Below are 57,383 nucleotides of genomic sequence, written 5' to 3' on the forward strand. Positions count from 1 at the left end.
ATGACGCAACGGCTTCATTATCAACTGTTACCCGACTGTTACAACGCAATATTTCACTCTAGAAAGCAGTGCAATTCGAGGCTTTGGTCAGGGGTCGGTCAGTCCCTGTCGCCGCGCGGTGCGAGACGGTTTCGGTGGGCAGGACGACGCTGGCGCAGGCCACCGTCTTTCGTGCCTGCGCGGGCTCGTCGTCTAAGGACAAACCCCGATCGAGAAAGATCGCGACGTTGACGCACAGCAGCATGCACACGACCCACGCGCACAGCAGCTGAGCCCAGCGAGTCCACCAGCGGCGCGCCGGGGCGGCCTCCTGCTGCGCGGGCAGATGAAGGAGTGCATCCAGTCTGGTCATGGCAGTGCTTTCAGAACCCGGGCCAGCCGGGACAGACCCACGCCCGCGGAGCTTTTCGCGAGCACCCAGTCGCCCGGCTGGAGCAGGCTGCCCAGCGCGGTCGACAAATCGGAGACGTCGACGAACCAGTGCGAACGCACCTTCGAGCTGATGCGCGCATGCAGGGCCCGCATCAGCGGTCCGCACAGCAGCACGCGGTCGGCCTGCGTGGCCAGCAGCTCGGGCTCGAGATCGAGGTGATGGCGCTGGGCCGCCGGGCCCAGCTCCTGCATGTCGCCGAGGATCGCCACGCGGCGCGCGGGCTCGCACGGGGCCTGCGCCAGCAGCTCGAGCGCGGCGCGCATCGAACTCGGATTGGCGTCGTAGGTCTCGTCGATCAGCTTGAAGCTGCCGCCGCCGATGTGGATGGTGTGCAGCGCGCCGCGCCCGCCGGGGGGCTCGAACTGCGCGAAGGGTTCGACCGCCGCGGCCAGCGGCAGCCGCAGCGCGGTCAGCGCGGCCAGGCCGGCGACGGCGCTCATGCCCATGTGGCGGCCCGGCGCGTTCAGGCGCAGCTGCAGCGGCTCGCCGGCCACCATCGCCTTCACCTCGCCATGGTCGAACGAGACCAGCCGCACGTCGGCCGCGCGGTGCTCGCCGTAGCTCACCACCTGCAGCTGGCGTTCGGCCGCGGCCTCGGCGAACACCGGGTACTCGACCATGTCGCGGTTCAGCACCACGCTGTCGCCGGCGGTCATGCCGAGGAAGATGCGCGCGTCCTGCCGCGCGGCGGCCTCGGCCGGGCCGCGGTGCTTCTGCGCCGCGGCCGACAGGCCGGCGATCACCGCGAGCGTCGGGCGCACCAGCTGCGTCGACGCGGGCAGCTGCGACTGGCTCATGTCGAGCACCCAGTAGGCGGCGTGGCGCGGCAGGCAGGTGAGGTTCCACGCGATGCCCGACGGCAGGCTGATGCTGCCTTCGGGCTGGCCGACCTCGCCCCACACGGTGAGCGCGCTGGCCATCATGGCCGCCACGGTCGAGCCGGCGACGCCCTGCCCCACCACCGCGCAGACACCGCCGTTGAACTCGGCGCGCGCATGGGTGCCGAGCTGCAGCACGGCCTGCGGCAGGTCGGCGACCTTGAGCACCGGCACGCGCTTGTCGAGATGCGGCTTGGGATCGACGCACAGCACGGCGGCCGCGGGCTGCAGCACGCCCTTGAGCGCGACGGCCGCGAGCGGCGCCTTGGCGTTGCGGGTCTGGTTCTCGAACACCACGCGGCCCTTGCGCAGGAAGGAGCGCTGCGCGACGCCGCTGGCGCGCCAGCCGTCCTCGGGCTTCACCACCCATTCGCCGCCGGTCACGCGCGCCATCTCGCTCGCGGTCCAGGTGCCGCCGTCGTCGCGCGGTCCGCCCTGGCCGACCGAGATGCCGCCACCGGCCACCGCGCCGGCGCCCGCGCCATGCAGCGTGCGGCGCTCCACCAGGTAGCGGTGGAAGGCCACGAAGCCCGAGACGTACTGCTCGACGTCGTCGATGCGCACGCGGAACGCGTGGTGGCGGATGAAGAACGAGCCGACGATGGTCGAGGGACGGCGGAAGTACATCGCCATCTCGGGCCAGAAATAGCCGTTGAGCAGGTAGTGCGCGCGGTAGTCGAGCGCGCGGTAGAACTTCTCGACGTCGAGCTCGTCGAGCAGGTGCCGCATCGCGGGCATGCCCTCGAGCCGCTGCAGCATCTGCTGCGCGGCGAGCATCAGCTCGAGCAGCGTCGGGAAGGTGGTCTTGCGGTCGAGCACGAAGTCGAGGTAGCCCGCGACGTTCTGCAGCCCGAAGCGGAAGTAGCGCTCCTGCGGGCTCCAGCGCGCGAGCTCGTTGACGCAGCAGCTCAACCAGTGGTCGTGCGCCTGCCAGTGCTGGCTGGCGATGAAATGGTCGAAGGCCTTCTCCACCACCGCGAGCCACTGGGGATCGCGCGTGAGGCCGTAGAGGCGCAGCAGGCCGTAGGAGGCCTGGCCGTCGTAGTAGATGATCCGCGAGGCCTGCTTGAGCGTCAGGTCGTTCGCATGGATGACGTGGTTGAAGCGGCCCGTCGCCGGGTCCTGCAGCGAGGAGATGCCCAGCGCGAGCTTGTCGAGCAGCGGCAGCCAGCGCCGCGTGTCCATGGCCTCGCAGTACTTCACGAGCGCCAGCACGCAGGCCGCGTTGCCGCCGAGACGGATCTCGCCGCCGGTGTCAACCAGGAACGAGATGTCGCGGCCGTCGGCGAGCTTGTAGTCGCGGATCAGGTGATGCACCAGGCGATCGAGCGCGCGCTCGATGGCCGCGCGCAAGGTCTCGTCGCGCGTGATCTCCCACGCCTCGATCATGGCGTAGAGCGCGCTCGCATGGCGCATCGCGTCGTAGGTCGGGATGCGCCGGTCGAAGCAGGGGAAGTAGCCGTAGACGAACAGGCCGTCGGCCTGCACCTGGCGCGCCAGGTACGAGGCGCCGCTGCGCACCAGGTCGAGCGTCGATTGCGGATTGAGCGCGGGCAGCTGGCGCCGCCCGGCATCGAGCCCCGTGCCCACGAGCTTGTGCACCACGCCGTCGGGCTGGCAGAACAGGCCCACGGTCGCCAGCAGGAACACGGGCTGGTCGCCCGGCAGCTCGAGCGACAGCCGGCGGCCGAAGCGCGCATCGGCATAGAGCTCGAAGTTGCGCGGGTTCACCACCGCGTGCGCGATGGTCGAGTCGCCGCTGAGCATCGCGTTCGCATTGAGCTCCTGCTCGGTGAACGCGAGCTCGAAGTCCTTGTCGAAGGCCAGCCCGAGGCGGAAGTAGTTGCGCTTGACCGACGCCAGCTGCCCCTTGAACTGGACCCAGTCGATCGGGCTCGCGCCCTCGACCCAGTCGACGCGCAGCCAGGGCGAGACGATGCCCTGCTCCTGCACCCAGCGTTCGAGCTGCTCGGCGCCTTCGCGCCAGGCGGTCTCGAGCACGGCGGCGCGGGTGTGCACCACGTGCGCGCGCTGCGTGCCGTCGCTCACCGAGAAGAACAGCGTGAAGGCCGGGTATGGCGCCGGCAGCGCCGCGCACACCGAGACGAGTCGCTCGTGGCAGGCGTGGAGCTGATCGGAGAAGGACATCATTCGGACCCGGTCGAGAACGGGCAACCGGTCTTCTTCGTCATGCGTGGCCGCGATGACTCGGAAGACCGGGAGCTGCCATCGAAGGCATCGCAGTTCCCTGGTTCAGCGGTAGCTGAATTCGGCGCGACGATTGAGCTGGTAGCCCTCCTCGGTGTTGGCAAGCGACGCGGGTTTTTCCATGCCCCAGCTGATGGCTTCGAGCCGTTCGGCGGGCACGCCCAGCTGCGTCAGGGCGCGCTGGACGGCTTCGGCACGGCGCTGGCCCAGCGCGAGGTTGTATTCGCGGCCACCGCGCGAGTCGGTGTGGCCTTCGAGCACGACGCGGCTCGTCGGGCGGTTGCGCAGGAAGCTGGCGTGCGCCTCGACGATGTTGCGGTACTCGGGCTTGATGTCGTACCGGTCGAAATCGAAGTACACGATCTTCGACACGCCGGCCGGTCCGTTCTGCACCGGCGGCGGGGGCGGCGGCTCGACCTTGGCGACCGCGCTGGCGCCCTTGTTGGAGTAGTAGTAGGTCGCGTCGTCGCGACCTTGCTTGGGCCCGGTACCGCAGGCGACCAGGCTGGCGCCCAGTGCCGCGATGGCCAGTATCCGGAAACTCGTCTTCATACCGTTCCTTTCAGAGGACGGACCGTTGCCGGTCCGTCCTTTCTTCTGCTGCTCGTTCTCTTCTTTTCCGTCCACTGTCCGTGCGACCGGATCAGCCCAGCAGGCCGTGCAGGATGTTGGCGACCGGGGTCACCACGTTGCCCACCGTGTGCTCGACCTGGCTGGTGATCGGGGTCACGGTCTGGGTCAGGTTGGTACCCAGGGCGTGGTCCAGACCGTCCAGCACGTTGGACACCGTGTCGACCACCGGTGCCGCGGCACCCGTGGCGCCCGCCAAGATGTCGGTCACCGGGGCCAGCGCGCCGGAACCGGTGCCGGTCAGCGAATCGACCACCGGCGTCGCGCCACCCGTCAGGCCGCCGAGGATGTCGGTGACCGGCTGCAGGATGTTGGCCACCGGGCCGTCGCCGCCGAGCGAACCGAGCAGGCTGCCGACGAGGCCGTCGTTGCCCAGCAGGCCGCCGACCAGGCCGTCGTTGCCGAGCAGGCCACCGACCAGGCCGTCGTCGCCGAGGACGCCGCCGAGCAGGCCGCCTTCGCCGCCGCCGAGGACGCCACCGAGCAGGCCGCCTTCGCCACCGCCAAGCACGCCACCCAGCAGGCCGTCGTCGCCCAGCACGCCGCCGAGCAGACCGCCGTCGCCGCCGAGGACGCCGCCCAGAAGGCCGTCGTCACCCAGGACACCGCCGAGCAGGCCGCCTTCACCGCCGCCGAGCACGCCACCCAGCAGACCATCGTCACCCAGCACGCCGCCGAGCAGGCCGCCGTCACCGCCAAGCACGCCGCCCAGCAGGCCGTCGTCGCCCAGCACGCCGCCGAGCAGACCGCCGTCGCCGCCCAGAACGCCGCCCAGCAGGCCGTCGTCACCCAGGATGCCGCCGAGCAGGCCGCCGTCACCGCCGAGAACGCCGCCCAGCAGGCCGTCGTCACCCAGGATGCCGCCGAGCAGGCCGCCGTCACCGCCGAGAACGCCGCCCAGAAGGCCGTCGTCACCCAGGATGCCGCCCAGCAGGCCGTCGTCACCCAGGACACCGCCGAGCAGGCCGCCGTCACCGCCGAGCACACCGCCCAGCAGGCCGTCGTCACCCAGGATGCCGCCGAGCAGGCCGCCGTCACCGCCGAGCACGCCGCCCAGAAGGCCGTCGTCACCCAGCACGCCGCCAAGCAGGCCGCCGTCACCACCCAGCAGACCGCCCAGGAGGCCGTCATCGCCGAGGACGCCGCCGAGCAGGCCGCCGTCACCGCCGAGCACACCGCCCAGCAGGCCGTCGTCGCCCAAGACACCGCCCAGGAGGCCGCCGTCACCACCCAGCAGACCGCCGAGGAGGCCGTCATCGCCGAGGACGCCGCCGAGCAGGCCGCCGTCGCCACCGAGCACGCCGCCCAGCAGACCGTCGTCGCCCAGGACACCGCCCAGGAGGCCACCGTCACCACCCAGCAGACCGCCGAGGAGGCCGTCATCGCCGAGGACACCGCCGAGCAGGCCGCCGTCACCGCCGAGCACACCGCCCAGCAGACCGTCGTCACCCAGGACACCGCCGAGCAGGCCGCCGTCGCCACCGAGCAGACCGCCCAGCAGGCCGTCGTCACCCAGCACGCCGCCGAGCAGACCACCGTCGCCGCCGAGCAGACCGCCCAGCAGGCCGTCGTCACCCAGCACGCCACCCAGAAGGCCGCCGTCGCCGCCGAGCAGACCGCCCAGCAGACCATCGTCGCCCAGCACACCACCCAGGAGGCCACCGTCGCCGCCGAGCAGACCGCCCAGCAGACCGTCGTCACCCAGCACGCCGCCGAGCAGACCACCGTCGCCACCGAGCAGACCGCCCAGCAGACCGTCGTCACCCAGCACGCCGCCGAGCAGACCACCGTCGCCGCCGAGCACGCCGCCCAGCAGGCCGTCATCGCCCAGCACGCCACCGAGCAGGCCGTCGCCGCCGATCAGATTCGCCACGCCATCGGTCAGGAAGTCGACCTGCGTGCCCACCGCGCCCAGCAGCGCGTCAGTGGTGCCGGCGCCCAGCAGCTGGTCGGTCAGCGGGCTCAGCAGGCCGCCCACGCCGTCGGTGACCTGACCCACGAGGTCGTCCACCGGATCCAGCACGTTCGGGTCGTTCGGCGTGAAGCTGTCGCCGAGCACCGGGCCCAGCAGGCCGCTCACGGTGTCGGTCAGGCTGTCGGTCAGGCCGACCACCGGAGCGAGCACGTCGCCCAGGCCGAGCTCACCGAGCAGGCCGTCGTTGAGACCGTCGACCAGGCCGCCGACGACGCCGTCCACGGGGTCGAGCAGTTGGGTGCCCGTGCCGCCGCCACCGCCGACGCCGTCGAGCAGGCCACCGAGCAGACCGCCCACGAGGCCGTCCTCGCCGAGCAGGCCACCGACCACGCCGTCGTCCGCCAGCAGGCCGCCGACCAGGCCGTCCGGACCCAGCAGGCCCGGCACCAGGCCGTCTTCGCCGAGCAGGCCGCCGACGATGCCGTCATCGCCGAGCAGACCGCCCACGAGGCCGTCGTCACCCAGCAGGCCACCGACCAGGCCGTCGTCGCCGAGCAGACCGCCCACGAGGCCGTCTTCGCCGACCAAACCACCGAGCAGGCCGTCGTCGGCCAGCACGCCACCCAGCAGGCCGTCGTCGCCGAGCAGGCCGCCGACCAGACCGTCATCGCCCAGCAGGCCGCCGAGCAGGCCATCGTCGCTCAGCAGGCCGCCCAGGGGACCGCCGGCACCGAGGATGCCGTCGTCGCCGAGCACGCCACCGAGCAGACCGTCGTCGCCGAGCAGGCCACCCAGCAGGCCGTCATCGCCCAGCAGACCGCCGAGCAGGCCGTCTTCACCGCCGAGCAGGCCGCCCAGCGGGCCGTCGGCCAGCAGGCCACCGACCACGCCATCGGGGCCCAGCAGGCTGTCCACGATGCCGCCACCGCCGAGCAGGCCGCCGACCAGGCCTTCGCTGCCCAGCAGGCCGCCGAGCACGCCGTCGTCGCCGAGCAGGCCGCCGACCAGGCCGTCGTCGCCCAGCAGGCCGCCGAGCGCGCTGTCGTCGCCGATCAGGCTGCCCAGCAGGCCGTCGGAACCGAGGGCCGGGCCGAGCAGGCCGCCCAGCAGGCCGCCTTCGCCGCCCACGCCGCCGAGCAGGCCGTCGTCACCCAGCAGGGTGTCGAGCAGGCCGCCGACCGCGGTGCCTTCGCCGATCAGGCCGCCGACCAGGCCGTCGTCGCCGAGCAGCTGGCCCACGAGGCCGTCTTCGCCGAGCGCGCTGCCCAGCAGGCTGCCTTCGCCGAGCAGGCCATCGACCACCTGGCCGATGGTGCCGTCGGTGCCCAGCAGGCCGTCGACGACGCCGTCGATGCCCAGACCGGTGGTCACGCCACCGAGCAGGCCATCGCTGCCCAGCACGTTCTCGAGGCCATTGGCCAGGGCGTCGGTGACGTAGTCGACCTGGCCGTTGAGCGAGCCGATCAGCGCGTCGGTCACGCCGTTGCCCAGCAGGGCATCGACGACCGGGGCGACCGCGCCGCCCACGCCGTTGGTCACGTTGTCCACGGCCGTGTCGACCGGGTCGAATTCGTTCGGATCGTCGGGCGTGAACTCTTCGCCGACGATCGGCGCGAGCACGTCGTCGACCAGGTCGGTCACGCCATCGACCACCGGCTTCACCGGGTCGAGCACGCCGCCCAGGCCGAGGGTGTCGTCCACGGCGTCGATCGCGTGGTCGACGAGGCTGTTGCCCGGGTCGAGGAGGTGGTCGGCGTCTGCGTCTGCGTCTGCGTCTGCGTCTGCATCGGCGTCAGCGTCGGCATCGGCGTCCGCATCGGCGTCAGCGTCCGCATCGGCGTCAGCGTCGGCATCGGCGTCCGCGTCAGCGTCGGCATCGGCGTCCGCGTCGGCATCGGCGTCCGCGTCGGCATCGGCGTCCGCGTCGGCATCGGCGTCCGCGTCGGCATCAGCGTCGGCATCAGCGTCCGCATCGGCATCGGCATCGGCATCGGCATCGGCATCGGCGTCGGCGTCAGCGTCAGCGTCGGCATCGGCATCGGCGTCAGCGTCGGCATCGGCATCGGCATCGGCATCGGCATCGGCATCGGCATCGGCATCGGCATCGGCATCGGCGTCAGCGTCGGCATCGGCGTCAGCGTCGGCATCGGCGTCAGCGTCCGCATCGGCGTCTGCATCGGCGTCGGCATCGGCATCGGCATCGGCATCGGCATCGGCATCGGCATCGGCATCAGCGTCTGCATCGGCATCGGCATCGGCATCGGCATCGGCATCGGCATCAGCGTCCGCATCACCATCGGCATCCGCGTCCGCATCGGCGTCGGAGTCCGCATCGGCGTCGGACTCACCCACGCCGCCAGGGACCTGGAAAGGAAGGAAGGCACCATCGCCGCCACCGCCGCCGCTCAGCGCGGCACCCAGTGCGGCCGCGCCCAGCGCGCCGAGAGCGAACTCGCCCAGGCCGATGCCGCTGCCGGCAGCGAGCTTCTTGGTCACGGCCAGCGCGGCGGCATCCGCATCGCTGTCGGGCGGGGTGACCTGCAGGTCGCCCGAGGCCACGTCGACGTTGACCTGCTCGAGGCCGCCGGGCAGCTTGGTGGAGCCCACCGTGGCATCGGTGCCGCCGGTGAAGACGCCGGCCAGCGGCGCCTTGTTGCCGGCCGAGCCGGGGAACAGGACGTTGGCCTGGCCACCGTCGGGAACGATCACGCGATCGCCGGCCATCAGCGAATGGCCGCCGTCGACGGGAATCGACACGCCGTCGCGCATGACGACCGTGCCCGGCGTAGCATTGGATAGCGATCCAATGCTGCCGGGAGCAGTCGCGGCGGGCGCTGCGGGTGCGACCACCGGTGCCGAGCCCATGGGGGCGATCGGCGTTGCGGTGGCCTGGGCGATGACCACTGGAGCAACGCCGTTATCGGCAGTTCCTGCGGTCGAGGGGGACGATGCTTGTGGTGCAGTCATGGCGGCCTCTGTGACAAAAGATGGAACTACAGGGGCAACTTGCGTGCCGCTTTTTCCAGGCCTTGCACCCACCGCTCGTCGACCGAGCTAACTCGTTGATCTGCTTAGGTTTTTCTTTCAAATCAGTCCTTCGCGAGACGGCTCGCGAGGGCTTTCACCGAGGTCTTTTCTCGATTCGTTACGTAACGATGTAACGTGTGCGTCCCGGAACGCCGGCCTGACCCCAGGGGTCTTCGGCCGACACGCGCAAGCGCCACGGACCTGCGTTAAGCGTCGCCGCCGCGCACGTGCCCACGGCCTCGCGGCCTGCGTCCCCTCCGCTTTTCTCTCTGCCTATCTATATATGTTCAACCCCACCCAGGAAGAGGTGCGCCGCTTCTTCTGCGACGTGTACGCCAAGCACCGCCAGGGCCTGCCGATGGAAGCGCTCGAAACCATCGCCGCCGGCTGGATCGAGGCCCATCCCGAATACCACGAGGACCTGCTCGACGCCGACGCGGCCGTGGCGCGCGTCTACGACGGCGCGAACGGCCGCGAGAACCCGTTCCTGCATCTGTCGATGCACCTGTCGATCAGCGAGCAGTGCTCGATCGACCAGCCGCGCGGCATCCGCCAGGCGGTCGAGCTGCTGGCCGCGCGCCGCGGTTCGCTGCTCGATGCGCATCACGAGGCGATGGAATGCCTGGGACAGATGATGTGGGAGAGCCAGCGCGCGGGGCGTCCGCCCGATGGCGACGGTTACGTGGCCTGCGTGCAGCGCCGGGCCACGAAGGACTGAAGCCCGCCTACCCCGCCGACGCCCCGCGCCGCCGCGCCGGCAGCGAGCCCTGCGGCTTCGCCGCCTCGCGCAAAAGCCCCGCCATCGCGGCCCGCAGCGCCGAAGGCTCGGCATCGCTGCGCAGCAGCAGGCCCACGGGCTCCTCGGTGCCGGCGGTGTCGATGCGCAGCCGCACCATGCGGCCGTCGGCCAGCTCGCCGCGCGCCGCGCCCAGCGGCGTGATCCACACGGCATCCGACAGCGCGACCAGCGCGCGCGCCAGCGCGACGTCGAGGGTCTGCAGCGTGTTGGCCGGCAGCGCGAGGCCGCGCGCCGACAGGAAGCTCTCGGTGTTGTGGCGCGGGATCGTGCCCTCGCCGTAGACCATCAGCGGGTAGTCGAGCACCGATTGCACCGACACCGGCCGGTGCGCGAGCGCATGGCCGGTGCGCACCGCGAACACCAGCGGTTCGGTGTGCAGCAGCTCGAAGCTCAGGCCGCCCATCTGGCGCGGATCGCTCATGCGGCCGACCACCAGGTCGAGCTCGCCGGCGCGCAGTTCGTCGAGCAGCACCGGGTTGGCCGCGCTCTTCACCACCACCTGCACCGCGGGCCAGAGGCCGCGCAGCCGCGCCAGCGCACCCGGCAGCAGCGCGGGGCGCGACTGGGCAGCGCGCCGATGCGCAGCCGCTCGACGCGCCCCGCGGCCGTGGGCGCGACGGCCTCGGCGCTGGCCTCGAGCGCCTCGAGCACCTTGAGCGCATGCGCGAGCAGCTGCTCGCCGGCCGGCGTGAGCCCCTGCACGCCACGCCGCCCGGCGCTGCCGCGCTCGACCAGCCGCGTGCCGGCGATGCCCTCGAGCTCCGACAGCGTCTTCGACACCGCGGGCTGGCTCAGCGCCAGCCGCTCGGCCGCGCGCGCCAGGTGGCGCTCCTGCGCCACCGCCACCAGGCAGCGCAGGTGGCGCAGCTGCACGTTGCGCACGAAGTCCAGCCGCAGGTCGCTCGTCATCGGCCCCTTGCCCTCGTCTTCTGAATTACCACTGGTTATTGAAACGGAATCAATCTTCAATTTACATCATCGAAGCGGGATTCCAGAATGCGCCCATGCGGACCCGGTCCGTCCCACGACAGGAGACAACAGGCATGTTGACCAAGACCCAGCCCCAGCTCACCCCGCGTGACTGGGACGCCCATCCCAGCTACGTCTACCCCGGCTACAAGTCGACCGTGAAGCGCGGTCCGCAGAAGCCGCTGATCCCGCTCAAGGCCTCGCTCGGCGAGCTGCAGCAGCCGGTCTACGGCCACGAGAGCATCGGCGAGTTCGACCACGACCTCACGCGCAATGCGCGCCGCAACGGCGAGCCGCTGGGCGAACGCATGATCCTCACGGGCCAGGTGCTCGACGAGCGCCGCCGCCCGGTGGCCAACACGCTGGTCGAGCTCTGGCAGGCCAACGCCTCGGGCCGCTACGTGCACAAGGTCGACCAGCACGATGCGCCGCTCGACCCCAACTTCCTCGGCGCCGGCCGCTGCCTGACCGACAGCGAGGGCCGCTACCGCTTCCTCACGATCAAGCCCGGCGCCTATCCCTGGGGCAACCATCCGAACGCCTGGCGCCCGCAGCACATCCACCTGTCGCTGTTCGGCCAGAGCTTCGCGAGCCGCCTGGTCACGCAGATGTACTTCCCGGGCGATCCGCTGCTGCAGTACGACCCGATGGTCACCGGCACGCCCGAGCGCTACCGCAACCGGCTGATCGCCGACTTCAGCCTCGACATCACCGAGGAAGGCTATGCGCTCGGCTACCAGTTCGACATGGTGCTGCGCGGCGCCGACGAGACCCCGTTCGAGACCCGCTGAGCGCAGAAGGAAAGAGACACGCCATGAGCAAACTGATGAGCGCCCAGGAAGCCGACTTCGGCCAGACGCCCTCCCAGACCGTGGGCCCCTACTTCGCCTACGGCCTCACCGCCTCGCAGTATGGCTACGACTTCGACCAGCCCTTCGACGCGGTGCTGGCGCTGGACGACGCCGCCGGCGAACGCATCCGCCTCGAAGGCCGGGTGATCGACGGCGACGGCAATGCCATCAACGACGCGCTGGTCGAGATCAGCCAGCCCGACGGCGAGGGCCGCTATCCGCAGACGCCGGCGCAGGCACGCGAGCTGGGCTTTCGCGCCTTCGGCCGCGTGGGCACCGGCACCGACGCGCAGAACCGCTTCGTGTTCCACACCGTGAAGCCCGGCGCCGAGTCGCCCGGCGAGGCGCCGCACATCAACGTGATCGTGCTGATGCGCGGCCTGCTGCTGCATGCGTTCACGCGCGTGTACTTCAGCGACGAGGCCGAGGCCAACGCCAGCGATGCGGTGCTGCAGAGCGTGCCGGCCGAGCGCCGCCACACGCTGGTCGCGCAGCGCGTGGAGCGCGGCGGCGCGGTGAGCTACCGCTTCGACATCCGCATGCAGGGGGCGGAGGAAACCGCCTTCTTCGACGTCTGACCACCTGAAACCGAAGCCGGCCACCGCGCCGGCTTTTTCGTACCCGGACTTTTTCTATACAGCGCGGCAGCCGCAAGGCGGCCGCGCGCTCGCCGCTGCGCAACGCAAAACCATTCCAACACGGAGCAACGCATGTCATCCCCCTCGGCTTCCCTGGACGTCCAGTCCTTCCTCGACCGGCATCCCTTCTCGGCCTTCCAGTGGCGCATCTTCGCGCTGAGCTTCCTCGTGGTGCTGCTCGACGGCTTCGACACCTCGGCCATCGGCTACATCGCGCCCTCGCTCGCGAGCGAATGGGGCGCCAGCAAGATGGCGCTCGCGCCGGTGCTCAGCGCGGCGCTGTTCGGGCTCGCGGCCGGCGCCCTGCTGGCCGGCCCACTGGCCGACCGGCTCGGCCGCAAACGCGTGCTGGTGGGCGCCGTGCTGGTGTTCGGCCTCGGTTGCCTGGCCTCGGCTTTCTCGCAGAACATGCCGCAGCTGGTGGGGCTGCGCTTCGTCACCGGGCTCGGCCTGGGCGCGGCCATGCCCAACGCGGTGACGCTGATGAGCGAGTACTGCCCGAGCCACCGGCGCGCCACCATCACCAACACCATGTTCTGCGGCTTCCCGCTGGGCGCGGCGCTCGGCGGCTTCCTCGCGGCCTGGATGATTCCGCACCTGGGCTGGCGCAGCGTGCTGGTGCTCGGCGGCATCGCGCCGCTGGCGCTGGTGCTGCTGATGGCGGTGCTGCTGCCCGAGTCGGCGCGCTACATGGTCGCGAAGCAGTACGCCACCGAGCGCATCCGCGCCGTGCTGCGCCGCATCTCGGAGAGCGCCGCGCAGGCGCGCGCCTTCACCCTCACCGAGGCCGGCCCGGCGCCCGTGGACGGCAGCGGCGGCGGCCTCGCGCTGGTGCTCTCGCCGCGCTACCTCGTGGGCTCGGCCATGCTGTGGATCGCCTACTTCATGGGGCTGGTGATCTTCTACGCCATGATCAACTGGATGCCGATCCTGTTCCGCGAGGCCAACGTGCCGCCGCAGACCGCGACCGTGATCTCGGCGCTGTTCGCGCTCGGCGGCGTGGGCGCCATCTTCTTCGGCTGGCTGATGGACCGTTTCAACGCCAACCTCGTGATCGCCGCCGGCTATGCGCTGACCGCGGCCAGCGTCTACCTGATCGGCCAGTCGCTCGGCAGCCTCGCGGCGCTGGTGCTGACGGTGCTGCTGGGCGGCACGCTGATGAACACCGCGCAGTCGTCGATGCCGGCGCTGGCCGCGGCCTTCTATCCGACGCAGGGCCGCGCCACCGGCATCGCCTGGATGCTGGGCCTGGGCCGCTTCGGCGGCATCGCGGGCTCGTTCCTGGTGGCCGAGCTGGCCAGCCGGCAGCTGGGCTTCGCCCAGATCTTCGCGGTGCTGGCGGTGCCGGCGCTGATCGCGACCGTGGCACTGCTGGTCAAGCAGGTGGTGCACCCGCATGCGGCCGATGCCGGCCGGGGCGCCGGGGCGGTGGCCGGGCACTGAACACGCCCGCCTCCCGGAAAGCAAAAAGCCCGCGTCCGCGGGCTTTTTGCTTTTGCGCGGGGCCGGCGGACCGGCTCGCTGGCTGTTACTTCTCGGCGTGGTGGATGCGCGACTCGGGCACCGTCTTGAGCTCGCCCGGCACCGAGGCGATGTAGCTCGCGAGGGTCTTGAGTTCGGCGTTGCTGAACTTCTTCGGCTCGACCTGGCCGGCCATCACGGCATTCGAGCGGCCGAGGTGGACGTTGTTCTTCACGCGGTAGGACTTCAGCGCCACGAACAGGTAGTCGGCATGCTGGCCGGCCAGCTTGGGCACGGTGCCGTCGTTCGGGGTGTTGAAGTTGGCGCCGTGGCACTTGGTGCAGCTGTTGTCCTCGCCGTTCTTCTTGATCAGCGCCTGGATGTTCTCGGGCATCGGCTTGGCCAGCGCGGCCGGGGGCGCGTCGCCTTCCTTCACGCCGAGCTGGCTGTAGTAGGCCGCGAGGTCGGCGATGTCCTGCTCGGTGAGCGTGTCGGCGATCGCGCGCATCGTCGGGTGCTTGCGGTCGCCACCCTTGTACGCGGTGAGCGCCGCCGTGATGTACGTGGCGCTCTGGCCCGCGATCATCGGCACCTTGTGGATTTCGGGGAAGCTGGCCTGGTAGCCGATGATGCCGTGGCAACCCACGCACATCTGGACCTTCTTGGCGCCATCCTGGGGTTTGCCCGTGACTTGCTGGGCTTGTACCGACACCGTCCCGCAAGCGACAGCAAGGGCAAACATCGTGGTCAACAACTTGTTCATTTTGCGCGCACAATCTCGTGGAGATACCGTTTTTCGAACCAACTTTCGATTATATGCAAGGCTCCCGCGGGTGCCTGTGCGGGCCGACCCGAAGGACGCACGTTGCCGATCGAGTGTGTTCTTTTCTCCACCACAGCCTCCCGTTCACGCATGAAATTCAAGGGCTCAGACAACTACGTCGCGACACAGGACCTGATGCTCGCGGTCAACGCCGCCATCACCCTCAAGCGCCCGCTGCTCGTCAAGGGCGAACCCGGCACCGGCAAGACCATGCTGGCCGAGGAAGTGGCGCAGGCGCTGAACCTGCCGCTGCTGCAGTGGCACATCAAGTCGACCACCAAGGCGCAGCAGGGCCTCTACGAGTATGACGCGGTGAGCCGCCTGCGCGACTCGCAGCTCAAGGACCTGGATGGCGGCGAGCGGGTGCGCGACATCCACAACTACATCGTCAAGGGCGTGCTGTGGCAGGCCTTCACGGCCGAGCAGCCGGTGGCGCTCCTGATCGACGAGATCGACAAGGCCGACATCGAATTCCCGAACGACCTGCTGCGCGAACTCGACCGCATGGAGTTCTACTGCTACGAGACGCGCGAGCTGATCCGGGCCAAGCACCGCCCGCTGGTCTTCATCACCTCGAACAACGAGAAGGAACTGCCCGACGCCTTCCTGCGCCGCTGCTTCTTCCACTACATCAAGTTCCCCGACGCCGAGACCATGCGCAGCATCGTCGACGTGCACTTCCCCGGCCTCAAGCAGGAACTGCTGGCCGCGGCCATGAAGACCTTCTACGACGTGCGCAACCTGCCCGGCCTGAAGAAGAAGCCCTCGACCTCCGAACTGCTCGACTGGCTCAAGCTGCTGGTGGCCGAGGACATCCCGCTCGAGGCGCTGCAGAGCAAGGAAGACAAGGTCGCCGTGCCGCCGCTGGTGGGCGCGCTGCTCAAGAACGAGCAGGACGTGACCCTGTTCGAGAAGCTGGTCTTCATGCAGCGCAACAACCGCTGAGGCGGCGCCGGTCATGCCTGTGCGGCCATCGCCTCCCGTCGGCCAGCTGCTGGTGCTGGGCGTGGCCCAGGCCGTGCTGTTCGTCGTCGGCGCACTGCTCGGCCGCTGGATCGGCCTGTACTTCGGCCTCGATGCCTTCGGCCCCAACGGCTACGGCAACCGCGAGATCTTCGGCATCCTGCTGATCGGACTCGGCGGCGGCGCGGGCGTGCAGCTCGCGCGTGCCTGGTACGACCGGCGCTACGGCAAGCCGGCCCCCTGAACGACACGAGACACGGCGCACCATGGCTTTCGTCGAACCCGTCACCCTGACATCGCGCGGCCTCGCGCTGGTACCGCTCGCGCTCGCGCACGAAGACGGCCTGCGCGCCGCGGCCGCCGACGGCGAGCTCTGGAAGCTGCGCGTGACCTCGGTGCCCGAGCCGCAGGACACGCGCGCCTACATCGAGACCGCGCTCAAGACCGCCGACCGCTTCGCCTTCGCCGTGACCGAGGAAGCCACCGGCACCGTGCTCGGCAGCACCAGCTTCCACGACATCCTGCCGGCCGTGAAGCGCGTGGAGATCGGCTACACCTGGTACGCCAAGCGCTGCCAGCGCACCCACGTCAACACCACCTGCAAGCTGCTGATGCTCACGCATGCCTTCGACACGCTGGGCTGCAACGTGGTGGGTTGGCGCACCGACAACTTCAACCACGCCTCGCAGCGCGCGATCGAGCGCCTGGGCGCGAAGAAGGACGGTGTGATCCGCGGCCACGCGATGCGCCGCGACGGCACCATCCGCGACACCGTGATGTACAGCCTGCGCGCGGGCGAATGGCCCGAGGTCAGGGCGCAGCTGCTCTACCTGCTCGACAAGCCGCGCGACTGAAACTCCCAAGGAGCGTCCCATGCTCATCGATTTCTTCTACACCCTGCGCTCGGCCAAGCTGCCGGTCTCCGTCAAGGAATACCTGACCCTGCTCGAGGCGCTGAAGGCCGACGTGGTGGGCCCGAATTCCGACGATGCCTACGGGCTCGACGACTTCTACTACCTCTCGCGCACCGCGCTCGTGAAGGACGAGAAGCACTACGACAAGTTCGACCGTGCCTTCGCCGCCTACTTCAAAGGCGTGGAGATGCTGACCGACTTCACCAAGGAAGTGCCGCTCGACTGGCTGCGCAAGACGCTGGAGCGCGAGTTCTCGGCCGAGGAAAAAGCCAAGATCGAGAAGATGGGCTGGGACGAGCTCATGGAGACGCTCAAGAAGCGCTTCGAGGAGCAGAAGGAGCGCCACGAGGGCGGCAGCAAGTGGATCGGCACGGGCGGCACCTCGCCCTTCGGCCACGGCGGCTACAACCCGCAGGGCATCCGCATCGGCGGCGCGGGCAAGAACAAGAGCGCGGTCAAGGTCTGGGACCAGCGCGCCTACAAGGACTACGACGACACGCAGGAGCTTGGCACGCGCAACATCAAGGTTGCGCTGCGCCGGCTGCGCAAGTTCGCGCGCGAGGGCCACGAGGAAGAGCTGGACCTCGACGACACCATCCACTCGACCGCGGCCAACGCCGGCTTCCTCGACATCAAGATGCGGCCCGAGCGCCACAACAACGTCAAGGTGCTGCTGCTGATGGACGTGGGCGGCACGATGGACGAACACATCCAGCGCGTGGAGGAGCTGTTCTCGGCCGTGAAGACCGAGTTCAAGCACCTGGAGTTCTACTACTTCCACAACTGCGTCTACGACTTCATGTGGAAGAACAACCGGCGCCGCTTCTCGGAGAAGTTCGCGACCTGGGACATCCTGCGCAAGTACAACAAGGACTACAAGCTGATCTTCGTGGGCGACGCGACCATGAGCCCCTACGAGATCCTGCAGCCCGGCGGCAGCGTCGAATACAACAACGAGGAAGCCGGCGCCGAGTGGATCCAGCGCCTCACGCACGCCTTCCCCAAGTTCGCCTGGATCAACCCCGAGCCCCAGGGCGTGTGGCAGTACCGCCAGAGCATCTCGGTGATGCAGCAGCTGATGTCCAACCGCATGTACCCGCTGACCCTGCGCGGTCTCGAAGAGGCGATGCGGCTGCTCTCCAAGTAGCCGAAAAGACCTCCCGGCATACCGGGCCTTGACCGCCCCCGAGCCCCGGCCACGCGGGCCTCGCGGCCCGCACATCCATGTATCCGAACGCGTCCGACACGGACGCGTCGGATCATGCTGTCAGAATCGTCGCCCATGTTCAGGGTGGTTCGTGTCGTCTTGCCGGCGTGTTGGCCGGCATTGCTTTTTTCCGGCGTCCTGCTTTTGCAAGGCTGCAGCCTGCTGCCGAAAAAGGACGCGGGCGACTCGGCCGCGTCCACCCCCGCGCTGGTGAGCGACGGCGGCGACCGCGCGGCCAGCGCGTCCACGGACGGCGAAAGGGAGGGCAAGGACGGCAAGCGCCGCGATGCCTTCTCGGTCGACGTGCGCGGCCCCGACAACGTGCGCGAGTACCTCTCGCTGCACCTCGAGATCCAGCGCTACAAGACGCTCGACGACCTCGGCGCGACCGAGATCTCGCGCCTGATGGTCGCGGCCGAGGCCAATGCGCGCGAGCTGCTCGCCACGCTCGGCTACTTCACGCCCGCGCTGACGCTCGAGCTGCACGAGACGCCCGCGAGCGACAAGGCGCCACGCGAGATCGTGGTCACCGTCGAGCCCGGCGAGATCACGACCGTGAGCAACGTGCAGCTCAGTTATGCGGGCCCGATCGCCGACGACCTGAGCGCCGAGTCGCAGCGCGACACCATCCGCACCGCCTGGGCGCTGCGCGCGGGCCAGCCCTTCACCCAGCAGGCCTGGGACGACGCCAAGGCGGTCGCGCTGCGCAGCCTCACGGCCAAACGCTTCCCCACCGGCAACATCGAGATCAGCCGCGCCGAGGTCGACGCCGACCGCCACGAGGCCCGCCTGAGCGCCACCTACCAGTCGGGCCCGGCCTACAAGTTCGGCCCGCTGCTGCTGCGCGGCAACCAGCGCTACAGCGCCGACGGCATCCGCCGCATCGCGCAACTGCCCAGCGGTGCCGACTACGACCAGCAGAAGCTGCTCGACGCCCAGCAGCGCCTGGCCAGCAGCGGCTACTTCGATTCGGTGTTCCTCACGCTCGACACCGAGAGCGGCACGCCGCTGGCCGCGCCCGTGATCGCGCAGCTGCGCGAGGCGCCGCTGCAGAAGGTGGTGCTGGGCGTGGGCTTCACCACCGACAACGGGCCGCGGCTGTCGATCGACCACATCCACAACCAGCTGCCGCTGCTGGGCTGGCGCGCGGTGTCGCGGCTGTCGGTGGACCGCGACATCCAGTCGCTGGGCACCGAGTGGAAGGCGATCCCCGGCGACGACGGCTGGCGCTGGTTCTCGGGCGCCGAGCTCAAGAGCGAGCAGTCGGGCAGCTACGTGGTCGACAGCGGCCGGCTGCGCGGCGGGCGCAACAAGACCAGCGACCACATCGACCGCAGCTACTTCCTGCAGTACGACTACGCGACCAACCGCGGCACCGACGCCCCGCCCTCGGCCTCGGCCGTGACCGCCAACTGGGGCTGGACCGGGCGCTACTTCGACGACAACGGCTCGCCGCGGCGCGGCTGGGGCCTCGCGCTCGAACTGGCCGCGGGCTACACGCTGACCGGCCAGCAGTCGCCGTTCACGCGCACCTACGCGCGCTGGCTCGGCATCGTGCCGGTCGGCTGGGCCGACGGCAAGGACGCCGCCACGCTGGCGCGCCGCAGCCGCCTGCAGCTGCGCGCCGAGGCCGGCGCGGTGGTCGGCAAGGAGTCGGCGCAAATTCCCTCCACCCTGATGTTCCTGACCGGCGGCGACACCACCGTGCGCGGCTACGGCTACCGCGACATCGGCACCGTGCGCGCCGACGGCCAGACCGTGGCGGGCCGCTACCTTGGCGTGCTGAGCCTCGAGTGGCAGCGCCCCTTCGTCTACAAGGACAAGCTCACCGACTTCGAGAGCGTGGTGTTCGTCGACGCCGGCGCGGTGGCCGACAAGCCCAGCGAGCTCAAGCCCAAGGTCGGCGTGGGCGTGGGCACGCGCTGGCGCAGCCCGGTCGGACCGGTGCAGGCCGACCTGGCCTATGGCGTGGACACGCGCAAGTTCCGGCTGCACGTGCGGCTGGGCTTCACCTTCTGAGCACGATGGCGAACGCAGCGACCGAGACCCCAACCCCGCAGACGCCGACGCCGCCGGCCCGGCGCTCGCGCACGCGCCGTGCCCTGCGCGCGCTGGCCTGGACCGTCGCCGGCCTGTTCGTCGCGCTGCTGCTGGTGCTGGGCGCCGCCTGGTGGTGGCTGGGCTCGAACCAGTCGCTGGCCTTCGCGCTCGCCAAGGCCGCGGCCTATCTGCCGGCCGGCCAGACGCTCGAGAGCCGCGAGGTCACGGGCTCGCTGCGCACCGGCGGGCGCATCGGCTGGCTACGCTGGCAGAGCGAGAGCCTCGCGGTCGAGGTGCACGAGGCCAAGATCGGCTGGCAGCTCGCGCCGCTGTTCGAGCGCAAGGTGCAGCTCGGCGAGGTGCATGCGGCGCAGCTGCTGATCGAACGGCGCGGTGCGCCCAGCGACAAGCCCGCCGAGCCGCTCGAGAAGATCGTGCTGCCGGTCGAGATCGACCTGCCGTTCCGCATCGACGACCTGCGCTGGGCCGGCCCGCCCGCGCTGCAGGCGCAACGGCTCGCGGGCCACTACCGCTACACCGGCGGCGAGCACAAGCTCGACGTCGAGGGCGTCGACATCGCCGAGGGCCACTACAGCGCGCGCGTGAAGCTGCAGGGCGCGGCGCCGATGGCGATCGAGGCCACGCTCGACGGCCGCGTGAAGGCGCCGCTGCCCGAGGAACGCAGCCTCGAGGTGCTGGCCAAGGCCGGCATCCAGGGCACGCTCGCGGGCGCCGATGCGCGCCTGAACGTCCAGGCCGAACTCGCGCCGGCCGAACCCGATGCCGACGCCCCGATGGAGGCGAAGCTCGAAGCCACCATCGCGCCCTGGCAGCCGCAGCCCGTGATCGCGGCCAAGGCCGACCTGCGCAACGTCGACGCGTCGAGCCTGTGGCCCGGCGCGCCGCAGACGCTGCTCACGGGCAGCGTCGCGCTCGAACCCGATGCCGCCACCGGCCCCGCCGCCTGGAAGGCCCAGGCCGACCTGCGCAACGCGCGGCCGGGCCCGTGGGACCAGGGCAAGCTGCCGCTCGAGCAGCTGCAGGCCCAGGTCGGCTACGACGGCACCCACTGGGACATCCCGCAGGCCACGCTGCGCGCGGGCGGCGGCCGCATCGAGGCCGCGGGCCGCTGGAGCCCCGCGCCCGCGCCCTGGCAGGCGCGCGCCGAGGTGCAGGGCGTGCGGCTGGGCGCGCTGTACAGCGAACTCTCGGGCGCGCCGATCAGCGGCCGCGTCACTGCGCAGCAACGCGACGACGGCATCGGCTTCGACCTCGCGCTGCGCGCCGAGGGCGGCGCCGGCAGCAAGGCGCTGCCGGGCTTCGGGCTCGACCGCGTGCTGGCCCAGGGCCAGTGGAAGGACCAGGTGCTGGACCTGCGCACGCTGCGCATCGATGCGCAGCGCGCCAGCGTCGAGGGCAAGCTGCAGGTGCGCGTGGCCGAGCAGGCCGGCAGCGGCAACCTGAAGCTCGCGCTGCCCGGCGCCGAGGCGCAGCTCGACGCCCGCATGGCGCCCGCGCAGGGCACGGGCGAACTCAAGGCCCGCATCGACGACACCGAGGCCGTGCAGCGCTGGATCGAGAGCCTGCCCGAGATGGCGGGCCTGTTCGCGGGCCGCAGCGCGAAGGGCTCGGCCCGGCTCGACGCGAGCTGGCAGGGCGGCTGGCAGAACTTCCAGCGCCGGCTGCAGAACCCCGCCGCGCCGCTCGCGCGCGGCAACGCCGAACCGAGCCTGAAGGCCAGCCTTACGGTGCCCAGGCTCGACCTGCTGCTGCCCGCGGCCCAGGCCGGCGCCGCTGCAACCCAGGTGCAATTGAGCGCGCTGCGCGCCGAGCTCGCGGGCAGCATCGCGCAGGCCACGCTGTCGCTGCAGGGCGAGGCCGCCACCGGCACGCAGAAGCTGGTGCTCGACACGCGCGCCAGCGGCGGCCTCGCGGGCGCCGGCCAGTGGCGCGCCGCGCTCGCCAGCCTGCGGCTGCAGGCGCAGGACAGCGCCCAGCCCGCCACGCAGAAATCGCCCTGGGTGCTCGAGCTCGGCCGCGAGGTCACGGCCACGGTGCGCACCGGCACCGACCGCCTCGAGGTCGAGGCCTCGGCCGCCGGCGCCACCCTGCGCGGGCCCGTGCCCGGCACGGTGCGCATCGACTGGCAGCCGCTGCGCTTCAGCCAGAGCGGCGCCGCCGCCAACCGCGTGTTCCGCGTGCAGTCGAAGGGCGAGCTCAAGGGCCTGCCGATGTCCTGGGCCGAGGCCTTCGGCGCCAGCACCACCTTCGGCGAACTCGGCATCACCGGCGACCTGGTCTTCGACGGCGACTGGGACATCGATGCCGGCGACACGCTGCGCGCCCAGGCCCGGCTCGCGCGCCAGAGCGGCGACATCCGCGTGCAGGCCGGCGAGGCCGCGCTGATCACGCGCATCGAGAGCCGCGGCACCGGCACCGCGAGCGAACGCAAGATGAATTCCAGCGAGGCCGGCCTGAGCCCGAGCACGCCGGCCGGGCTGCGTCGCGCCGAGTTGCGGCTCGACGCCCAGGGCGAGGCGGTGCGCGCCACGCTGGCCTGGGACAGCGAACGCGCGGGCCAGATCGATGCCGAGGCCGGCACGCGCTTCCAGCAGCGCGCCGGCGGCTGGCAGTGGGCACCCGACGCGCCGCTCACGGGCCGCGTCGCCGCCAGGCTGCCGAACCTCGGCGTGTGGTCGATGCTCGCGCCGCCGGGCTGGCGCGTGGCCGGCACGCTCGACGCCAATGCAACGCTCTCGGGCAGCCGCGCGGCGCCGCGCTGGAACGGCACGCTGGGCGCCGACAAGCTGGCGCTGCGCGCGCCGGTCGAGGGCCTGGACCTGCGCGACGGCCGGCTGCGCGCCAACCTGTCGGGCGACCGCGTCGAGATCGCAGAGTTCACGCTCAAGGGCGGCGCCGGCAGCACGGCGCGCATCGCGGGCCAGAGCGGCAACCGCAGCACCGCGGCCAGCGAGGCCGGCACCGATGGCGGCACGCTGAGCGCGCGCGGCGAGCTCAACTGGTCGGGCGCAGGCACGGCCGCGGGCGCGCCCGGCATCCGCATGGCGCTGCAGGCCGAACTGCGCGCGCTGCGCGTGCTGGTGCGCACCGACCGCCAGGTCACCTTGTCGGGCGACCTGCAGGCGCGGCTCGAGAACCGGCAGTTCATCGTGCGCGGCAAGCTCAAGACCGACCGCGCCGTGATCATCCTGCCCGACGAGACCGCGCCCAGCCTCGGCAGCGACGTGATCGTGCGCTCGGCCGCCAAGGACCGCGAGGAGGCCGAGGCGCGGCAGCGCGAGGCCGCGCGCAGCGACGCGCAGGCGGCCCAGGCCGCGAAGCCGCAGACCGCGAAGCCGCCCGACATCGCGGTCGAGTTCGACCTCGGCGACGACTTCGCGGTGCAGGGCCGCGGCATCACGACCCGGCTCGAGGGCCAGCTCGACATCCGCAGCACGCGGCTCGATGCGCCGCCGCGCATCACCGGCGAGGTGAAGACCGTGAAGGGCCAGTACCGCGCCTACGGCCAGCAGCTCGACGTGGAGACCGGCATCGCGCGCTTCAACGGCCCCTACGACAACCCGCAGCTCGACATCCTCGCGATCCGGCCCAACATCACGCAGCGCGCCGGCGTGCAGATCAGCGGCAGCGCGCAGTCGCCGCGCGTGAAGCTCTATTCGGAGCCCGCGCTGTCCGACGCCGAGACGCTGTCGTGGGTGGTGCTGGGCCGCGCCTCGGCCACCAGCGGCGGCGAATCGGCGCTGCTGCAGCAGGCCGCGCTCTCGCTGCTCGGGCGCATCAGCAAGGGCGCCAGCGGCGGCAGCCTGGCGAGCCGCTTCGGCCTCGACGAGCTGGGCTTCAAGGGCCCGGGCAGCGGCGGCGACGTGCGCGATTCGGCCGTCACCTTCGGCAAGCGGCTGTCGAAGGACTTCTACGTCACCTACGAGCGCAGCATCGGCGGCACCTTCGGCACGCTGTTCATCTTCTACGACCTCACGCAGCGCCTCACCCTGCGCGGCCAGGCCGGACAGACCAGCGGCCTCGACCTGATCTACACCGTGAAGTACGACTGAGGTACGCATGCGGCGCGCATCGGCGCGCGCGGCATGCGCGAAGCCGCGTTTCGTACGGGACTTCGATCTTGACCCCGCGATGGCGCGTGATAAGAATCATCGAAGACGCCTTCCAAGGAGCCGACGATGAACGAGCACGGAGACAAAGGCGGGAGGAACACGGCATCAGACCGTCCGGCAGACGATGCACCGCAGGGCGACGAGACCCGCATCGCCTGGTTGCGCGGCGCTTTCCGCGCCACGATCGCGATCGTCGCCGCCATCGCGGCGGCGGCTTCCGTTCCCCATTGGGGCGGCGACAGCTTCCCCATCGCCAGCCTCGTGATCTACGTCGCGGGCATGGTGTTCGTGGCGATGCCGCTGGGCCTCTACTACGAAGCGCTGCTGCAGGCGCACGAGCGGCGCCGCGCGCGCAATGCCGAGCGGCGCGAGGCCAAGGCGCTGTCGCATGCCGCGGTAGCAGGCCACGGCTGATCGTCACCTCTCAACCGTTCGGGCTCAACCCGAACGGTGATGAACGATCGAACGCAGGCCTCAACCCGCGTCGCCGCCGCCCTGCGGATAGAGCAGCTTCGCCTCCGCCACCATGTGCCCGCCGTCGGGCAGGAGCCTGGCGCGGTGGTCGCGCACGGCCGTGGCCACGATCGGCAGCATCGCCTGCGCCTTGCCCTGGTCGAAGCTCTCCACCAGCGCCAGCCGCATGCTCGGCGCCCAGAAGGACTTGAGGTGCGCCGCGATGGCCTGCGTGGCCGCCCCGGCATCCGACGGGGTCTGGGCCTCGAAGAAGGTGCCGATCTGGTTGGCCATCTTGATCAATTGCACCGACTGGTCATGCATGCGCTGTGTCTCCGCTCGTTGTCGTCGTGAGGTTGTTCGTCATCAATGCGGGCGCTGCCCGTTGGCCGCCACCGTGTCGGCCGGCAGCCGCTGCGGGTGGCTGTAGACCCCCAGGTCCTCGCGCCGCGCGAAGCCCACCAGCGTGAGCCCGGCGCGCTGCGCGGTCTCGACCGCGAAGGAGGTTGGCGCCGACACCGCCGCCAGCAGCGAGACGCCGGCCATCGCGGCCTTCTGCACCATCTCGAAACTCGCGCGGCTGGTCACGGCGATGAAGCCCGCCGCCGCATCGACCTCGTTGGCCGCGAGCGCGCCCACCAGCTTGTCGAGCGCGTTGTGGCGGCCCACGTCCTCGCGCAGCCACACCACCTCGCCGTCGGCCGAGCACCAGGCCGCGGCATGCACCGCGCCCGTGGCTTCCTGCAATGTCTGCAGCGACTGGAACTGCGCCATCGCGCGGCCGATCGCGGCGCGCTCGAACGACGGCCCCGCGCCCAGCACCGGCAGCTCGCGCGCCACCTGCGCCAGGCTCTCGGTGCCGCACAGGCCGCAGCCGGTGCGTCCGGCCAGCGAGCGGCGCCGCTGCTTGAGGCGCGCGAACGCGGCCGCCGAGACCTCGAGCCGCACCGTGATGCCGCGCTCGGCGCTCTCGACCTCGCTGGCGTAGAGCTCGTGCGCCGCCTCGAGGATGCCCTCGCTCAGCGAGAAGCCGAGCGCGAAGTCTTCCAGGTCGAGCGGCGTGGCCAGCATCACCGCGTGCGAGATGCCGTTGTATTCGAGCGCCACCGGCACTTCCTCGGCCACCCAGTCCTGCACCGCGAACGGCTGGCCGCCGCGCACGCCGCGCACCGGCAGCAGCCGCGCGCCTTCGCAGAAGGCGGCGGTGTCGGCGCTCGCGAGCGGCAGGGTGGCGATGTTCATGGCGCTGCGCTCGCGGGCCCTACTTGGCCGGCACCGTCTCGTTCGACGGCGAGGGCGCCGAGGCCGCATTGAGCAGCTCGTTCTGCACCCGGTTGAAGCGGCTGTACTCCTGCTGCCAGGCCGAGGGCTGCATCACCGGCATCACCTGCACCGCCGTCACCTTGTACTCGGGGCAGTTGGTGGCCCAGTCGGAGTTGTCGGTGGTGATCACGTTGGCGCCCGACTCGGGGAAGTGGAAGGTGGTGTAGACCACGCCCGGCTGCATGCGCTCGGACACCGTCGCGCGCAGCACCGTCTCGCCCGCGCGGCTCTGGATGCCGACCCAGTCGCCGTCCTTCACGCCGCGCTCTTCGGCGTCGTGCGGATGCAGCTCGAGCCGGTCCTCGCCGTGCCACAGGTTGTTGTCGGTGCGCCGCGTCTGCGCGCCCACGTTGTACTGCGACAGGATGCGCCCGGTGGTCAGCAGCAGCGGGAAGCGGCGCGTGACCTTCTCGTCGGTCGGCACGTACTGCGTGACGATGAAGCGCCCCTTGCCGCGCACGAACGTGTCGATGTGCATGGTCGGCGTGCCCTCGGGCGCCGCGTCGTTGCAGGGCCACTGGATGCTGCCGAGCTCGTCGATGCGCTTGTAGCTCACGCCATGGAAGCTCGGCGTCAGCGCGGCGATCTCGTCCATGATCGCCTCGGGGTTCTTGTAGCTCATCGGATAGCCGAGCGCGTTCGCCAGCTTCACCGTGACCTCCCAGTCGGCCAGGCCGGCCTTCGGCGGCATCACCTTGCGCACGCGCGAGATGCGGCGCTCGGCGTTGGTGAAGGTGCCGTCCTTCTCGAGGAAGGAGGAGCCCGGCAGGAACACGTGCGCGTACTTGGCGGTCTCGTTGAGGAAGAGGTCCTGCACCACCACGCATTCCATCGCCATCATGGCGGCGGCCACGTGCTGGGTGTTGGGGTCGGACTGCACGATGTCCTCGCCCTCGCAGTACAGGCCCTTGAAGCTGCCGCCGATCGCGGCGTCGAACATGTTGGGAATGCGCAGGCCCGGCTCGGGATCGAGCTGCACGCCCCAGGCGGCCTCGAAGGAACCGCGCGTGGTGCTGTCCGACACGTGGCGGTAGCCCGGCAGCTCGTGCGGGAACGAGCCCATGTCGCACGACCCCTGCACGTTGTTCTGGCCGCGCAGCGGGTTCACGCCGACGCCCTCGCGGCCGACGTTGCCGGTGACCATCGCGAGGTTGGCGATGCCCATCACGGTGGTCGAGCCCTGGCTGTGCTCGGTCACGCCGAGGCCGTAGTAGATGGCGCCGTTGCCGGCGGTGGCGAACAGCCGCGCGGCGGCGCGCATCTCGGCGGCCGGCACGCCGGTGAAGGCTTCCGTGGCCTCGGGCGACTGCTCGGGGCGCTCGACGTAGGCCTTCCACTCGGCGAACGAGGCCGGGTCGCAGCGCTCGGCCACGAACGCGTCGGCCATCAGGCCTTCGGTGACGATCACGTGCGCCAGCGCCGTGACCACCGCCACGTTGGTGCCGGGGCGCAGCTGCAGGTGATGCGCGGCGCGGATGTGCGGCGACTTCACGATGTCGATGCGGCGCGGGTCGACCACGATCAGCTTCGCGCCCTGGCGCAGCCGCTTCTTCATGCGCGAGGCGAACACCGGATGGCCGTCGGTCGGGTTGGCGCCGATGACCATGATCACGTCGGACTTCTCGACCGACTGGAAGGTCTGCGTGCCGGCCGATTCGCCCAGCGTCTGCTTCAGGCCGTAGCCCGTGGGCGAATGGCACACGCGGGCGCAGGTGTCGACGTTGTTGTTGCCGAAGCCCGCGCGCACCAGCTTCTGCACCAGGTAGGTTTCCTCGTTGGTGCAGCGCGAGGAGGTGATGCCGCCGATGGCGTTGCGGCCGTACTTCTCCTGCAGGCGCTTGAACTCGCCGGCCGCGTAGTCGATGGCCTCGTCCCAGCTCACCTCCTGCCACGGGTCGGTGATCTTCTGGCGGATCATGGGCTTGAGCATGCGGTCCTGGTGCGAGGCATAGCCCCAGGCGAAGCGGCCCTTCACGCAGGAGTGGCCGTCGTTGGCCTTGCCGTCCTTCCACGGCACCATGCGCACCACCTCGTTGCCCTTCATCTCGGCCTTGAAGGCACAGCCCACGCCGCAGTAGGCGCAGGTGGTGATCACGCTGTGCTCGGGCTGGCCGAGCCAGATCACCGACTTCTCCTGCAGGGTGGCGGTGGGGCAGGCCTCGACGCAGGCGCCGCAGCTCACGCACTCCGATTCCATGAAGGGCTGGTCCTGGCCCGGCGACACGCGCGACTCGAAGCCGCGGCCGCTGATGGTCAGCGCGAAGGTGCCCTGGGTTTCCTCGCAGGCGCGCACGCAGCGGTTGCACACGATGCACTTGGAGGGGTCGTAGGTGAAGTACGGGTTCGACTCGTCCTTCTCGCTCTTGATGTGGTTGGCGCCATCGAAGCCGTAGCGCACGTTGCGCAGGCCGGTCACGCCCGCCATGTCCTGCAGCTCGCAGTTGCCGTTGGCCGAGCAGGTCAGGCAGTCGAGCGGATGGTCGGAGATGTAGAGCTCCATCACGCCCTTGCGCAGGTCCTGCAGCTTCGGCGTCTGGGTGCGCACCTTCATGCCGGCCTCGGCCGGCGTGGTGCACGAGGCCGGGAAGCCGCGGCGGCCCTCGATCTCGACCAGGCACAGCCGGCACGAGCCGAAAGGCTCGAGGCTGTCGGTGGCGCACAGCTTGGGCACCTGGATGCCGGCGTCGACGGCCGCGCGCATCAGCGAGGTGCCGGCCGGCACGGTGACCTCGGTGCCGTCGATCTCCAGCGTGACCTCGCGCTCGGATTCGCGCTTGGGCGTGCCGTAGTCGGTTTCCTTGAGATGGTTCAACATGTCTTTGCTTTCTCTGGGGGCTCAGGCGGCCTTGCGGTCGGGTGCCTCGATGCCGAAGTCCTGCGGGAAGTGGTCGAGCGCGGAGAGGACCGGGAACGGCGTCATGCCGCCCATCGCGCACAGCGAGCCATGGACCATGGTGTTGCACAGGTCGCGCAGCAGGATCACCTGCTGCGGCCGGTTCTGGTTGCCGCGGATCTTGTCGATGACCTCGACGCCGCGCGTCGAGCCGATGCGGCAGGGCGTGCACTTGCCGCACGACTCGAGCGCGCAGAACTCCATCGCGTAGCGCGCGAGCTTCGACAGGTCGGCCGTGTCGTCGTGCACCACGATGCCGCCGTGGCCCACGGTGCCGCCGACGGCCGCGTAGGCCTCGTAGTCCAGCGGCAGGTCCCACTGCGACTCGGGCAGGTAGGCGCCCAGCGGGCCGCCGACCTGCACCGCCTTGATCGGCCGGCCCGAGGCCGAGCCGCCGCCGTAGTCGTAGAGCAGTTCGCGCAAGGTGACGCCGAAGGCCTTCTCGACCAGCCCGCCGTGCTTGATGTTGCCGGCCAGCTGCATCGGCAGGGTGCCGCGCGAGCGGCCCACGCCGTAGTCGCGGTAGAAGGTGGCGCCGAGCGCCAGGATGATCGGCACGCTGGCCAGCGTGATCACGTTGTTGATCAGCGTGGGCTGGCCGAACAGGCCCTCGATGGCCGGCAGCGGCGGCTTGGCGCGCACGATGCCGCGCTTGCCCTCGAGGCTCTCGAGCAGCGCCGTCTCCTCGCCGCAGACGTAGGAGCCGGCGCCCTTGCGCACCGCGAGCCGGAAGCGCTTGCCCGAGCGCAGCACGTTGTCGCCGAGGAAGCCCGCGGCCTCCGCGTGGCGGATCGCCTCGTTGAGCGCGGCGATCGCGTGCGGGTACTCGGAGCGCACGTAGATGTAGCCCTGCGTCGCGCCGGTTGCGATGCCCGCGATGGTCATGCCCTCGATCAGCACGAAGGGGTCGCCCTCCATCGTCATGCGGTCGGAGAAGGTGCCCGAGTCGCCCTCGTCGGCATTGCAGACGATGTACTTCTGTTCGGACGGCGTGTTGAGCACCGTCTTCCACTTGATGCCGGCCGGAAACGCCGCGCCGCCGCGGCCGCGCAGGCCCGAGTCGAGCACCTGCTGCACGATGTCGGCCGGCGCCATCGCGAGCGCCGCGCGCAGGCCCGCATAGCCCTCGTGCGCCTGGTAGTCGGTCAGCGACACGGGGTCGGTGATGCCGACGCGCGCGAAGGTCAGGCGCTCCTGCTTCTTGAGGTAGGCAATCTCGTCGGTGGGGCCGAGCGACAGCGGATGCGAACGCGCGCCCGTGGCCAGGCCGGCGTCGAGCAGTGCCGGCACGTCGTCGACCGTGACCGGGCCGTAGGCCATGCGGCCCGCGGGCGTTTCGAACTCGACCAACGGCTCGAGCCACAGCATGCCGCGCGAGCCGTTGCGCACCAGATCGATCGCGAGGCCGCGAGCGGCGGCTTCCTGCGCGATGCGCTGGGCCACGGCGTCGGCGCCGACCGCGAGCGCCGCGGAGTCGCGCGGCACGTAGATCTTCACGGCGGCGTTCATGCGCAATCTCCCGCCTGTGCGACCAGGGTCTCGAAACGAATCGGCGTGACGCGCGCATGCGGCTCGTCGTCGAGCGTCATCGCGGGCGAGGAGGCGCACAGGCCGAGGCAGAACGCCGGCTCGAGCGTGAAGGCGCCGTCCTTCGTGGTGCCGTGCACCGCGCAGCCCAGGTGCTTCTCGGCATGCGCGAGCAGCGCATCGGCGCCCATCGCCTGGCAGGCCTCGGCGCGGCAGATCTGGATCACGTGCCGTCCCGGCGGCTCGGCGCGGAAGTGGTGGTAGTAGGTGATCACGCCATGCACCTCGGCGCGCGAGAGGTTCTGCGCGTCGGCGATGGTCTGCACCGCATGCGAGGGCACGTAGCCCAGCGTGTCCTGCACCTCGTGCAGGATCGGCAGCAGCGCACCCTGTTCGTCCGCATGCGCGCCAAGCACGCGGCGCACCTCGGCCAGTTCGTCGGCCGCGGAAAGTCGCGGGGCCTCGCTCATTGGCCGGCCTCCACGCGTGCCGCGGGTGCGGCCAGGTGCGGTGCTGCGTACGCGTTCAGCGCTTCTGTTGTCATGGTCCCGTCCGATCTGGTGCCGTTGCCGGTCCGCCGCTGTCTGCCTGCCGGCGGATCCGTTGTCATCGTGGCGTCGATTCGCGCTTGCCTCCCTGTGCGGGGACCGGGAGCCGCGCGCGGTCATCTGCCTCGGGATTCACTGTCGAGGAATCGCGCGCGGATGACCTTGACGCAGGTCAATTTCCATCGAAACAGGGGTAGCGCGAATGCGAGCGAGCCCTGTGAAAAGGACCCTGTCGCTGGGCCGCGGCCGGAATATCCGGAGGCCTCGTGGGGACGCGTGCGAACCGTTCGCAGCGCCGAGGTATTCCGCGCACGAATCCGTCGCGGTGCGCGGGAACGCAAGGAGAGGAACGCGGGGCCGTTCGCGCCGGCGGCCCCGCGCGGATCAGCGCGCGGCCAGTTCGCGCGCGCGCTGCACGAGGCGCGCGGCCTCGGCATCGTCGACCTGGCCCGTGACCTTGGCCGGGCGGCCCGAGATCAGCGAGCGGTCGGGAAAGACCTTGCCCTCGGTCAGCAGCGCGCCGGTGGCGACGATGCATTCGCGGCCCACCACCGCGCCGTTGAGCGCCACCGTGTCCTCGCCGACCACCGAACCGTCGCCGATGGTGCAGCCGTGCAGCATCACATGCCGCTCGACCGTCACGTCGGCGCCGATGGTCATCGGGAAGCCCGGGTCGGCATGCAGCATCACGCCGTCCTCGAGGTGGCTGCCCGCGCCCACCGTGATGGGCTCGTTGTCGCCGCGCAGCACGCAGCGCGGCCCGATGCTGCTGCGCGCGCCGAGCACGACCTGACCGATCACGCTCGCCGTGTCCGCCACGCGCGCGCTGGCGTCGATGGACGGTTCATGTTCGTCGAGTCTGTAGAGGGTCACGCCGTTCTCCTGGACAAAGGCGTCGATGGTAGCGGCTCGCGACCCGCCGGCGCTCAGTGCGGGAGTTCGCTGCGTTCGATGTGCTTGCGGCGCATGGGCCGCAAGACGAACCAGGCCATCAAGGCGGCGACCGCGTTCACGCCGCTCGCGACGAAGAACACCGCCTCCCAGCTGCCGGTGCTCGCGGCCAGCACGCTCGACAGCGGCACCAGCAGCGAGGCCGTGCCCTTGGCGGTGTAGAGCATGCCGGCGTTCGAGGCCGCGTACTTGCCGCCGAAGGTGTCGGCGCAGGTCGAGGGGAACAGGCTGTAGATCTCGCCCCAGGCGAAGAACACCATGCCGGTCAGCACCACGAACAGCAGCGGGTTGTGGCCGTACTTGTACAGCATCAGGATGCCGACCGCCTCGATCGCGAAAGCGATGAACATGGTCTGCTCGCGGCCGATCTTGTCCGACACCCAGCCGAAGAACGGTCGCGTCAGGCCGTTGAGCACGCGGTCGATCGCCAGCGCGAAGGTCAGCGCGGGCAGCACCAGGCCCATGATGTTCACCGGCACGTCGATGATCTTGAAGTCCTTGGCGATCGGCGCGAGCTGCGCGGTCGCCATCAGGCCGCCGGCGGCCACCATCACGAACATCGCGTACATCACCCAGAACACGGGCGAGCGCAGCACCTCGGAGGGCGCGTAGTCGCGCCGCGACTGCTGCACGTTGCGGGTGTTCACGGCCTTGGCATGCTCGGGCGCGCGCGTCAGCATCCATGCGAGCAGGAACACGATCAGTCCCTGCCCGATCCCAAAATACAGGAAGGCGGCCTCGTAGCCGCTGTTCTTGATCATGGCCGAGATCGGAATGATGGTGAGCGCCGAGCCCGCGCCGAAGCCGGCCGCGGTCAGGCCCGCCGCGAGGCCGCGCCGGTCGGGGAACCACTTGAGCGCATTGCCCACGCAGGTGCCGTAGACCGCGCCCGCGCCGATGCCGCCGATGGCCGCCGCGATGTAGAGCACCGGCAGCGAGGCCGCGAAGGAGTTGATCACCCAGCCGATGCCGCAGAGCACGCCGCCCACCAGCACCACGGGACGCGGGCCGAAGCGGTCGACGAGGTAGCCCTCGATCGGCACCAGCCAGGTCTCGGTGAGCACGAAGATGGTGAAGGCCACCTGGATCGCGGCGCGGCTCCAGCCGTGCTTCTCCGCGATCGGGTTGACGAACAGGGTCCAGCCGTATTGGAGGTTGGCGATCATCGCCATGCACACGATGCCGATCAGGAGCTGTCCCCATCGGTAGCTGTGCGAGCGCTGCGCCGCCGCGGCGCCGGAGTGTCCCGAGGGGGAGTAGATCGCGGGGTTCGCACCCGCGATCGTGGTCGTTTGCCGAGTCATTGAATGTCCTTCATCTTTGTGTTTGAGTAGTTGAAGTCCGGCGGATCGCGTCGAGGCGCCGCCGGTTTCGTTCCGAGTCACCGGTCCCCGAAGCAGAGATGCGAACAAGTACGGCGTCGCATCACGCAATCGACACGCTTCGGCTGATCCTCCGGTCCCGTCGGCCCCGCTTCGCGACACCGTCGACCCGCAGCCTCCTGCGTGCGGATGACTGTCGGATGGAGCGATCCAAAAACTCTTGACCCTCGTCAAGTTCCCTCGAAGGGAGCCGGCCGCGGACCCCCGTGGATTCCCTAGCATGGCCGTCTTGGCGCGCGATGAGAACGCGCCGCTTGATGCAAGTCGGTGGCGTCTTCGGTGGACCTCGCTGAACTCCTCGATCGCATCTCGGCCCACTCTGGAGTGCCTTCGCGGGACCTGCTTGCGAAATGGGCATGTCACTCGTGGTTTGCCCTAATCCAGGGTAAACCCTATAATTCGGAGGTTCGCATTCCCACCCACCCGCATTCGGAGCACATCCATGAACAACACCGCACTGAATTCCGCCGCCCTCAAGGCCCCCTCCTTCGCCTCGAACGGCGTGCTGCGCGACCTGATCGCCGCGCTGCCGATCGTGATCTTCGCCAAGGCCGTGCGCGCCGCGCTGCAACAGCGTTGAGAGCCGGAGCCCCCGAGGCTCCACCCAAAAAGAAAGAGCGCCGAGAGCGCTCTTTTTTTTCGCCTTCAGATCGCCGGATCGAAGGGCACGATCTGCGAGATCAGCGCGGTGCCGTCGTTCAGCAGGAAGTCCTTGAAGGCCTGCGCCACCGGCGGCAGCCGCTTGCCGCGGCGGTGCACCACGTACCAGTTGAGCATCAGCGGGAAGCCCTGCACGTCGAGCACCCGCACGCTGCCCGCGCGCAGCTCCTGGCTGATGGTGTGGGCCGACACGAAGCTCACGCCCATGCCCGCGATCACCGCCTGCTTGATGGTCTCGGTGCTGCGGATCTCCATCGCGATGTTGATCTCGGACAGTGCTGCGCCGAAGCCCTCCTCCATCGAATGCCAGGTGTCGGACGCGCGCTCGCGCACCACGAAGGGCTCGCGGATCAGCCGCTTGAGCGGCACGCCCTTCACGCCCACCAGCGGATGCGTGGGCGCCGCGATGATCACGTAGGGGTGCGGCGCGAACGGCTGGTTCAGCGTGTCGAGGTCGGTGGGTGGCCGCACCATGATCGCGAGGTCCGTGAGGTTCTCGGCGATGTGCGTGAGCAGGCCCTCGCGGTTATGCACGGTGAAGTTCAGGGTCACGCCGCGGTGCCGGCCCGCGAACTCCACCAAGAGGCGCGGAAAGAAGTAGTCGCCCGCGCTGATCACGCCCACGTTGAGCTTGCCGCCCGAGATGCCCTTGAACTGCAGCATCGCGTTCTCGGCCGCCTCGAACTGCTGGATGATCGCGCGGCTGAGCTGCAGCAGCTCGGTGCCCGCGGCCGTGAGGTAGACCTTCTTGCCGAACTGCTCGAACAGCGTGTTGCCGGCGTGGTCCTCGAGCTTGCGCACCTGGGTCGACACCGCGGGCTGCGTGAGGTGCAGCTCCTCGGCCGCGCGCGAGAAACTCAGGAGCCGCGCCACCGCCTCGAAAACCTTCAACTGGCGCAGGGTCGCGTGCTTCATGGGGATTCCTGGAGAACTGCTTCGTTCGGAAGTCCCATGCTATGGCCGGCGGCGCGCGCGCCGCATGACCGCGGTCAAGTATTCGCGATCAGGAATGGTTCGGAATACGCGCGACGTGCAGCAGGTTGGTGGTGCCCGACTGGCCGAAGGGCAGGCCCGCCACCACCACCACCTTCTGACCGGGCTGCGCGAAGCCCTCGGCATGCGCGGTGCGGCAGGCGCACTCGATCATCTCGCCCACGTCGTGCACGTCGTCCACCAGCACCGCGTGCACGCCCCACACCATCGCCATGCGGCGCGCGGTCGCGATGTCGGGCGTGAGGCTCAGGATCGGCACCGCGGGCCGCTCGCGCGCCGCGCGCAGGCTGGTGAAGCCCGAGGAGGTGTAGGTGACGGTGGCGGCCGGCGCGAGCAGCGCAGCCACCTGGCGCATCGAGGTGCAGACCGCGTCGGCGGTGGTCGACTGCGCGCTCTCGTGCGTGGCGTCGATGCCGGTGCGGTACGAGGGATCGGCCTCCACGCGCGCGACGATGCGGTCCATCATCGCCACCGCCTCGAGCGGGTACTTGCCCGAGGCCGACTCGGCCGAGAGCATCACCGCGTCGACGCCGTCGTAGACCGCGGTCGCCACGTCCGACACCTCGGCGCGCGTGGGCACCGGCGCGGCGATCATCGACTCGAGCATCTGCGTGGCCACCACCACCGGCTTGCCGCGCAGCCGGCAGGCACGCACGATCTGGCGCTGCAGCTCGGGCACGCGCTCGGGCGGCAGCTCGACGCCGAGGTCGCCGCGCGCGACCATGATGCCGTCGCAGCGCTCGACGATGGCGTCGAGGTGCTCGATGGCTGCGGGCTTCTCGAGCTTGGCCATGATGGCCGCGCGCGTGCCGATGATCTCGCGCGCCTCGTCGATGTCCTCGGGCCGCTGCACGAACGAGAGCGCCACCCAGTCCACGCCCATCGCGAGGCCGACGTCGAGGTCGTCGCGGTCCTTCGGCGTCAGCGGCGAGATCGGCAGCAGCACGCTGGGCACGTTGACGCCCTTGCGGTCGGAGATGGGCCCGCCCACCAGCACGGTGGTCTCGGCGAAGTCGGCGCCGTGGCGGTCGACGCGCAGCCGCAGCTTGCCGTCGTCGAGCAGCAGCTCGGTGCCTTCCCGCAGCGCGGCGAAGATCTCGGGATGCGGCAGCGGCGCGCGGCGGCTGTTGCCGCTCGCGCGGTCCATGTCGAGCCGGAAGCGCGCGAGCGCCTCGAGCTGCGCGCGGCCGCCCTCGAAGGTGCCCAGGCGCAGCTTCGGCCCCTGCAGGTCGAGCAGCACGCCGATGGGCCGGCCGAATTCCTTCTCGAGCCGGCGGATGGTCTCGAGGCGGCGCGCATGGTCGTGCTGCGTGCCGTGGCTGAAGTTGAGGCGGAACACGTCCACGCCACGCTCGAACAGCGCGCGGATCGCGGGCTCGTCGGAAGTGGCGGGACCGAGCGTGGCCACGATCTTGGCGCTGCGAAGGCGTCGCATGGTGTCGGTGTCCTCAGGCGAGTTCGCGCAGCCGGACCTGGCCGCGCTGTTCTTCCATCGTCCGCGCGAGCAGCTTCACGAGCGAATACACGGTGTCGATGTGCGGGGTCGAGGTCTCGGTGAGCCGCGCGAGCTCGACCACCGCGCCGACCAGCGCGTCGATCTCGGGCGCGCGGCCGGCTTCCACGTCCTGCAGCATCGAGGTCTTGTGCTTGCCGACCTTCTCGGCGCCCGCGATGCGCTTCTCGAGCGTCACGCGGAACTCGATGCCGAGCTTGTGCGCCACGGCCTGGGCCTCGCGCATCATCGCGGCCGCGAGCTCGCGCGAGGGCGGGTACTGACAGATGTCGACCAGGGTCGAGTGCGAGAGGCTGCTGATCGGGTTGAAGGTCAGGTTGCCCCAGAGCTTGAGCCAGATCTCGGCGCGGATGTTGTCGAGCACCGGCGCCTTGAAGCCCGCGCTGGCGAAGCAGGCCGCGATGCGCTCGACGCGCTCGGTGGTCGTGCCGTCGAGCTCGCCGACCGGGAAGCGGTCGCCCTCGATGTGCTTGATGACGCCGGGCGCGATCAGCTCGGAGGCCGGATACACCACGCAGCCGATCACGCGCCGCGAGGGGATCTTGGTGTTGAGCACGCCCTGCGGGTCGACGCTGCGCACGGTGGTGCCCTCGAGCACGCCGCCGTGCTTCTGGAAGTACCAGTAGGGAATGCCGTTCTGCATGGTCACGACCGCGGTCTCGGGCCCGAAGAGCTTGGCCACGTCGTCGGCCACGGCCTCGACCTGGTGCGCCTTCATCGCGAGGATCACGAGGTCCTGCGGCCCTGCTTCGTCATAGCGGTCGGTGGCCCGTACGTTGCGCGCCACCTGCTCCTCGCCCTCGGCCGACACCAGCTTGATGCCGTTGGCCCCGATGGCCTGGAGGTTGGCGCCGCGCACGATGAAGGTCACGTCCTCCCCGGCCAGCGCGAGTTTGGCGCCCACCAGGCCGCCGATGGCCCCCGCGCCGATGATTGCTATCTTCATGTCGATCCCCAAGAGTTGAAATTCTTCGCGTCAGCCGAAGCGGTTGGACAAGCGGCCGATGCCGTCGATCTCCACCTCGACCAGGCTGCCGGGCTTCATCGAGCCCACGCCCACGGACGTGCCGCACAGGATCACGTCGCCGGGATGCAGGCTCATGTCCTGCGAGATGAGGCTGACCAGGCGCTGCACCGAGAAGCGCATGTCGCTTACGGGATAGTTCTGCCGCTCCTCGCCGTTGAGCACCGTGCGTACCACCAGCGTGGCGGGATCGAGGCCGGTGGCGATGGCCGGGCCCATGGGGCAGAAGGTGTCGAAGCCCTTGGCGCGCACCCACTGCGCGAACGAGGCGTCGCGGTTGAGGATGTCGGCCACGGTGACGTCGTTGGCGCAGGTGTAGCCGAACACGTGCTCGAGCGCGCGCTCCTCGGAGACGGCGGTGGCGGTCTTGCCGATGACGATGCCGAGCTCGCCCTCGAACACGACCTTGCCGTCGCACAGCGGCTTGCGGATCGGCGCCTCGTGCGCCGAGAAGGAGTTCGGCGCCTTCAGCAGGTACAACGGCTCCTCGGGCACGGCGAGCTTGAGCTTCTCGCCGAGCGCGTGGAAGTTGTTCCACAGCGCGATGACCTTGGTCGGCTCGCTCGGCGACAGCAGGCGCAGGCCGGCCAGCGCGAACACGCGGCCGGTGGGCTCGGGCGTGCCGTACATGTCGCCGCGATACTCGCGCACGGCGTCGTCCTCCAGAGTGCCGAAGGCGGCTTCTCCGGCGTGTTCGAAACGGACCCAACGTTGTGGCATGTTGTGCTTTCTTTTGATGCTGTGAATGCGGGTGGGTCGACAGGCGCTGCGCGGGTGCGGGGCCTAGTCGAACGGCAGGTAGTCGGGAACGACCAGCGAGGCCAGCAGCTTCCCCATGTCGGCCGGGTTGTCGGTGACGTGAATGCCGCAGGCCTTCATGACGGCGAGCTTCTCCTGCGCCGTGCCCTTGCCGCCGGAAATGATGGCGCCCGCATGGCCCATGCGCTTGCCGGGCGGCGCACTAGCGCCGGCGATGAAGCCGACCACGGGCTTGCGCATGTGGGCATGGATCCAGCGCGCGCACTCTTCCTCGGCATCGCCGCCGATCTCGCCGACCATGATGACGGCGTCGGTGCGCGGGTCGTCGTTGAACATCTTCAGCACGTCGATGTGCCGCAGCCCGCCGACCGGATCGCCGCCGATGCCGACCACCGTCGACTGGCCGATGCCGAAGCGCCCGAGCTGGCTCGCGGCCTCGTAGGTCAAGGTGCCCGAGCGCGAGACCACGCCGATGCGGCCGCGCTGGTGGATGTGGCCCGGCATGATGCCGATCTTGATCTCGTCGGGCACGATGAGGCCGGGGCAGTTGGGCCCGAGCAGCAGGGTCTTGCGCCCTTCCATGCGGCGGCGGGTGCGGACCATGTCGCGCACCGGGATGCCCTCGGTGATGCAGATCACGAGGTCGAGCTCGGCATCCACGGCTTCATCGATGGCGGCGGCGGCGAAGGCCGGCGGCACATAGATGACCGAGACGGTGGCGCCGGTGCGGGCCTTGGCTTCCTTGACGGTGCCGTAGATGGGAATGCCGGCCATGGCCTGCCCGGCCTTGGTCGGATGGACGCCGGCGACGAAGCAGTGGCGCCCGTGGCCGTACTCGAGGCAGGCCTGGGTGTGGAACTGGGCGGTCTTGCCGGTGATGCCCTGCGTGATGACGCGGGTGTGGCGGTTGATGAGGATCGACATCTTGTTCCTTTACCGCTCTGTGAGGTCCGCTCTTGTTTTGCTGGGGCTGCTGTTCGGGGCGCGTGCACAGGACAGCGGGTACTTCCCTCCGCGAATGTCCCCCGCCTTCGGCTCCTCCTTTATTTCGCTGCGGGAAGCACCCACTGCCCTGTGCACGGAAGCGCAGCGGTGGTGCCGGCCGATCAAGCGCAGCGCGTCTGGCGCGCGTCGGCGGGGTACTCCCCGCAGCGAAATAAAGGAGGAGGCCGAAGGCCGGGGGACATTCGCGGAGGGGAGTACCCCGTCGGCGCGTGCCCGCAACGAACGGCAAAAAGCTCGTCCAACGTTCATCGCTGCCCCTTGGGAACCCGAGCCACGACAACCGCCTGTCGAGCCGCCTCGCCGATATCCTCGGCCCCGATGATCTGAAGCTCCGACTGCGCGAGGATGGTCCGCCCCAGGTCCTCGTTCGTTCCCTTCATGCGTACCACCAGCGGCACCGAGAGGGCCGTTTCGCGTGCCGCGGCGACGATGCCGTGGGCGATCACGTCGCAGCGCATGATGCCGCCGAAGATGTTGACCAGCACCGCCTTCAGGCGCGGGTTGCGCAGCATCAGCTGGAAGGCCGCGGTGACCTTCTCCACGCTCGCGCCGCCGCCCACGTCGAGGAAGTTGGCCGGCGATCCACCATGGAGCTTGATCGCGTCCATCGTCGCCATCGCGAGGCCCGCGCCATTGACCAGGCAGCCGATGTCGCCGTCGAGCGAGATGTACGACAGGTCGAACTTCGAGGCTTCGATCTCCGTCGGATCCTCCTCGTCGAGGTCGCGCATCGCGGCGATCTCGGGCTGGCGGAACAGCGCGTTCGGATCGAAGCCGAGCTTGGCGTCGAGCGCCATCAACCGGCCGTCGCGCGTGCGCACCAGCGGGTTGATCTCGGCCAGCGAGGCGTCGCTCGCGTCGAAGGCCTGGTAGAGCTTCTGCATGAACTCGCGCGCCTGCACCACGTCGCGGCCCGCGAGCCCGATCGAGCGTGCGAGCGCATCGGCCTCGGTTGCCTTGATCCCCGTCTCGGGGTCGATGAACAGCGTGTGGATCTTCTCGGGCGAACGCGCGGCCACCTCTTCGATGTCCATCCCGCCTTCGCTCGATGCCATCAGCGCCACGCGCCGGGCACCGCGGTCGACCACCATCCCGAGGTAGAACTCCCGGTCGATCTCCACCCCCTCCTCGACCAGCAACTGTCTCACCACCCGGCCCTCGGGTCCCGTCTGGTGCGTGCGCAGCGTCATGCCGAGCAGCGCCTGCGCATGGCGGCGCACCTCCGCGCCCGACCAGGCCAGCTTCACACCCCCGCCCTTGCCGCGGCCGCCCGCATGAATCTGCGCCTTCACCACCCACGAGCGCCCGCCGAGCCGGGCGGCGGCGTCGGCCGCCTCGTCGCTCGTGCGGCAGACGAAACCGCGCGGAGTCGCCACGCCATGGCGGCGCAGCACTTCCTTGCCCTGGTATTCGTGGATTTTCATCGAATCAGCCGTCGGATTAATTGTTCAATTGCAATTCAGGCGCCGAGTTCGGCACCGCGGCATTCGGCCCAATTGAAATGGCGCTTCGACAGCGGCGCGGAACCTTCGCCTTCGCGGCGCTTGTAGGCTTCCTTCTTCTGTTCGATCGCATCGGCCAGGAATGCCGCGTCGTAGGCGCGCAGCAGATGCGGATGATTCGCCTCGAGATAATGGCCGATGCGCTTCTCGGGTTCCTGCGCCGTGCCCATCAGGTCGCAATAAGTTTGACGGTCCCAGTGCCAGCGCAAGCCCAATTCGTAGAAGGCGGCGTTGTAGGCATTGCGCTCGGTTTCATCGAGCCAGTATTGAACGGGCGTGAGGTTCTGCATGGTCTGCTCCTTTCGAATGACTGCCGTGCGGTGAATTGAATGACTTGCCGGCATGTTCAAACTGTAGAAGTGCAGAACGATAAATAACAGTCAAACTATTTTATTGAGAGTATTCATTTGGAGTTATGCATGACTCCAATTCAATTCAAAAGAAGAAGACGAACGAATCCCTTCGCCGCCGGCCATGCCATTGGCGAATCGATCGCGGATTCGTTCGAATTGGCGCGGAATTACCGCGCCGCGTTCTTCGTCGTCAGATCACGCGTTCGGCGCGCAACGCCGCCACGTCTTCCAGGCCGTAGCCCAGCTGCATCAGCACTTCCTCGGTGTGCTCGCCCAGGAGCGGCGAGCGCTTCACCTCGGTCGGGCTGTCCGACAGCTTGATCGGATTGCCCACCGTCAGGTACTTGCCGCGCGTGGGATGGTCGACCTCGACGATGGTCCCGGTCTCGCGCAGCGATTCGTCGGCGGCGATCTCCTTCATCGAGAGGATCGGCCCGCACGGAATGTCGTACTGGTTCAGGATGTCCATGGCCTCGAACTTGTCCTTGGTCATGGTCCATTGCTCGATGCGCGCGAAGATCGGCTTCAGGTGCAGCAGGCGCGCGGCCGGCGTGGCATAGGCCTCGTCGGTGATCCAGCCTTCCTCGCCGATCACCTTGCACACCGCCGGCCACACGGCCGCCTGCGTGATGAAGTAGATGTAGGCGTTGGGGTCAGTCTCCCAGCCCTTGCACTTGAGGATCGAGCCGGGCTGGCCGCCGCCCGAGGCATTGCCCGCGCGCGGCACCGCGTCGCCGAACTTGCCGTCGGGGTACTGCGGGTATTCGTGCATGGTGCCCGTGCGTTCCAGCCGCTGCTGGTCGCGCATCTTCACGCGGCACAGGTTGAGCACCGCGTCCTGCATCGGCGCCAGCACCTTCTGGCCGCGGCCGGTGCTGTTGCGCTGGAACAGCGCCGCCAGGATGCCGAGCGCGAGGTGCAGGCCGGTGCCGCTGTCGCCGATCTGGGCGCCGGTCACCATCGGCGGACCATCCTCGAAGCCGGTGGTCGACGCCGCGCCGCCGGCGCATTGCGCCACGTTCTCGTAGACCTTGCAGTCGGCGTACTTGCCGGGGCCGAAGCCTTTGACCGAAGCCACGATCATGCGCGGGTTGAGCTTCTGGATGTGTTCCCAGGTGATGCCCATGCGGTCGAGCGCGCCGGGCGCGAAGTTCTCGACCAGCACGTCGCAGGTCTTGATCAGCTCGTCGAGCACCTGGCGCCCCTTGGGGTTCTTGGTGTCGAGCGTGATCGAGCGCTTGTTGTGGTTCAGCATCGTGAAGTAGAGGCTGTCCACACCGGGGATGTCGCGCAGCTGGCCACGCGTGGCATCGCCTTCGCCGGCGCGCTCGACCTTGATGACGTCGGCGCCGAACCAGGCCAGCAGCTGCGTGCAGGTGGGGCCGGATTGCACGTGGGTGAAATCGAGGATGCGGACACCCTCCAGCGCTTGACTCATCGACTGTCTCCTTCTTTGATCGTGGTTTCCGCTTCTAGCAGACGAGCGCGCAGTTTGCGCTCTTCCGCGAATCGGGCTGTCTCGTCGCGGACGATGGCGACGATGCCCGAGACCTCGCGTTGTGGCGAAAACAGCATCGACACCGTGAAGGCGATCGACAAGGTGCGGCCGTCCTTGTGCAGGGCCGGCACGCGCAGCAGATCGGCACCGTACTTGGTGATGCCGGTGTCCATGGTCTTGTGGTAGCCGTCCCAATGGCGCTGCCGCTGGCGCTCGGGAATGATGAGGTCGAGCGAGCGACCCAGCGCCTCGGCTTCGGTGAAGCCGAAGATGCGTTCGGCCGCGGGGTTCCACAGAACGATGGCCCCGGCCGCATCGCACACCATGATGGCATCGCCCGCCCCTTCGACGAGCTGCCTGAAATCCACTGAAGCTTGCATGCTGGCCTCCCGCCTCGACGCGTCCGAAATACCGCGCCCCCCCGGGCGCTTCGTGGACTGGAAAAGCCCCGGGGGAACGCCTGGGTCAGACTGCCTTCGCTTCGTGCAGCGCGGCGATCTGCTGTTGGCTGTAGCCGAGCTCGGCCAGCACGTCGTCGGTGTGTTCGCCCAGGAGCGGCGAACCGGTGATCTCGGGCTTGAGGTCCGAGAATTTGATCGGGCTGCCCACGGTGAAGTAGGTGCCGCGTTCCTTGTGCGGCACTTCCACGATCGAGCCGCTCTTGCGCAGCGATTCGTCGTTGAGCAGTTCCTTCATCGTCAGCACCGGCGCGCACGGGATGTCGAACTTGCGCAGGATGTCGACCGCCTCGAACTTGGTCTTGTCGGCCAGCCAGCCCTCGATGGTCGCGAAGATGTCGGTGATGTGCGGCTGGCGCGCCTTGGCGGTCATGTAGTCGGGATCGGTCTTCCATTCGGGCTTGCCGATGGCGTCGCAGATCGGGGCCCAGGCATGGCCCTGCACGGTGAAGTAGATGTAGGCGTTCGGGTCGGTCTCCCAGCCCTTGCACTTGAGCACCCAGCCCGGCTGGCCGCCGCCGCCGGCATTGCCGCCGCGCGGCACCACGTCGCTGAAGGTGCCGTGCGGGTACTGCGGGTATTCCTCGAGGTAGCCCAGGCGGTCGAGGCGCTGCTGGTCGCGCATCTTCACGCGGCACAGGTTGAGCACGGCGTCCTGCATCGAGCAGGCCACGCGCTGGCCCTTGCCGGTCTGCTCGCGGCCGATGATGGCCGTGAGGATGCCGATCGCCAGGTGCATGCCGGTGTTGCTGTCGCCCAGCGCCGCGGCGCTCACGGTCGGCGGGCCGTCCCAGAAGCCGGTGGTGGAGGCGGCGCCGCCCGCGCACTGCGCGACGTTCTCGTAGACCTTCAGGTCGTCGTAGTGGTGGCCGTCGCTGAAGCCCTTGACCGAGGCGACGATCATCTTCGGATTCAGTTCCTGGATGCGTTCCCAGCTGAAGCCCATGCGGTCGAGCGCACCGGGGCCGAAGTTCTCGACCAGCACGTCCGATTCCTTGATCAGCTTCTCGAGCACCACCTTGCCCTCGGGCTGCTTGGTGTCCAGCGTCAGCGAGCGCTTGTTGCTGTTGAGCATGGTGAAGTACAGCGCGTCGACGTCGGGGATGTCGCGCAGCTGCGAGCGCGTGACGTCGCCGGCGCCGGGGCGCTCGACCTTGATCACGTCGGCGCCGAACCAGGCCAGCAGCTGGGTGCAGGCCGGACCGGCTTGCACATGCGTGAAGTCGATGATCTTGATGCCGTTGAGAGGTTTGTTGCTCATGTCGAATCTCCTGGAATGAAAGGAATCACTTCTTCTTCGCCGTGGCCGGATTGAGACTGGTGATGCGGCCGCTCTCGGTGCCCGCGGTCTCGTCGATGACGGCATTGATCAGGGTCGGGCGGCCCGTGGCGACGGCCTCGGTCAGGGCCGCCTGCAGCTCGTCGGCGGTGGTCGCATGCACGCCCACGCCGCCGAAGGCTTCCATCAGCTTGTCGTAGCGCGCGTTCTTCACGAACACGGTGGGCGCCACGTCGGGCGTGCCGCTCGGGTTCACGTCGGTGCCGCGGTAGACGCCGTTGTTGTTGAACACGATCACGCAGATCGGCAGGTTGTAGCGGCAGATGGTCTCGACCTCCATGCCGCTGAAGCCGAAGGCGCTGTCGCCCTCGATCGCGATCACCGGCTTGCCCGTGACCACGGCCGCGGCCACCGCGAAGCCCATGCCGATGCCCATGATCCCCCAGGTGCCGACGTCGAGGCGCTTGCGCGGCTCGTACATGTCGACGATGCTGCGCGCGAAGTCCAGCGTGTTGGCGCCTTCGTTGACGACGATCGCATCGGGCCGGGCCTTGACCTGGTCGCGGATCACGCTGAGCGCGCTCTGGAAGTTCATCGGCGAGGGACGCGCGGCGAGCGTGGCGGCCATCTTCGACAGGTTCTTGTCCTTGCGCTCGGCGATCGCGCCGGTCCATTCGGTCGGCGGCTTGGCCCACTTGGCGTCGATGCCCGCGAGCAGCGCGGCCACGCAGGAGCCGATGTCGCCGATCACCGGCGCGGCGATCGCCACGTTGCTGTCGATCTCGGTCGGTGCGATGTCGATCTGGATGAACTGCTTGGCGCCCTTCTCCTGCGCCCAGGTCTTGCCCTTGCCGTGCGAGAGCAGCCAGTTCAGGCGCGCGCCCACCAGCAGCACGACGTCGGCTTCCTGCAGCACGTAGGAGCGCGCGGCGGCGGCCGATTGCGCATGCGTGTCGGGCAAGAGGCCCTTGGCCATCGACATCGGCAGGTAGGGAATGCCGGTCTTCTCGACCAGCGCGCGGATGTCGGCATCGGCCTGGGCGTAGGCGGCACCCTTGCCCAGCAGGATCAGCGGGCGCTTCGCGCCCTTGAGCAGATCGAGCGCGCGCTGCACGGCATCGGCGGCCGGGATCTGGCGCGGCGCGGGGTCGATGACCTTGATCAGCGAGTTCTTGCCCTTGATCGCGTCCATCGTCTGCGCGAACAGCTTGGCCGGCAGGTCGAGGTACACGCCGCCGGGGCGGCCCGAGACGGCCGAGCGGATGGCGCGCGCGATGCCCACGCCGATGTCCTCGGCGTGCAGCACGCGGAACGCGGCCTTGCACAGCGGCTTGGCGATCGCCAGCTGGTCCATCTCCTCGTAGTCGCCCTGCTGCAGGTCGACGATCTCGCGCTCGCTGGAGCCGCTGATCAGGATCATCGGGAAGCAGTTGGTGGTGGCGTTGGCCAGCGCGGTCAGGCCGTTGAGGAAGCCGGGCGCCGACACCGTGAGGCAGATACCGGGCTTCTGCGTGAGGAAGCCGGCGGCGGCCGCGGCATTGCCGGCGTGCTGCTCGTGGCGGAACGAGATCACGCGCATGCCCTCGGCCTGCGCCATGCGGGTCAGGTCGGTGATCGGGATGCCCGGCAGCGCGAAGATGGTGTCGATGTCGTTCAGCTTCAGCGCATCGATCACCAGGTGGAAACCATCGGTGGTTTCCGCTTCCGGCGCTTCCTGCGTCATCTGCTGGAGGGCGCGCGCGACGAGTTGCTGATCGTCGGCGGCGCCGTTGGCTGGCCGACTCTTGGGCTTGATCGCCTCATCGAGCGTCGTGGCCGCCTCTTTGGCTGTGCTAACTGAAGACATGTCTCTCCTTCTGCTGGGGTGAATGGCCGAGGCCCGAGCCGCGACTATGATTCGGGCCATCCTTTCGGCCGTTGACCTCGGTCAACTTTCCCGAAAACGGCGCCGACCCCCGATGAAGCGGCGCCGCAGGCGACGAAATCGAGCAAGACGGTGACCATGACGTTGTTGGAAAACCACCCGGAGAAGAACATCATTCGCGCCCAGCTCCGGCAGAACATCCTGCTCAAGGACCTGAACGAGAGCGAGCGCGCCGAGCTCGAGGCGCACCTGGTGATCGTCGACGGCAACAAGGGCGATTTCCTGCTGCACCAGGGGGTGCGGGAGATGGAGCAGTACTTCATCCTCGACGGCATCCTCAAGCGGGTGGTGAGCAACCCGGAGGGCAAGGAGATGATCCTGCGCTTCGCCGACGAGAACGACATGGAGACCAGCTACGCGGCCATGCGCCTGGGCACGCCCACGCCCTACGGCATCGTCTGCGTCACCAAGGCCCGCGTGGCGAGCCTGCCGCTGAAGGAATGGACCGCCTTCCTGGCGAGCCATCCCCAGACCAAGGAACTGTTCGAGTTCCTTGTGATGCGCGGCATGAGCGAGATCATGGCGCACACCATCACGCTGCACCTGCTGGACGCGCCGGGCCGGGTGCACCGTTTCCTGCGCAAGCACCCCGAGCTCGTGGACCGCATCCCGAGCAAGGAGCTCGCGTCCTACCTCAATCTCTCCGCGGAAACCCTGAGTCGGCTGCGCAAGCGCGGGAAGATCTGAGAGCTTCACGAACCGCTCGGGCTGAGCTTGTGGAAGCCGTGCGCGAGGCTTCGACAGGCTCAGCCCGAACGGTCGAGGGCCCGATTCAGGTCTGCTTCGCCGACGCGAAACGCCGGGTCGTCGCCATCAGCCGCAGCTGGTTGTCCACCGCGCCCACGCCTTCCACCGCGGCCGTAACGGCCTCGGTCTGCGCGCGCTCGTCCGCGTCGAGCACGATGCCGCGCAAGCTCACGCGGCCGTGGTCGGCCTCCACCGTGACGCGGATGTCGGCCGTGGCCGCGCCGTCCTTGAGCGCCGCCTTCACGCGTGCCGCCAGCGCCATGTTGGCCAGCAGCGCGCGCGAACGCGCGGTCTCGGCGAACTCGGGCCGCGCCGCCAGCGCGCGGATCTGCGCCACGCAGCTGTCGACCGTGAGGCGGTCGGTGTTGAGCACCAGGTCGTAGAGCACCGGGTCGCCCCAGGTCACGCCGAACTGCGCATGCATGCGCGCCGCATGCGCCTCGTCGCTGCGCCGGATCTCGGCCTCGGCGAACTCGGCGTCGTCGGTCTCCAGGTGCGTCATCAGCCAGTCGATGCGCTTCTTGAGCGAGCGCGTGATGCGCACGCACACCACGTGCGGCACCGGTCGCAGCAGGCAGGTGGCGCCCCAGCCGCGCAGCACCACATTGCCGCGGTCGGCGAGCGCGAACAGTTCCTCGGCCGTGTAGAGCGCGAGGCTGCGCCGGTCGGCGGTGAGCCGCTCGACGAAACCGGCCTTGCCGCCGCGCAGGCGGCCGATCAGGCTGGTCGAGACCTGCATGCGGTCGGCGACGCGCTCGATGACCTCGTGGCGCATCAGCTCCAGCCCCAACTCCTCGGCGAGCTGAACCGACACGTCCTTGGCGAGCGAGCCCATTTCCTGGGTCAGTGCGATGACGGGCATGGCATGGCCTCCGTGCTCAATCGACCGGCCGCTCGACGGCGAACTCGTCGGGCTTCTTCGGCTTGAAGAGCGCCAGCAGCTTGGCGATCAGCGGCCAGAACAGCAAGGTGAGCGCCAGGGTGGTGATGCCGCCGACCAGCGGGTTCGAGAACATGATCATCACGTCGCCCTGCGACACCAGCATGGCCTGGCGGAACGAGTCCTCGGCCTTGTCGCCGAGCACCAGCGCCAGCACCAGCGGCGCGAGCGGGAAGTCGAGCTTCTTGAACAGGTAGCCGATGACGCCGAAGCCCAGCATGAACCAGATGTCGAGCATCGCGTTGTGCACCGTGTAGGCACCAATGGCGCAGATCACGATGATCACCGGCGCGATGATCGAGAACGGGATGCGCAGGATCGAGGCGAACAGCGGCACCGTGCTCAGCACCACGATCAGGCCGACGATGTTGCCCAGGTACATGCTCGCGATCAGGCCCCAGACGAAGTCCTTCTGCTCGACGAACAGCAGCGGCCCGGGCTGCAGGCCCCAGATCAGCAGGCCGCCCAGCAGCACCGCCGCGGTCGGCGAGCCCGGGATGCCGAGCGCCAGCATCGGCAGCAGCGCGCTGGTGCCGGCCGCGTGCGCCGCGGTCTCGGGCGCGACGACGCCCTCGGCCTCGCCGGTGCCGAACTTCGAGCCGCGCTTGGACATCTTCTTGGCCAGGCCGTAGGCCATGAACGAGGCCGGCGTGGCGCCGCCCGGGGTGATGCCCATCCAGATGCCGATCAGCGAGCTGCGCAGCGAGGTCATCCAGTACTGCGGCAGCTGCTTCCAGGTCTGCAGCACCACCTTCGGATCGATCTTCGCGCTCTTGCCCGAGAACTTCAGGCCCTCTTCCATCGACAGCAGGATCTCGCCGATGCCGAACAGGCCGATCACCGCGATCAGGAAGTCGAAGCCGCGCATCAGCTCGGGCTGGCCGAAGGTCAGGCGCAGCTGGCCCGTGACCGTGTCCATGCCCACGCTGGCGAGCGCGAAGCCCAGCGCCATCGAGGCCAGGATCTTGAACGGCGAGCCCTTGCCCATGCCCACGAAGCTGCAGAAGGTCAGCAGGTAGACCGCGAAGAATTCGGGCGAGCCGAACTTCAGCGCGAACTTCGCGACCAGCGGCGCGAGGAAGGTGATCATCACCACCGCGAGGAAGGCACCCACGAACGACGAGGTGAAGGCCGTGGTGAGCGCCGCGCCCGCGCGGCCCTGCTGCGCCATCGGATAGCCGTCGAAGGTGGTGGCCACCGACCACGGCTCGCCCGGGATGTTGAACAGCACCGAGGTGATGGCGCCGCCGAACAGCGCCCCCCAGTAGATGCACGACAGCATGATGATCGCCGAGGTCGGCGACATCGTGAACGTGAGCGGCAGCAGGATCGCGACGCCGTTGGCACCGCCCAGTCCGGGCAGCACGCCGATCAGCACGCCCAGGATGATCCCGACGAACATCAGGCCGATGTTGGTCGGTGTCAGGATCACCGAAAAGCCCTGCATCAGGGCACCGATTTCTTCCATTTCGCTTGTGCTCCGTGAGGTGTCAGTAGCCGAGGAACGAGAGCGGATCCAGAGCGCCCTTGAACAGCGGCACCTTGAACCAGACCTCGAACATGAAGAAGAACAGCGTGTTCACGGCCAGCGCCGCAAGCGCCGCCTTGACCCAGGAGTACTTGCCCAGGATCACCATGAACAGCGCGATGTAGACCGCCGAGGCCACGTACAGGCCCAGCAGCGCGATGCCCAGCACGTAGACCAGCGCCGGCAGCAGCACCGAGAGCACGCGCTTGAGCTGCTCGCGGTCGACGAAGACCTCGGTGTTGCGGTTCTTGCCCAGCAGCGACTGGTAGAGGATGCCGATGCCCGAGATCGTGATGATCAGGCCGATGAAGAACGGGAAGTAGCCCGCGCCCGGACCGTCGCTGGTCCAGCCCGCGCCGAGCCGGCGGCTTTCGAAGACCACCACCAGGCCGGCCACCAGCAGCAGCAATGCCACCACCGCCTCGACCTTGTTCGTGGCCACGCCCGTGCGCGCGGCCGGGTCGGATACGTTGTCGTCGTGCTCCATGGAGCCCCCATCGTGTTGTTGTCGAGAAAGAGAGAAAACCGGGCGCGACGCCACGCGCCCGCGCGGGCGCATGCTCACGTCGTCCGATGCATCGCGGCGGCGCGCCCGGCCGCCGGTGCCTTCTTGCGTCCTACTTGCTCGCGGCCAGGAAGCCGGCCTCGGTCATCAGCGTCTTGTGCGTGATTTCCGCGCTGGCGAGCCACTTCTCGAAATCGGCACCGGTCATGAAGGTCGGGTTGAAGGCACCCTTCTCCATGTATTCCTTCCACTCGGGCGTGGCGGCCACCTTGGTCAGCAGGTCCTTGTAGAAGGCCAGTTGCTCGGGCTTGACGCCCGGTGCCATGAAGATGCCGCGCAGCATCGTGTACTTGGCCGGCACGCCCGCTTCCTTGCAGGTGGGCACGTCGTTCCACGACTGCGTGTCGGTGACCTTGGCCTTGAAGGGCATGCGCTCGTCGTCGAACACGCACAGCGGGCGCAGCTTGCCCGCGCGCCACTGGGCCACCGCCTCGATCGGGTTGTTCACGGTGGAGTTCACGTGGCCGCCCACCAGCTGCACCGCGACTTCGCCTCCGCCCTTGAAGGGCACGTAGATGAACTTGGTGCCCGTGGCTTTCTCGAGCGCGACCGTGATGATCTGGTCTTCCTGCTTCGAGCCGGTGCCGGCCATCTTGAACTTGTTCGGGCCCGCCGCCTTCACCGCGGCGATGTACTCGCCCGCCGTCTTGTAGGGCTGCTCGGCGTTGGTCCACAGCACGAACTGGTCGAGCGCCAGCATCGCCACCGGCGTCATGTCCTTCCAGTTGAAGGGCACGCCCGTAGCCATCGGCGTGGTGAAGAGGTTCGACAGCGAGATGATGATCTTGTGCGGATCGCCCTTGGCTTCCTTCACCGAGAGAAAGCCTTCGGCACCCGCGCCGCCCGACTTGTTGACGACGATCAGCGGCTCCTTCATCAGCTTGTACTTGATGACGATGCCTTGCAGCAGCCGGCCCATCTGGTCGGCGCCGCCGCCGGTGCCGGCGGGGATCACGAACTCGACGGGCTTGGCGGGTTCCCAGGCCCATGCGGGGGTGGCGGCTGCCATGACCGCGGCGGCGGCGGTGGCGACCAGGACTCGTGCGCGACACGCGCCGAGGCGCGCAATGAAATGCTTCATCTGTTGTCTCCTGCTGTAGAGGGTGCGCTCTTTTTTGTCGTGAGTCTGAGCCGGATCCGAACAGCGCAGATGGTGCGCGTGCGCGAAACGCGCCGGCTTGATCGCGGTCAATTTTTTGAAGATTCCGTATCGGGGTAAGCCCACCCCGCGATGGGCCGCGGCGAGCCGCGCGCGGAGCGGCGCGGGGCCATTTTCGGCGAGCCGGCCCCGCCCTCCGGGAGCCTCGGGTAAACCCTATAAAATCGATGCCCCTTCCCCGTGTCCCGTTCCCAGGAGTCTCCAGCCATGCCCAGCCTCGACCGATCGTCCGCCCCCGCGAAGCTGCTGCGTCGCGCCACGGTCGTCCTCAAGAGGCTGGCCTTCGAGGCCGACATGCTGCTGGGCACCCTGCTGAGCCCCAACAAGGTCATCGCCGAGGTCGAGCAGATGCGCGCCCTGCAACGCCGCGCCGACCGCATCGAAGCCACCGACCCGGCCCGCGCCGCCGCCCTGCGCTGGCACGCCTCGCGCGTCGGGCTGCGCTGAGCGCGGGCGCGCTGTCGCAGGAAAGACCGGACGAACTGGTAAAGTCCAGCCGCCCACCGTCTTCGTAGTTCAATGGATAGAACGGGGTCCTCCTAAGACTCAGATACAGGTTCGATTCCTGTCGAAGGCACCAGTCCCGCGGCCGCCGGGCACGAGAGCCACTGTTCGAGATGCTCTCGAATACCGGATCAGCCCCGTGGCACGGTCTCCAGGAACCGCCGTCCTTCCTCGGCCCAGGTGGCAGCCATGGAAACCGTCGCATGTCCGCAGGTGTCCTGGCTTGCCGGCAGCAACAGACAACGCGCGCCCGGCAATCGACCGACAACGGCCTCCACAACTTCCGCCTCCGGGGGATTGCGCTCATCGTCGGCCGAGTTGATCGCCAGCACGCGAGCCGAGATGCGACCGAGGTTCGGCTCCGGGTCGTAGTCCCGCGCGGCCAGCCATTGGAAGATCAGATCGTTGGCATCCGCCACGAAAGGCATCGCCCTTCTCAGTTCGAGCCAGCGATCCGCCGCTTCGGGTCTTGGCGCTGCCGCCATCAAAGCCAGTGCGCCTCCGTTTGTCGCGACGTTGAAGAATTCCCACGCCGTGCGCAAACTCGGCGGCTGCTTCACGTAGTCTCCGTTCGCCCATTGCGGATCGTCGCGGATCGCATCGACCATGAGTCGCCTGAGCATCCAGTTCCGACCGGACATCGGTGCCGGCTGGCATGCCATGGGGATCAACGCATCCATCAGTCCTGGATAGTGAACGCCCCAAAGCCAAGCGTGCATGCCCCCCATGGAAACACCCAGCACCAGCCGCAGATGCTTCAGCTCGAGTGCCTCGGTGACGATGAGATGCTGCGCGCGCACCATGTCTTCGTAGTTGTACCGGGGAAACCGGGCTCGCAAGCCATCGGAGGGTTTCGCGCTTCCACCATGCCCGATCGCGTCCGGGAGCACGATGAAGTGCCGCGCGGCGTCGAGTGCCTGTCCAGGGCCGAACAGGGCACCGCCGAACTCCGCCGACAGCAATCGACTGCCGCTGCCGGAAGTGCCATGAAGTACCAGGACCGGATCGCCGGACGGGTTTCCCAGCACGGTGTAACGCAGTCTGAGTTCAGGCATCACCTCGCCGGTATGGAAGCGGAAGTCGCGCGCGATGAACTCACGAATGTTCGGTGTCCGCCAGTGCGCCGGGTCGGATGGCCCTTCTTGCCGCGGGAAGGTCACGGGATCGATTCCAGGATTGTTGGCAGCCAAGTTGGATCAGCCAGGTTTGGCGGCACGCGCGACACCCAGGTCAACGGTGCGCTTCGATCGGGCCAGCAAGGCCAGCAGCGCGAAGCCCATCGACACCACGCCCTGGAATTGCCATGCGGCATCGAAACCCCAGGTGCTCGCAATCCTGGTGAAAAGAGGCGGGATCGTGGCGCCTCCGATGGCAACGATGCTCAGCATCAGGCCGATCGCCGTCGGTACGTCGGAGATAGTCAAGCCACTGTCGGCTTCGCCGGGAATCGACACCCAGGGAACGAAGGCCACGATGAGTCCGACACCGACGACGGCCGCGGCGATCTGCAGGCCGAGCAGATCGAGATGCGGAATCAGGAAGAACATGGCGCCTTCCGCGAAACAGGCGATGAGGAAGGTCGGCAGACGCCCCAGGACCTTGTCCGTCAGCCAGCCGCCGATGACGCCGCCCACGATGCCGCCGAAGAACAGGATGGCGCCGATGGCCTGGCCTTCCGACGCCGCGACGTTGAGCCGCTCCTGCGCATAACTGCCGAGCAGGTTTGCCGCACTGAAGTAGCTCCCATAGGCGCCCAGCAAGGCGATGCCCATGATCCACAGACTCCGGTTGCCGAAGATGCGGCGCAGCGAGTTCCGATCGAGGTGATGTCCTTCGAGCACATCGTCGCTGCTGCTGGGCGGCGACGGAAAGCAGGCGAGCAGGAACACCAGCGTGGCAACGCCGACGCCCGCCGCTGCGAACATGGCCTGCCTCCAGCCGAGCGCATCGACGACCATGCCCCACCCGTAGAGGCCGATGGCAGCGGCGATGGTGAAGCCGACGCCCTGGATGATGCCGTTGGCTGTCGCCAGCTCCTTGCCGCGGAACCATGCGGCCGTCAGTCCCACGGCGCTGCCCATGGTCACCGCCCCGCCGACGCCGCACAGCAGGCGGCCGACGAGCAGGATCTCGAACGTCGGAGCCCAGCCAGTCACGGCCGTCCCGATGGTCTCGACGACCACGCCGGCGATCATGGCGGCGCGCATCCCGTAGCGCTCGGCAAGCCACCCGGCAGGGATGTGCATGACGCCGTAGCCGGCGATGAAGGTACCCACGATCAAGCCGATCTGCGTGAACGAGATGTTCAGGTCCTTCACGATGCCGCCGAAGGCGGGCACGACGCTGAACCAGTTCAGCGGAAACTGAAGGAAGGCGATGAAGATGATCGCCAGTGCGAACCATCGGTTTTTCATGATGTTGTCCTCTCGACGGAATGGAAGCTTGTGGAAAGAGCGAGGCGAAGGCATCCCCGTGCGGCCCGTGGCGGGCCGCATCGATGGAGCAAGCGGATGGGTCTGGCGGTCCGGAAAGACGTTCAGGGCGACGGATCAGGCGCAGCCATCGGATCGTCGGAACGGGTGTCCTGCGGATGTGTCGGGAACGCGTAGACCCGGTTCCAGAAGATCAGCGGCCGACGTTCGGTCGTGACGAGGTTCTTCACCTCCGCGATGAACAGGCGATGCGTGCCCGCATCCGTCGACGACACGACAGTGCAATCGGCGGAGACCGACACGCCGACCATGGCCGGCTCCCGCCGCGCGCCCTCGCCCGGCGCCCACTGCACGCAGGAGAAGTCGTAGGGTTCGCCGCCGGCGCGCGGACGCCCGGCGAAGTTGTCGGCCACGTGCGCCTGGTCGTGCGCGAGCAGGTGGACGCCGAAGACGCCCGTCTCGGTGATCGCGCCGCACATGCGGCTGTTCCGGTTGATGCACACCGACACCAGTGGCGGATCGGCCGAGACCGACAGGAAGGAACTGATGGTCAGTGCCATCCGCTGCCCGTCCACGTTGGTGGTCACCACGCAAACAGGCGAAGCCGCCTGGCGCATCGCGGACAGGAATTCATCTCTCGAAACCGGGTGGAGCTTGTCGTTCATGCGGGGCACCTCGCGGGTTGCCGGGGAGGGAATCGTCTGAAGCATTTCGCTCTCCTGGGGTATTGGGGGTCGTCAGTCGTCGAGGGCTTCGACGCCGCAGGGCAGGCCCAGCAGCACGCGACCGTAGGTCGACGCGTTGACGTCCCAGTTCTGGGTGATGTGCCGATTAGCGACGGTGATGTCCGAGACCGCGCGGGACAGCGGGTTGCGCTCGTAGATCACGCCGCCGCCGCCGGCGTCGAGCACCAGGTTCACCGCCGAGGAGGCCAGCTTGCCGGCGTAGGTAGCCATCGCACGCCAGCGCGTGCGATCCTCGACCGTCGAACTGCGACCGCTCCTGAACAACGCTTCCGCCTGCTCGAGCGTCGAATAGATGATCTGGCGGGCGGCCATCACCGCGGCCTGGGCCTCGGCCACCTTCACCTGCTGGGTCGTGTAGGCGGAAATGTTGCTGCCCGACATCGTGGAAGCACGCTGACGTGCGTTCCCGATGTAGCTCTCCACCGCGGCCTCCGCGATGCCGAGCGCCGCGCAGCCGATGTAGCAGCCAAACAGAGCGTAAAGCGGCACCCTGAACTGCCAGCTCTTGTTGACCTCGGCACCGGGGCTGTCTCCATAGCCCTTGAGGTCATGCATCGAGACGACCCTGTGGTCGGGCACGAAGATGTCCTTCAACTGGCAGTCCTGGCTCGAGGAGCCGCGCAGGCCGATCGTGTACCAGGTATCGAGAATGGTGACCTGATCCTTCGGCAGGACGAAGTGGAACTCCTTCGGCTTGCCGTCGACCACGCAGTCACCCGTGAAGATGATCCAGTCGGCGATCTCGCAGCCGCTCACGAAGGGCCAGCGGCCCGAGAGCGCGAAGCCGCCGTCGACCTTCACCGCCTTGCCGATGCCGGGGATCAGGATCCCGCTCACGAGCGCATCCGGCATCGCGCCCCAGATCTCGTCCTGTGCGCGCTCCGACCAGTTCGCAAGCATCAGGTTGTGCTGGATGTTCTGCGCCATGATCCACGCCGTCGAGCCGCAGCCGCGACCGAACGCTCGCAGGATGTCGGCGCCTTCGGTCAGGCTGCCCTCCGCGCCACCGTAGCGTTTCGGTTGCCACAGCCGTGCGACGCCGGCGTCTTTCATGCGCTGGCGAACCGCTTCGGGCGGCCGGCGCAATGCGTTGGTCTCCTGTGACTTTTCGCGCAGGAAGGGAATCATGGCTTCGGCTTCGGCGATGAGATCGCTGGCGTTCAGCGCGGTCCGGGGGGCTTCGAGAACTGTTTCCATGGCGGGGTCCTTGATGAGATGTGGCTGTGGTTCCGAGGGGGTCTTGTTCACTGATCGGCTCGATCCGCATCGGCGGTCGCGGTCATCTGCAACTCCTGCGCCGCAGCCTGCGATCTGCGCGGCTCCGCGGCGGGGAAGTTCATTTCGATCGTCAGGCCCGAAGGGTCGACGAAGAACAACTGACGCAGGCCGAGACCAGGAAGCGTGCGGTCGCGGTACTGGATGCCAGACCGCGCGAGCCGCTGGCAGAAATCTTCGGCGTCCGTGGCCAGAAAGGCCAGGTGATCGAGGGCGCCCGTGCCCGTGCCGGCCTCGGCGCGCTCCCCGAGGTAGTCCGACAGCCCCGTGCCGGCACCGACGGTGCCGATCAGGTGCACCACGCCGAAGTCCGCTTCGTCCCCTCCCTGGTAGAGCCACAGGCCTGGGAAATCGAGGGGCGGCCGGTAGCCGACCCGAAGGCCCAGAACGTCGACGTAGAACCGGCGGGACGCCTCCAGGTCCGGCGTTCGGACCGAGTAGTGACCTAGTTTTCTCACTGGCATTTGGGCCTCAATACAATTGATTGATCAATAAACAAAATATCGACATAGCACCTGCCTGGTGCTCGGATTTCTGCTGCGTCGCACCAACTTAGAACGATCTTCCCTCTGGTGGTGAGATCTGCTTTAAGTTATCGATTGATAAATCGTATTACGCAGAGAACGTGCCAGCAAGACCCATGAAGATGGTGGAAACCCTATCTCTGCCATCGTTGCCGCGCGGTCGGCGCTCTAAACTCGTCCGCACCACCATCCGCGCCGTCGCGGTTCGCGACTGCGCTCGTTCCGAGCCGCCATGAAAACCACCGAAGCCGACTCCAGTGCCGCGAAGCCCGCGCCAAAGGCCCGCGCGGCGCGCGAGCCGTCACAAGACGCAGTTCGCCCGGTCACGCAACGACTTTCGAAGGAAGCGCGCGAGCAGCAGATCGTGCAGAAGTCGATCCAGCTCTTTGCCGAGCGCGGTTTCAGCGTGAGCACGCACGACATCGCACGCGCGCTCAAGATCACACAGCCCCTGCTCTACCGCTACTTCCCGACCAAGGAAGCGCTGGTCGACCGCGTGTACGACGAAGTATTCGTACGCAAGTGGGACCCCGTGTGGGAGGAGTGGCTGTCCGATAGCGCCCAACCGCTGGCCGACAGGCTCAAGCGCTACCTCAAGGACTACGCCCAGTACATCCTGCGCAGCGACTGGATCCGCATCTTCATCTCGGCGGGCCTCACCCGGCAGGGCATCAACCAGCGCTACATCGCACGTCTGCGCGAGCATCACTTCAAGGTGATCGCGCGTGAGATGCGCAAGGCCTACGACATCCCCGAGCCGATCGACGACAACGAGCTCGAGGAAGAGGTCGAACTCATCTGGGCCATGCATTCGGGCGTGTTCTACATCGGGATGCGCAAATGGGTCTACGCCCTGTCGATTCCCAAGAACCTCGACCGTGTGATCGACATGCGCGTGGACGCCTTCCTGCTCGGCGCGCCCCAGGTGCTGAAGCTGTCACGAGAAGCTGCCAGGTCAGCCACAAAGGAAGCTGCGTCCGCGGCCGATCTCGTGGGATCAGACACCTCGGCTTAGAACCGCATCGAAGC

General features: G+C 68.8%; 47 protein-coding genes, 1 tRNA gene and 1 pseudogene. 16 read left to right on the top strand and 33 right to left on the bottom strand.

Annotated elements, in window-relative coordinates:
* Positions 1–58: 58 nt before the first annotated feature.
* The 4 genes from INQ48_27195 to INQ48_27210 all read right to left on the bottom strand — a co-directional run bounded on the left by INQ48_27195 (position 59) and on the right by INQ48_27210 (position 8,833).
* Positions 59–352, bottom strand: a complete 294-nt coding sequence (locus tag INQ48_27195; GenBank protein QRF56963.1) for a hypothetical protein — start codon at positions 350–352, stop codon at positions 59–61.
* Positions 349–3,462, bottom strand: a complete 3,114-nt coding sequence (locus tag INQ48_27200) for a Mur ligase (protein ID QRF56964.1) — start codon at positions 3,460–3,462, stop codon at positions 349–351. Before INQ48_27200 ends, INQ48_27195 begins: the two co-directional genes overlap by 4 nt.
* A gap of 102 nt (positions 3,463–3,564) precedes the next feature.
* Positions 3,565–4,071 (bottom strand): peptidoglycan-associated lipoprotein Pal, encoded by a 507-nt coding sequence (pal, locus tag INQ48_27205; GenBank protein ID QRF56965.1) that lies wholly within the window; start codon positions 4,069–4,071, stop codon positions 3,565–3,567.
* A 91-nt stretch (positions 4,072–4,162) separates the two neighbouring features.
* Positions 4,163–8,833: a hypothetical protein gene (locus INQ48_27210; protein QRF60919.1), complete on the bottom strand. Its 4,671-nt coding sequence runs from the start codon at positions 8,831–8,833 to the stop codon at positions 4,163–4,165.
* Between the two features lie 541 nt (positions 8,834–9,374).
* On the opposite strand from INQ48_27210, the gene INQ48_27215 reads away from it, so the two are divergent.
* Positions 9,375–9,809 carry a DUF1841 family protein gene (locus INQ48_27215; protein ID QRF56966.1) on the top strand — a complete coding sequence of 145 codons (435 nt, stop codon included), beginning with the start codon at positions 9,375–9,377 and terminating at the stop codon, positions 9,807–9,809.
* Positions 9,810–9,816: 7 nt separating this feature from the next.
* Here the strand turns inward: INQ48_27215 and INQ48_27220 are convergent.
* A pseudogene (locus tag INQ48_27220) lies at positions 9,817–10,799 on the bottom strand (LysR family transcriptional regulator).
* Between the two features lie 134 nt (positions 10,800–10,933).
* On the opposite strand from INQ48_27220, the gene pcaH reads away from it, so the two are divergent.
* The 3 genes from pcaH (at position 10,934) to INQ48_27235 (ending at position 13,791) form a co-directional block, all read left to right on the top strand.
* Positions 10,934–11,650 (top strand): protocatechuate 3,4-dioxygenase subunit beta, encoded by a 717-nt coding sequence (gene pcaH, locus INQ48_27225; GenBank protein ID QRF56967.1) that lies wholly within the window; start codon positions 10,934–10,936, stop codon positions 11,648–11,650.
* Positions 11,651–11,673: 23 nt separating this feature from the next.
* Positions 11,674–12,288: a protocatechuate 3,4-dioxygenase subunit alpha gene (gene pcaG, locus INQ48_27230; protein ID QRF56968.1), complete on the top strand. Its 615-nt coding sequence runs from the start codon at positions 11,674–11,676 to the stop codon at positions 12,286–12,288.
* Positions 12,289–12,420: 132 nt separating this feature from the next.
* Positions 12,421–13,791, top strand: coding sequence for an MFS transporter (locus INQ48_27235; GenBank protein QRF56969.1), 1,371 nt, complete (start codon positions 12,421–12,423; stop codon positions 13,789–13,791).
* A gap of 85 nt (positions 13,792–13,876) precedes the next feature.
* Here the strand turns inward: INQ48_27235 and INQ48_27240 are convergent, their stop codons facing one another.
* Positions 13,877–14,572: a cytochrome c4 gene (locus INQ48_27240; protein QRF56970.1), complete on the bottom strand. Its 696-nt coding sequence runs from the start codon at positions 14,570–14,572 to the stop codon at positions 13,877–13,879.
* A 150-nt stretch (positions 14,573–14,722) separates the two neighbouring features.
* Here INQ48_27240 and INQ48_27245 point away from each other — a divergent pair, with 150 nt between their 5' ends.
* The 7 genes from INQ48_27245 to INQ48_27275 all read left to right on the top strand — a co-directional run bounded on the left by INQ48_27245 (position 14,723) and on the right by INQ48_27275 (position 24,303).
* On the top strand, positions 14,723–15,577 hold the full coding sequence (locus INQ48_27245; protein ID QRF56971.1) for a MoxR family ATPase: 855 nt from the start codon (positions 14,723–14,725) through the stop codon (positions 15,575–15,577).
* A gap of 13 nt (positions 15,578–15,590) precedes the next feature.
* Positions 15,591–15,839 (top strand): hypothetical protein, encoded by a 249-nt coding sequence (locus INQ48_27250; protein QRF56972.1) that lies wholly within the window; start codon positions 15,591–15,593, stop codon positions 15,837–15,839.
* A gap of 22 nt (positions 15,840–15,861) precedes the next feature.
* Entirely contained in the window at positions 15,862–16,449 is a 588-nt protein-coding gene (locus tag INQ48_27255) for a GNAT family N-acetyltransferase (protein ID QRF56973.1), read from the top strand.
* A gap of 19 nt (positions 16,450–16,468) precedes the next feature.
* Positions 16,469–17,656, top strand: a complete 1,188-nt coding sequence (locus INQ48_27260) for a VWA domain-containing protein (GenBank protein ID QRF56974.1) — start codon at positions 16,469–16,471, stop codon at positions 17,654–17,656.
* A gap of 135 nt (positions 17,657–17,791) precedes the next feature.
* Complete coding sequence (locus tag INQ48_27265; protein ID QRF56975.1) at positions 17,792–19,735, top strand: BamA/TamA family outer membrane protein; 1,944 nt, start codon at positions 17,792–17,794, stop codon at positions 19,733–19,735.
* Between the two features lie 5 nt (positions 19,736–19,740).
* A complete protein-coding gene (locus INQ48_27270; GenBank protein QRF56976.1) occupies positions 19,741–23,829 on the top strand; it encodes a translocation/assembly module TamB domain-containing protein in 4,089 nt (1,362 codons plus the stop codon).
* A gap of 126 nt (positions 23,830–23,955) precedes the next feature.
* Complete coding sequence (locus INQ48_27275; GenBank protein ID QRF56977.1) at positions 23,956–24,303, top strand: hypothetical protein; 348 nt, start codon at positions 23,956–23,958, stop codon at positions 24,301–24,303.
* 60 nt (positions 24,304–24,363) lie between these two features.
* Here the strand turns inward: INQ48_27275 and INQ48_27280 are convergent, their stop codons facing one another.
* The 7 genes from INQ48_27280 to oxlT all read right to left on the bottom strand — a co-directional run bounded on the left by INQ48_27280 (position 24,364) and on the right by oxlT (position 32,888).
* Positions 24,364–24,666 carry a formate dehydrogenase subunit delta gene (locus tag INQ48_27280; GenBank protein QRF56978.1) on the bottom strand — a complete coding sequence of 101 codons (303 nt, stop codon included), beginning with the start codon at positions 24,664–24,666 and terminating at the stop codon, positions 24,364–24,366.
* Positions 24,667–24,708: 42 nt separating this feature from the next.
* A complete protein-coding gene (gene fdhD, locus INQ48_27285) occupies positions 24,709–25,584 on the bottom strand; it encodes a formate dehydrogenase accessory sulfurtransferase FdhD (GenBank protein ID QRF56979.1) in 876 nt (291 codons plus the stop codon).
* Between the two features lie 19 nt (positions 25,585–25,603).
* A complete protein-coding gene (gene fdhF / locus INQ48_27290; GenBank protein QRF56980.1) occupies positions 25,604–28,480 on the bottom strand; it encodes a formate dehydrogenase subunit alpha in 2,877 nt (958 codons plus the stop codon).
* A gap of 21 nt (positions 28,481–28,501) precedes the next feature.
* Complete coding sequence (locus INQ48_27295) at positions 28,502–30,067, bottom strand: formate dehydrogenase (GenBank protein QRF56981.1); 1,566 nt, start codon at positions 30,065–30,067, stop codon at positions 28,502–28,504.
* On the bottom strand, positions 30,064–30,555 hold the full coding sequence (locus tag INQ48_27300; GenBank protein ID QRF56982.1) for a formate dehydrogenase subunit gamma: 492 nt from the start codon (positions 30,553–30,555) through the stop codon (positions 30,064–30,066). Before INQ48_27300 ends, INQ48_27295 begins: the two co-directional genes overlap by 4 nt.
* A gap of 462 nt (positions 30,556–31,017) precedes the next feature.
* Positions 31,018–31,506 carry a gamma carbonic anhydrase family protein gene (locus INQ48_27305; GenBank protein QRF56983.1) on the bottom strand — a complete coding sequence of 163 codons (489 nt, stop codon included), beginning with the start codon at positions 31,504–31,506 and terminating at the stop codon, positions 31,018–31,020.
* A 53-nt stretch (positions 31,507–31,559) separates the two neighbouring features.
* Positions 31,560–32,888 carry an oxalate/formate MFS antiporter gene (oxlT, locus tag INQ48_27310; protein QRF56984.1) on the bottom strand — a complete coding sequence of 443 codons (1,329 nt, stop codon included), beginning with the start codon at positions 32,886–32,888 and terminating at the stop codon, positions 31,560–31,562.
* A gap of 520 nt (positions 32,889–33,408) precedes the next feature.
* On the opposite strand from oxlT, the gene INQ48_27315 reads away from it, so the two are divergent.
* Positions 33,409–33,546 (top strand): hypothetical protein, encoded by a 138-nt coding sequence (locus INQ48_27315; GenBank protein QRF56985.1) that lies wholly within the window; start codon positions 33,409–33,411, stop codon positions 33,544–33,546.
* A gap of 65 nt (positions 33,547–33,611) precedes the next feature.
* Here the strand turns inward: INQ48_27315 and INQ48_27320 are convergent, their stop codons facing one another.
* The 11 genes from INQ48_27320 to oxc form a co-directional block, all read right to left on the bottom strand.
* Positions 33,612–34,541 (bottom strand): LysR family transcriptional regulator, encoded by a 930-nt coding sequence (locus INQ48_27320; GenBank protein ID QRF56986.1) that lies wholly within the window; start codon positions 34,539–34,541, stop codon positions 33,612–33,614.
* An 88-nt stretch (positions 34,542–34,629) separates the two neighbouring features.
* The gene (gene pyk, locus INQ48_27325) at positions 34,630–36,054 is read right to left on the bottom strand and encodes a pyruvate kinase (GenBank protein ID QRF56987.1); all 1,425 of its coding nucleotides are present in this window, start codon (positions 36,052–36,054) and stop codon (positions 34,630–34,632) included.
* A gap of 13 nt (positions 36,055–36,067) precedes the next feature.
* The gene (locus INQ48_27330) at positions 36,068–37,078 is read right to left on the bottom strand and encodes a 2-dehydropantoate 2-reductase (protein ID QRF56988.1); all 1,011 of its coding nucleotides are present in this window, start codon (positions 37,076–37,078) and stop codon (positions 36,068–36,070) included.
* Between the two features lie 30 nt (positions 37,079–37,108).
* A complete protein-coding gene (locus INQ48_27335) occupies positions 37,109–37,876 on the bottom strand; it encodes a fumarylacetoacetate hydrolase family protein (GenBank protein ID QRF56989.1) in 768 nt (255 codons plus the stop codon).
* 63 nt (positions 37,877–37,939) lie between these two features.
* Positions 37,940–38,839, bottom strand: coding sequence for a succinate--CoA ligase subunit alpha (gene sucD, locus INQ48_27340; protein QRF56990.1), 900 nt, complete (start codon positions 38,837–38,839; stop codon positions 37,940–37,942).
* A gap of 326 nt (positions 38,840–39,165) precedes the next feature.
* Positions 39,166–40,344, bottom strand: a complete 1,179-nt coding sequence (gene sucC / locus INQ48_27345) for an ADP-forming succinate--CoA ligase subunit beta (GenBank protein QRF56991.1) — start codon at positions 40,342–40,344, stop codon at positions 39,166–39,168.
* A gap of 35 nt (positions 40,345–40,379) precedes the next feature.
* The gene (locus INQ48_27350) at positions 40,380–40,712 is read right to left on the bottom strand and encodes a hypothetical protein (GenBank protein ID QRF56992.1); all 333 of its coding nucleotides are present in this window, start codon (positions 40,710–40,712) and stop codon (positions 40,380–40,382) included.
* A gap of 253 nt (positions 40,713–40,965) precedes the next feature.
* The gene (gene frc / locus INQ48_27355; GenBank protein QRF56993.1) at positions 40,966–42,213 is read right to left on the bottom strand and encodes a formyl-CoA transferase; all 1,248 of its coding nucleotides are present in this window, start codon (positions 42,211–42,213) and stop codon (positions 40,966–40,968) included.
* The gene (locus INQ48_27360) at positions 42,210–42,653 is read right to left on the bottom strand and encodes a PAS domain S-box protein (protein QRF56994.1); all 444 of its coding nucleotides are present in this window, start codon (positions 42,651–42,653) and stop codon (positions 42,210–42,212) included. Before INQ48_27360 ends, frc (INQ48_27355) begins: the two co-directional genes overlap by 4 nt.
* Before the next feature lie 85 nt (positions 42,654–42,738).
* On the bottom strand, positions 42,739–43,992 hold the full coding sequence (frc, locus tag INQ48_27365) for a formyl-CoA transferase (GenBank protein QRF56995.1): 1,254 nt from the start codon (positions 43,990–43,992) through the stop codon (positions 42,739–42,741).
* 25 nt (positions 43,993–44,017) lie between these two features.
* Entirely contained in the window at positions 44,018–45,856 is a 1,839-nt protein-coding gene (gene oxc, locus INQ48_27370; GenBank protein QRF56996.1) for an oxalyl-CoA decarboxylase, read from the bottom strand.
* Positions 45,857–46,012: 156 nt separating this feature from the next.
* Here oxc and INQ48_27375 point away from each other — a divergent pair, with 156 nt between their 5' ends.
* On the top strand, positions 46,013–46,621 hold the full coding sequence (locus tag INQ48_27375) for a Crp/Fnr family transcriptional regulator (GenBank protein QRF56997.1): 609 nt from the start codon (positions 46,013–46,015) through the stop codon (positions 46,619–46,621).
* 85 nt (positions 46,622–46,706) lie between these two features.
* On the opposite strand, the gene INQ48_27380 is transcribed toward INQ48_27375, so the two are convergent.
* From INQ48_27380 to INQ48_27395, 4 genes are all read right to left on the bottom strand, one after another.
* Entirely contained in the window at positions 46,707–47,543 is an 837-nt protein-coding gene (locus tag INQ48_27380; GenBank protein ID QRF56998.1) for a cytidylate kinase family protein, read from the bottom strand.
* 16 nt (positions 47,544–47,559) lie between these two features.
* Positions 47,560–49,089: a tripartite tricarboxylate transporter permease gene (locus INQ48_27385; GenBank protein ID QRF56999.1), complete on the bottom strand. Its 1,530-nt coding sequence runs from the start codon at positions 49,087–49,089 to the stop codon at positions 47,560–47,562.
* Between the two features lie 22 nt (positions 49,090–49,111).
* Positions 49,112–49,636 carry a tripartite tricarboxylate transporter TctB family protein gene (locus INQ48_27390; GenBank protein ID QRF57000.1) on the bottom strand — a complete coding sequence of 175 codons (525 nt, stop codon included), beginning with the start codon at positions 49,634–49,636 and terminating at the stop codon, positions 49,112–49,114.
* A gap of 130 nt (positions 49,637–49,766) precedes the next feature.
* On the bottom strand, positions 49,767–50,795 hold the full coding sequence (locus INQ48_27395; GenBank protein QRF57001.1) for a tripartite tricarboxylate transporter substrate binding protein: 1,029 nt from the start codon (positions 50,793–50,795) through the stop codon (positions 49,767–49,769).
* Between the two features lie 285 nt (positions 50,796–51,080).
* Between INQ48_27395 and INQ48_27400 the strand changes: the two genes are divergently transcribed.
* Together INQ48_27400 and INQ48_27405 are read left to right on the top strand one after the other, a co-directional pair.
* Positions 51,081–51,320: a hypothetical protein gene (locus tag INQ48_27400; GenBank protein ID QRF57002.1), complete on the top strand. Its 240-nt coding sequence runs from the start codon at positions 51,081–51,083 to the stop codon at positions 51,318–51,320.
* A 58-nt stretch (positions 51,321–51,378) separates the two neighbouring features.
* Positions 51,379–51,453 (top strand) — tRNA-Arg (locus INQ48_27405).
* Positions 51,454–51,508: 55 nt separating this feature from the next.
* Here INQ48_27405 and INQ48_27410 read toward each other — a convergent pair.
* The 5 genes from INQ48_27410 to INQ48_27430 all read right to left on the bottom strand — a co-directional run bounded on the left by INQ48_27410 (position 51,509) and on the right by INQ48_27430 (position 56,294).
* On the bottom strand, positions 51,509–52,567 hold the full coding sequence (locus INQ48_27410) for an alpha/beta fold hydrolase (GenBank protein ID QRF57003.1): 1,059 nt from the start codon (positions 52,565–52,567) through the stop codon (positions 51,509–51,511).
* Between the two features lie 6 nt (positions 52,568–52,573).
* A complete protein-coding gene (locus tag INQ48_27415) occupies positions 52,574–53,791 on the bottom strand; it encodes an MFS transporter (GenBank protein QRF57004.1) in 1,218 nt (405 codons plus the stop codon).
* A 122-nt stretch (positions 53,792–53,913) separates the two neighbouring features.
* Entirely contained in the window at positions 53,914–54,474 is a 561-nt protein-coding gene (locus INQ48_27420; protein ID QRF57005.1) for a flavin reductase, read from the bottom strand.
* Between the two features lie 72 nt (positions 54,475–54,546).
* Positions 54,547–55,752, bottom strand: coding sequence for an acyl-CoA dehydrogenase family protein (locus INQ48_27425; protein QRF57006.1), 1,206 nt, complete (start codon positions 55,750–55,752; stop codon positions 54,547–54,549).
* A gap of 47 nt (positions 55,753–55,799) precedes the next feature.
* Positions 55,800–56,294: a VOC family protein gene (locus INQ48_27430; protein ID QRF57007.1), complete on the bottom strand. Its 495-nt coding sequence runs from the start codon at positions 56,292–56,294 to the stop codon at positions 55,800–55,802.
* A gap of 292 nt (positions 56,295–56,586) precedes the next feature.
* Here INQ48_27430 and INQ48_27435 point away from each other — a divergent pair, with 292 nt between their 5' ends.
* The gene (locus tag INQ48_27435) at positions 56,587–57,369 is read left to right on the top strand and encodes a TetR/AcrR family transcriptional regulator (GenBank protein QRF57008.1); all 783 of its coding nucleotides are present in this window, start codon (positions 56,587–56,589) and stop codon (positions 57,367–57,369) included.
* Positions 57,370–57,383: the final 14 nt, after the last annotated feature.

The organism is Variovorax paradoxus (assembly GCA_016806145.1).
Taxonomy (GTDB): domain Bacteria; phylum Pseudomonadota; class Gammaproteobacteria; order Burkholderiales; family Burkholderiaceae_C; genus Variovorax.

Excerpts from the sequence above, each read along its gene's own strand:
- INQ48_27200 (QRF56964.1), bottom strand. The coding sequence starts at position 3,462 with ATGATGTCCTTCTCCGATCAGCTCCACGCCTGCCACGAGCGACTCGTC.
- INQ48_27430 (QRF57007.1), bottom strand. The coding sequence starts at position 56,294 with ATGCCAGTGAGAAAACTAGGTCACTACTCGGTCCGAACGCCGGACCTG.
- INQ48_27380 (QRF56998.1), bottom strand. The coding sequence starts at position 47,543 with ATGCCCGTCATCGCACTGACCCAGGAAATGGGCTCGCTCGCCAAGGAC.
- INQ48_27420 (QRF57005.1), bottom strand. The coding sequence starts at position 54,474 with ATGAACGACAAGCTCCACCCGGTTTCGAGAGATGAATTCCTGTCCGCG.
- INQ48_27320 (QRF56986.1), bottom strand. The coding sequence starts at position 34,541 with ATGAAGCACGCGACCCTGCGCCAGTTGAAGGTTTTCGAGGCGGTGGCG.
- INQ48_27435 (QRF57008.1), top strand. The coding sequence starts at position 56,587 with ATGAAAACCACCGAAGCCGACTCCAGTGCCGCGAAGCCCGCGCCAAAG.
- INQ48_27265 (QRF56975.1), top strand. The coding sequence starts at position 17,792 with ATGTTCAGGGTGGTTCGTGTCGTCTTGCCGGCGTGTTGGCCGGCATTG.
- INQ48_27390 (QRF57000.1), bottom strand. The coding sequence starts at position 49,636 with ATGGAGCACGACGACAACGTATCCGACCCGGCCGCGCGCACGGGCGTG.
- pal (QRF56965.1), bottom strand. The coding sequence starts at position 4,071 with ATGAAGACGAGTTTCCGGATACTGGCCATCGCGGCACTGGGCGCCAGC.
- INQ48_27385 (QRF56999.1), bottom strand. The coding sequence starts at position 49,089 with ATGGAAGAAATCGGTGCCCTGATGCAGGGCTTTTCGGTGATCCTGACA.
- pyk (QRF56987.1), bottom strand. The coding sequence starts at position 36,054 with ATGCGACGCCTTCGCAGCGCCAAGATCGTGGCCACGCTCGGTCCCGCC.
- INQ48_27335 (QRF56989.1), bottom strand. The coding sequence starts at position 37,876 with ATGCCACAACGTTGGGTCCGTTTCGAACACGCCGGAGAAGCCGCCTTC.
- pcaH (QRF56967.1), top strand. The coding sequence starts at position 10,934 with ATGTTGACCAAGACCCAGCCCCAGCTCACCCCGCGTGACTGGGACGCC.
- fdhF (QRF56980.1), bottom strand. The coding sequence starts at position 28,480 with ATGTTGAACCATCTCAAGGAAACCGACTACGGCACGCCCAAGCGCGAA.
- sucC (QRF56991.1), bottom strand. The coding sequence starts at position 40,344 with ATGAAAATCCACGAATACCAGGGCAAGGAAGTGCTGCGCCGCCATGGC.
- INQ48_27295 (QRF56981.1), bottom strand. The coding sequence starts at position 30,067 with ATGAACGCCGCCGTGAAGATCTACGTGCCGCGCGACTCCGCGGCGCTC.
- INQ48_27395 (QRF57001.1), bottom strand. The coding sequence starts at position 50,795 with ATGAAGCATTTCATTGCGCGCCTCGGCGCGTGTCGCGCACGAGTCCTG.
- INQ48_27195 (QRF56963.1), bottom strand. The coding sequence starts at position 352 with ATGACCAGACTGGATGCACTCCTTCATCTGCCCGCGCAGCAGGAGGCC.
- INQ48_27275 (QRF56977.1), top strand. The coding sequence starts at position 23,956 with ATGAACGAGCACGGAGACAAAGGCGGGAGGAACACGGCATCAGACCGT.
- INQ48_27350 (QRF56992.1), bottom strand. The coding sequence starts at position 40,712 with ATGCAGAACCTCACGCCCGTTCAATACTGGCTCGATGAAACCGAGCGC.
- INQ48_27415 (QRF57004.1), bottom strand. The coding sequence starts at position 53,791 with ATGAAAAACCGATGGTTCGCACTGGCGATCATCTTCATCGCCTTCCTT.
- INQ48_27240 (QRF56970.1), bottom strand. The coding sequence starts at position 14,572 with ATGAACAAGTTGTTGACCACGATGTTTGCCCTTGCTGTCGCTTGCGGG.
- INQ48_27330 (QRF56988.1), bottom strand. The coding sequence starts at position 37,078 with ATGAAGATAGCAATCATCGGCGCGGGGGCCATCGGCGGCCTGGTGGGC.
- fdhD (QRF56979.1), bottom strand. The coding sequence starts at position 25,584 with ATGAACATCGCCACCCTGCCGCTCGCGAGCGCCGACACCGCCGCCTTC.
- oxlT (QRF56984.1), bottom strand. The coding sequence starts at position 32,888 with ATGACTCGGCAAACGACCACGATCGCGGGTGCGAACCCCGCGATCTAC.
- INQ48_27260 (QRF56974.1), top strand. The coding sequence starts at position 16,469 with ATGCTCATCGATTTCTTCTACACCCTGCGCTCGGCCAAGCTGCCGGTC.
- INQ48_27280 (QRF56978.1), bottom strand. The coding sequence starts at position 24,666 with ATGCATGACCAGTCGGTGCAATTGATCAAGATGGCCAACCAGATCGGC.
- INQ48_27360 (QRF56994.1), bottom strand. The coding sequence starts at position 42,653 with ATGCAAGCTTCAGTGGATTTCAGGCAGCTCGTCGAAGGGGCGGGCGAT.
- pcaG (QRF56968.1), top strand. The coding sequence starts at position 11,674 with ATGAGCAAACTGATGAGCGCCCAGGAAGCCGACTTCGGCCAGACGCCC.
- INQ48_27250 (QRF56972.1), top strand. The coding sequence starts at position 15,591 with ATGCCTGTGCGGCCATCGCCTCCCGTCGGCCAGCTGCTGGTGCTGGGC.
- frc (QRF56995.1), bottom strand. The coding sequence starts at position 43,992 with ATGAGCAACAAACCTCTCAACGGCATCAAGATCATCGACTTCACGCAT.
- INQ48_27235 (QRF56969.1), top strand. The coding sequence starts at position 12,421 with ATGTCATCCCCCTCGGCTTCCCTGGACGTCCAGTCCTTCCTCGACCGG.
- INQ48_27375 (QRF56997.1), top strand. The coding sequence starts at position 46,013 with ATGACGTTGTTGGAAAACCACCCGGAGAAGAACATCATTCGCGCCCAG.
- INQ48_27315 (QRF56985.1), top strand. The coding sequence starts at position 33,409 with ATGAACAACACCGCACTGAATTCCGCCGCCCTCAAGGCCCCCTCCTTC.
- sucD (QRF56990.1), bottom strand. The coding sequence starts at position 38,839 with ATGTCGATCCTCATCAACCGCCACACCCGCGTCATCACGCAGGGCATC.
- INQ48_27270 (QRF56976.1), top strand. The coding sequence starts at position 19,741 with ATGGCGAACGCAGCGACCGAGACCCCAACCCCGCAGACGCCGACGCCG.
- INQ48_27210 (QRF60919.1), bottom strand. The coding sequence starts at position 8,833 with ATGCGCGACGGCGTGTCGATTCCCGTCGACGGCGGCCATTCGCTGATG.
- INQ48_27425 (QRF57006.1), bottom strand. The coding sequence starts at position 55,752 with ATGGAAACAGTTCTCGAAGCCCCCCGGACCGCGCTGAACGCCAGCGAT.
- INQ48_27245 (QRF56971.1), top strand. The coding sequence starts at position 14,723 with ATGAAATTCAAGGGCTCAGACAACTACGTCGCGACACAGGACCTGATG.
- frc (QRF56993.1), bottom strand. The coding sequence starts at position 42,213 with ATGAGTCAAGCGCTGGAGGGTGTCCGCATCCTCGATTTCACCCACGTG.
- INQ48_27215 (QRF56966.1), top strand. The coding sequence starts at position 9,375 with ATGTTCAACCCCACCCAGGAAGAGGTGCGCCGCTTCTTCTGCGACGTG.
- oxc (QRF56996.1), bottom strand. The coding sequence starts at position 45,856 with ATGTCTTCAGTTAGCACAGCCAAAGAGGCGGCCACGACGCTCGATGAG.
- INQ48_27400 (QRF57002.1), top strand. The coding sequence starts at position 51,081 with ATGCCCAGCCTCGACCGATCGTCCGCCCCCGCGAAGCTGCTGCGTCGC.
- INQ48_27255 (QRF56973.1), top strand. The coding sequence starts at position 15,862 with ATGGCTTTCGTCGAACCCGTCACCCTGACATCGCGCGGCCTCGCGCTG.
- INQ48_27300 (QRF56982.1), bottom strand. The coding sequence starts at position 30,555 with ATGAGCGAGGCCCCGCGACTTTCCGCGGCCGACGAACTGGCCGAGGTG.